This window comes from Cytobacillus stercorigallinarum, assembly GCF_014836495.1.
In the GTDB taxonomy this organism is placed as follows: Bacteria; Bacillota; Bacilli; order Bacillales; family Cytobacillaceae; genus Cytobacillus; species Cytobacillus stercorigallinarum.
Genome location: NZ_JACSQT010000010.1, coordinates 1 through 57,671, shown reverse-complemented (window position 1 = coordinate 57,671; position 57,671 = coordinate 1). Strand labels below are relative to the sequence as shown.

The 57,671-nt window shown below is 39.1% G+C and carries 55 protein-coding genes, 2 rRNA genes, 1 pseudogene and 1 riboswitch (1 of these 59 running past the window's edge); of the genes and pseudogenes, 8 read left to right on the top strand and 50 right to left on the bottom strand.

Going from position 1 to position 57,671, the window contains the following annotated elements; translation table 11 throughout:
- The 7 genes from H9655_RS17750 to H9655_RS17720 all read right to left on the bottom strand — a co-directional run.
- Positions 1–432, bottom strand: the 5' portion of a protein-coding gene (locus tag H9655_RS17750; protein ID WP_191816538.1) for a nucleotidyltransferase domain-containing protein. It extends 186 nt beyond the left edge of the window; 432 of the gene's 618 nt are visible here — the first part of the coding sequence; its start codon is at positions 430–432; the stop codon falls past the left edge of the window.
- Between the two features lie 112 nt (positions 433–544).
- Entirely contained in the window at positions 545–1,615 is a 1,071-nt protein-coding gene (locus tag H9655_RS17745; RefSeq protein WP_191816536.1) for an NAD(P)H-dependent flavin oxidoreductase, read from the bottom strand.
- Positions 1,616–1,628: 13 nt separating this feature from the next.
- Positions 1,629–2,180, bottom strand: coding sequence for a thioredoxin family protein (locus H9655_RS17740; protein ID WP_191816533.1), 552 nt, complete (start codon positions 2,178–2,180; stop codon positions 1,629–1,631).
- A 34-nt stretch (positions 2,181–2,214) separates the two neighbouring features.
- Positions 2,215–2,685, bottom strand: coding sequence for a DinB family protein (locus H9655_RS17735; RefSeq protein WP_191816531.1), 471 nt, complete (start codon positions 2,683–2,685; stop codon positions 2,215–2,217).
- 15 nt (positions 2,686–2,700) lie between these two features.
- Entirely contained in the window at positions 2,701–3,435 is a 735-nt protein-coding gene (locus tag H9655_RS17730) for an MOSC domain-containing protein (RefSeq protein WP_191816529.1), read from the bottom strand.
- A gap of 117 nt (positions 3,436–3,552) precedes the next feature.
- Positions 3,553–4,689: an N-methyl-L-tryptophan oxidase gene (gene solA / locus H9655_RS17725; RefSeq protein ID WP_191816527.1), complete on the bottom strand. Its 1,137-nt coding sequence runs from the start codon at positions 4,687–4,689 to the stop codon at positions 3,553–3,555.
- Between the two features lie 212 nt (positions 4,690–4,901).
- Positions 4,902–5,132 (bottom strand): hypothetical protein, encoded by a 231-nt coding sequence (locus H9655_RS17720; RefSeq protein ID WP_191816525.1) that lies wholly within the window; start codon positions 5,130–5,132, stop codon positions 4,902–4,904.
- Positions 5,133–5,181: 49 nt separating this feature from the next.
- Here H9655_RS17720 and H9655_RS22540 point away from each other — a divergent pair, with 49 nt between their 5' ends.
- Complete coding sequence (locus H9655_RS22540) at positions 5,182–5,331, top strand: hypothetical protein (RefSeq protein ID WP_225230723.1); 150 nt, start codon at positions 5,182–5,184, stop codon at positions 5,329–5,331.
- A 75-nt stretch (positions 5,332–5,406) separates the two neighbouring features.
- Here H9655_RS22540 and H9655_RS17715 read toward each other — a convergent pair whose 3' ends face one another.
- Complete coding sequence (locus H9655_RS17715; protein WP_191816523.1) at positions 5,407–6,516, bottom strand: M24 family metallopeptidase; 1,110 nt, start codon at positions 6,514–6,516, stop codon at positions 5,407–5,409.
- Between the two features lie 99 nt (positions 6,517–6,615).
- Here H9655_RS17715 and H9655_RS17710 point away from each other — a divergent pair, with 99 nt between their 5' ends.
- Positions 6,616–7,158, top strand: coding sequence for a cupin domain-containing protein (locus H9655_RS17710; RefSeq protein ID WP_191816521.1), 543 nt, complete (start codon positions 6,616–6,618; stop codon positions 7,156–7,158).
- Positions 7,159–7,187: 29 nt separating this feature from the next.
- On the top strand, positions 7,188–8,282 hold the full coding sequence (gene eutH, locus H9655_RS17705; RefSeq protein ID WP_191816519.1) for an ethanolamine utilization protein EutH: 1,095 nt from the start codon (positions 7,188–7,190) through the stop codon (positions 8,280–8,282).
- Positions 8,283–8,649: 367 nt separating this feature from the next.
- On the opposite strand, the gene gatB is transcribed toward eutH, so the two are convergent.
- The 9 genes from gatB to H9655_RS17660 form a co-directional block, all read right to left on the bottom strand.
- On the bottom strand, positions 8,650–10,077 hold the full coding sequence (gatB, locus tag H9655_RS17700) for an Asp-tRNA(Asn)/Glu-tRNA(Gln) amidotransferase subunit GatB (RefSeq protein WP_191816517.1): 1,428 nt from the start codon (positions 10,075–10,077) through the stop codon (positions 8,650–8,652).
- A 16-nt stretch (positions 10,078–10,093) separates the two neighbouring features.
- Positions 10,094–11,551, bottom strand: coding sequence for an Asp-tRNA(Asn)/Glu-tRNA(Gln) amidotransferase subunit GatA (gene gatA, locus H9655_RS17695; protein ID WP_191816515.1), 1,458 nt, complete (start codon positions 11,549–11,551; stop codon positions 10,094–10,096).
- Between the two features lie 16 nt (positions 11,552–11,567).
- The gene (gene gatC, locus H9655_RS17690; protein WP_191816513.1) at positions 11,568–11,858 is read right to left on the bottom strand and encodes an Asp-tRNA(Asn)/Glu-tRNA(Gln) amidotransferase subunit GatC; all 291 of its coding nucleotides are present in this window, start codon (positions 11,856–11,858) and stop codon (positions 11,568–11,570) included.
- A 468-nt stretch (positions 11,859–12,326) separates the two neighbouring features.
- Positions 12,327–13,577, bottom strand: coding sequence for a glycosyltransferase family 2 protein (locus tag H9655_RS17685; RefSeq protein WP_191816511.1), 1,251 nt, complete (start codon positions 13,575–13,577; stop codon positions 12,327–12,329).
- Positions 13,570–14,352 carry a hypothetical protein gene (locus H9655_RS17680; RefSeq protein ID WP_191816509.1) on the bottom strand — a complete coding sequence of 261 codons (783 nt, stop codon included), beginning with the start codon at positions 14,350–14,352 and terminating at the stop codon, positions 13,570–13,572. The genes H9655_RS17685 and H9655_RS17680 overlap by 8 nt, the downstream gene beginning before the upstream one ends.
- Positions 14,353–14,455: 103 nt before the next feature.
- On the bottom strand, positions 14,456–15,034 hold the full coding sequence (locus H9655_RS17675) for a hypothetical protein (RefSeq protein ID WP_191816507.1): 579 nt from the start codon (positions 15,032–15,034) through the stop codon (positions 14,456–14,458).
- A complete protein-coding gene (locus H9655_RS17670; protein WP_191816505.1) occupies positions 15,018–15,542 on the bottom strand; it encodes a GNAT family N-acetyltransferase in 525 nt (174 codons plus the stop codon). The genes H9655_RS17675 and H9655_RS17670 overlap by 17 nt, the downstream gene beginning before the upstream one ends.
- Positions 15,543–15,803: 261 nt before the next feature.
- Complete coding sequence (locus H9655_RS17665) at positions 15,804–16,190, bottom strand: DUF3221 domain-containing protein (protein WP_191816503.1); 387 nt, start codon at positions 16,188–16,190, stop codon at positions 15,804–15,806.
- A gap of 88 nt (positions 16,191–16,278) precedes the next feature.
- Positions 16,279–16,455, bottom strand: coding sequence for a hypothetical protein (locus tag H9655_RS17660; protein WP_225230722.1), 177 nt, complete (start codon positions 16,453–16,455; stop codon positions 16,279–16,281).
- Between the two features lie 283 nt (positions 16,456–16,738).
- Here H9655_RS17660 and H9655_RS17655 point away from each other — a divergent pair, with 283 nt between their 5' ends.
- Positions 16,739–17,491 carry a GNAT family N-acetyltransferase gene (locus H9655_RS17655; protein ID WP_191816498.1) on the top strand — a complete coding sequence of 251 codons (753 nt, stop codon included), beginning with the start codon at positions 16,739–16,741 and terminating at the stop codon, positions 17,489–17,491.
- A gap of 91 nt (positions 17,492–17,582) precedes the next feature.
- On the opposite strand, the gene H9655_RS22775 is transcribed toward H9655_RS17655, so the two are convergent.
- The 9 genes from H9655_RS22775 to H9655_RS17615 form a co-directional block, all read right to left on the bottom strand.
- Positions 17,583–17,717: a hypothetical protein gene (locus tag H9655_RS22775; protein ID WP_263600763.1), complete on the bottom strand. Its 135-nt coding sequence runs from the start codon at positions 17,715–17,717 to the stop codon at positions 17,583–17,585.
- A gap of 46 nt (positions 17,718–17,763) precedes the next feature.
- Complete coding sequence (locus tag H9655_RS17650) at positions 17,764–18,204, bottom strand: YueI family protein (protein WP_191816496.1); 441 nt, start codon at positions 18,202–18,204, stop codon at positions 17,764–17,766.
- Between the two features lie 467 nt (positions 18,205–18,671).
- Positions 18,672–19,967, bottom strand: coding sequence for an isocitrate lyase (gene aceA / locus H9655_RS17645; RefSeq protein WP_191816494.1), 1,296 nt, complete (start codon positions 19,965–19,967; stop codon positions 18,672–18,674).
- Between the two features lie 687 nt (positions 19,968–20,654).
- A complete protein-coding gene (gene pruA, locus H9655_RS17640) occupies positions 20,655–22,202 on the bottom strand; it encodes an L-glutamate gamma-semialdehyde dehydrogenase (RefSeq protein ID WP_191816492.1) in 1,548 nt (515 codons plus the stop codon).
- Between the two features lie 244 nt (positions 22,203–22,446).
- Complete coding sequence (locus H9655_RS17635; RefSeq protein WP_191816489.1) at positions 22,447–23,667, bottom strand: MFS transporter; 1,221 nt, start codon at positions 23,665–23,667, stop codon at positions 22,447–22,449.
- Between the two features lie 244 nt (positions 23,668–23,911).
- The gene (locus tag H9655_RS17630) at positions 23,912–25,423 is read right to left on the bottom strand and encodes a SagB family peptide dehydrogenase (protein ID WP_191816487.1); all 1,512 of its coding nucleotides are present in this window, start codon (positions 25,421–25,423) and stop codon (positions 23,912–23,914) included.
- Positions 25,424–25,447: 24 nt separating this feature from the next.
- Entirely contained in the window at positions 25,448–27,376 is a 1,929-nt protein-coding gene (locus H9655_RS17625) for a TOMM precursor leader peptide-binding protein (RefSeq protein ID WP_191816485.1), read from the bottom strand.
- The gene (locus tag H9655_RS17620) at positions 27,376–29,283 is read right to left on the bottom strand and encodes a putative thiazole-containing bacteriocin maturation protein (protein WP_191816483.1); all 1,908 of its coding nucleotides are present in this window, start codon (positions 29,281–29,283) and stop codon (positions 27,376–27,378) included. The genes H9655_RS17625 and H9655_RS17620 overlap by 1 nt, the downstream gene beginning before the upstream one ends.
- Positions 29,284–29,461: 178 nt before the next feature.
- Positions 29,462–29,692: a heterocycloanthracin/sonorensin family bacteriocin gene (locus H9655_RS17615; protein WP_191816481.1), complete on the bottom strand. Its 231-nt coding sequence runs from the start codon at positions 29,690–29,692 to the stop codon at positions 29,462–29,464.
- Between the two features lie 161 nt (positions 29,693–29,853).
- Between H9655_RS17615 and H9655_RS17610 the strand changes: the two genes are divergently transcribed.
- Complete coding sequence (locus H9655_RS17610) at positions 29,854–30,561, top strand: class I SAM-dependent methyltransferase (protein ID WP_318245513.1); 708 nt, start codon at positions 29,854–29,856, stop codon at positions 30,559–30,561.
- Positions 30,562–30,695: 134 nt separating this feature from the next.
- A pseudogene (locus H9655_RS17605) lies at positions 30,696–30,878 on the top strand (CatA-like O-acetyltransferase); the annotation flags it as partial.
- Between the two features lie 93 nt (positions 30,879–30,971).
- On the opposite strand, the gene H9655_RS17600 reads toward H9655_RS17605, so the two are convergent.
- The 8 genes from H9655_RS17600 to H9655_RS17565 form a co-directional block, all read right to left on the bottom strand.
- Complete coding sequence (locus H9655_RS17600; RefSeq protein ID WP_191816474.1) at positions 30,972–31,439, bottom strand: SRPBCC domain-containing protein; 468 nt, start codon at positions 31,437–31,439, stop codon at positions 30,972–30,974.
- A 284-nt stretch (positions 31,440–31,723) separates the two neighbouring features.
- Positions 31,724–32,899: a CamS family sex pheromone protein gene (locus tag H9655_RS17595; RefSeq protein ID WP_191816470.1), complete on the bottom strand. Its 1,176-nt coding sequence runs from the start codon at positions 32,897–32,899 to the stop codon at positions 31,724–31,726.
- A gap of 12 nt (positions 32,900–32,911) precedes the next feature.
- Positions 32,912–34,918, bottom strand: a complete 2,007-nt coding sequence (ligA, locus tag H9655_RS17590; protein WP_191816468.1) for an NAD-dependent DNA ligase LigA — start codon at positions 34,916–34,918, stop codon at positions 32,912–32,914.
- Between the two features lie 18 nt (positions 34,919–34,936).
- Positions 34,937–37,165, bottom strand: a complete 2,229-nt coding sequence (pcrA, locus tag H9655_RS17585; RefSeq protein ID WP_191816466.1) for a DNA helicase PcrA — start codon at positions 37,163–37,165, stop codon at positions 34,937–34,939.
- A 72-nt stretch (positions 37,166–37,237) separates the two neighbouring features.
- The gene (locus tag H9655_RS17580) at positions 37,238–37,924 is read right to left on the bottom strand and encodes a heptaprenylglyceryl phosphate synthase (protein WP_191816464.1); all 687 of its coding nucleotides are present in this window, start codon (positions 37,922–37,924) and stop codon (positions 37,238–37,240) included.
- 890 nt (positions 37,925–38,814) lie between these two features.
- Positions 38,815–39,126, bottom strand: coding sequence for a YerC/YecD family TrpR-related protein (locus tag H9655_RS17575; protein WP_191816462.1), 312 nt, complete (start codon positions 39,124–39,126; stop codon positions 38,815–38,817).
- Positions 39,127–39,149: 23 nt separating this feature from the next.
- Positions 39,150–40,199 (bottom strand): DUF3048 domain-containing protein, encoded by a 1,050-nt coding sequence (locus H9655_RS17570; RefSeq protein WP_191816460.1) that lies wholly within the window; start codon positions 40,197–40,199, stop codon positions 39,150–39,152.
- 41 nt (positions 40,200–40,240) lie between these two features.
- On the bottom strand, positions 40,241–41,983 hold the full coding sequence (locus H9655_RS17565) for an adenine deaminase C-terminal domain-containing protein (protein WP_191816458.1): 1,743 nt from the start codon (positions 41,981–41,983) through the stop codon (positions 40,241–40,243).
- A gap of 159 nt (positions 41,984–42,142) precedes the next feature.
- Here H9655_RS17565 and H9655_RS17560 point away from each other — a divergent pair, with 159 nt between their 5' ends.
- Positions 42,143–42,436 (top strand): YgaP family membrane protein, encoded by a 294-nt coding sequence (locus tag H9655_RS17560; RefSeq protein ID WP_191816456.1) that lies wholly within the window; start codon positions 42,143–42,145, stop codon positions 42,434–42,436.
- 41 nt (positions 42,437–42,477) lie between these two features.
- Here the strand turns inward: H9655_RS17560 and purD are convergent, their stop codons facing one another.
- The 14 genes from purD to H9655_RS17490 form a co-directional block, all read right to left on the bottom strand.
- Entirely contained in the window at positions 42,478–43,758 is a 1,281-nt protein-coding gene (gene purD / locus H9655_RS17555; protein ID WP_191816454.1) for a phosphoribosylamine--glycine ligase, read from the bottom strand.
- A 19-nt stretch (positions 43,759–43,777) separates the two neighbouring features.
- Positions 43,778–45,313 carry a bifunctional phosphoribosylaminoimidazolecarboxamide formyltransferase/IMP cyclohydrolase gene (purH, locus tag H9655_RS17550; protein WP_191816452.1) on the bottom strand — a complete coding sequence of 512 codons (1,536 nt, stop codon included), beginning with the start codon at positions 45,311–45,313 and terminating at the stop codon, positions 43,778–43,780.
- Positions 45,314–45,344: 31 nt separating this feature from the next.
- Entirely contained in the window at positions 45,345–45,917 is a 573-nt protein-coding gene (gene purN, locus H9655_RS17545) for a phosphoribosylglycinamide formyltransferase (protein WP_191816450.1), read from the bottom strand.
- A 16-nt stretch (positions 45,918–45,933) separates the two neighbouring features.
- On the bottom strand, positions 45,934–46,959 hold the full coding sequence (gene purM / locus H9655_RS17540; RefSeq protein ID WP_191816448.1) for a phosphoribosylformylglycinamidine cyclo-ligase: 1,026 nt from the start codon (positions 46,957–46,959) through the stop codon (positions 45,934–45,936).
- A gap of 130 nt (positions 46,960–47,089) precedes the next feature.
- Positions 47,090–48,502, bottom strand: a complete 1,413-nt coding sequence (gene purF / locus H9655_RS17535) for an amidophosphoribosyltransferase (protein ID WP_191816445.1) — start codon at positions 48,500–48,502, stop codon at positions 47,090–47,092.
- Positions 48,487–50,703 (bottom strand): phosphoribosylformylglycinamidine synthase subunit PurL, encoded by a 2,217-nt coding sequence (purL, locus tag H9655_RS17530; protein ID WP_191816443.1) that lies wholly within the window; start codon positions 50,701–50,703, stop codon positions 48,487–48,489. Before purL ends, purF begins: the two co-directional genes overlap by 16 nt.
- Positions 50,687–51,373: a phosphoribosylformylglycinamidine synthase subunit PurQ gene (purQ, locus tag H9655_RS17525; RefSeq protein WP_191816441.1), complete on the bottom strand. Its 687-nt coding sequence runs from the start codon at positions 51,371–51,373 to the stop codon at positions 50,687–50,689. The genes purL and purQ overlap by 17 nt, the downstream gene beginning before the upstream one ends.
- A complete protein-coding gene (purS, locus tag H9655_RS17520) occupies positions 51,370–51,624 on the bottom strand; it encodes a phosphoribosylformylglycinamidine synthase subunit PurS (RefSeq protein ID WP_095370721.1) in 255 nt (84 codons plus the stop codon). Before purS ends, purQ begins: the two co-directional genes overlap by 4 nt.
- The gene (gene purC / locus H9655_RS17515) at positions 51,617–52,336 is read right to left on the bottom strand and encodes a phosphoribosylaminoimidazolesuccinocarboxamide synthase (RefSeq protein ID WP_191816439.1); all 720 of its coding nucleotides are present in this window, start codon (positions 52,334–52,336) and stop codon (positions 51,617–51,619) included. Before purC ends, purS begins: the two co-directional genes overlap by 8 nt.
- A 92-nt stretch (positions 52,337–52,428) precedes the next feature.
- Positions 52,429–53,721: an adenylosuccinate lyase gene (gene purB / locus H9655_RS17510; protein ID WP_191816437.1), complete on the bottom strand. Its 1,293-nt coding sequence runs from the start codon at positions 53,719–53,721 to the stop codon at positions 52,429–52,431.
- A 3-nt stretch (positions 53,722–53,724) separates the two neighbouring features.
- Positions 53,725–54,879 (bottom strand): 5-(carboxyamino)imidazole ribonucleotide synthase, encoded by a 1,155-nt coding sequence (gene purK / locus H9655_RS17505; protein WP_191816650.1) that lies wholly within the window; start codon positions 54,877–54,879, stop codon positions 53,725–53,727.
- Complete coding sequence (gene purE, locus H9655_RS17500; RefSeq protein ID WP_191816435.1) at positions 54,866–55,354, bottom strand: 5-(carboxyamino)imidazole ribonucleotide mutase; 489 nt, start codon at positions 55,352–55,354, stop codon at positions 54,866–54,868. Before purE ends, purK begins: the two co-directional genes overlap by 14 nt.
- 143 nt (positions 55,355–55,497) lie before the next feature.
- Positions 55,498–55,599: riboswitch (purine riboswitch) on the bottom strand.
- A gap of 94 nt (positions 55,600–55,693) precedes the next feature.
- Positions 55,694–55,888: an NETI motif-containing protein gene (locus tag H9655_RS17495; RefSeq protein WP_191816433.1), complete on the bottom strand. Its 195-nt coding sequence runs from the start codon at positions 55,886–55,888 to the stop codon at positions 55,694–55,696.
- Entirely contained in the window at positions 55,885–56,427 is a 543-nt protein-coding gene (locus H9655_RS17490) for a DUF2179 domain-containing protein (RefSeq protein WP_191816431.1), read from the bottom strand. The genes H9655_RS17495 and H9655_RS17490 overlap by 4 nt, the downstream gene beginning before the upstream one ends.
- A 192-nt stretch (positions 56,428–56,619) precedes the next feature.
- Between H9655_RS17490 and H9655_RS17485 the strand changes: the two genes are divergently transcribed.
- Positions 56,620–57,108 (top strand): hypothetical protein, encoded by a 489-nt coding sequence (locus tag H9655_RS17485; protein ID WP_191816429.1) that lies wholly within the window; start codon positions 56,620–56,622, stop codon positions 57,106–57,108.
- A 103-nt stretch (positions 57,109–57,211) separates the two neighbouring features.
- On the opposite strand, the gene rrf is transcribed toward H9655_RS17485, so the two are convergent.
- Positions 57,212–57,328: ribosomal RNA gene (rrf, locus tag H9655_RS17480) — 5S ribosomal RNA — on the bottom strand.
- A 229-nt stretch (positions 57,329–57,557) separates the two neighbouring features.
- Positions 57,558–57,671 (bottom strand): 23S ribosomal RNA (locus H9655_RS17475); the annotation flags it as partial.

Sequence of the window (57,671 nt, the reverse complement as noted above, 5' to 3'; positions counted from 1 at the left end):
TTTTATTGATAGGATGTGTGTTCTTGATTCATCTGTTAACGAATATTGCATATCCTTCACAAGATCCCTAGATAACGGCCCTTTATGCCTTTTTGGAAATAACCACATATCGATATTCCAAACTTCTAAATCATCATTTTTAAATAAAATCTTAAAATAGAGACCGTTAAATGATTCATTCAGGTAATTATGATATGTAATGTCTACTATTTGTGGGTGATCAGCAACCTCCGCTAACATTGTAAACACTTGATTGGCACTAGGCTTATCACAGAAGACTTCGATATCTATATCATAATCAACCATTAAATCATAAGCATAGGCTCCCACTACATATACTTCTCCTATTCGAGACCACCTTTCAAGTAAAGAAAGATCCTTTAATATTTGATTAGCGCAATCTTTTCTTTTCCCTGCTCTTTCTAGTAACATCGCACCCTCCAATTATTTCATTTTTAAAAATTATTTGATTTTATTAAAAATAAGAGGTTTTGTCAAGAAAAAAACGCGTGGTCTCTTCTTTCCACGCGTAAGTAATATAATCTTATTCATCATCCAATTGCTTATCCAAGCCGGCAACAAGATGATCCATCAGAACTTTTACAGATTGTAGGGTAGCTTTGTGATAACTTTCTCCTGCCCAAAGCGACATGAAGTCAGTCTGATTTTGTTTCGCTGCCACTAATCTTATCGCTTGTGTTAAGTCATTTTGTAGTGGATAAGGTAAGCTCGTTTGGTTTTTCATTTGCTCCATAAAACGGTTGTGAATCCCTCTTGCCCATTTACCCGAAAAAGCTTTTGTCAAACTTGTTTCCTTGTTAGAAGAGACAAGCATTTTCTTATAAGCAGGATGAATGCCACTTTCTTCTGTTGCTAAAAAAGCAGTACCTAATTGAACACCCTCAGCCCCTAAGCGAAAGGCAACTTCTGCATCCGAAGCATCCATGATGCCACCAGCTGCAATAACTGGAATACTGATCTCATCCGTAACGGCTGGAATAAGGTCGACTAACGGAATAAGGGAATGAAGTGCATCACCAATAAATGTACCACGATGACCGCCTGCTTCTTTCCCTTGTACAACAAGAAGGTCACAACCTCTCTCTTCCCAGAGAACAGCTTCTTCTACGGATGTCGCTGTACCGATTACTTTGGTTCCCTCTTTTTGTAATGCTTTTATCACAGCTTCTTCTGGAATACCAAAAGTGAAACTACATACAGGAACAAAAGATTTCATCACAACTTCTAATTGTTGTTCAAAAAATAAGCGGTGATCTTTTCTTGGTAATTCAAGCGGTGCATCAATCTGAAGCTCGTTACGGAATACATCTAATGATTGAATCGCCCTTTCTTCTTCCTCTTCTGTGAAAGCGATATCATTCTCAGGTATAAATAAGTTGATGCCAAAAGGGTGATTGGTTTTTTGACGAATATCATGAATCATCGTTTCCATGTCCATTGGGCTCATATAACCCGCACCGATATTTCCAACTCCACCATACATCGAGGTTCTGCTAATTAAATCAACAGTCGTCGCTCCTCCTGCCATTGGTGCCTGGAATATTGGGTATTTCGCCTTTAACATATCTGTTATTCTATTTTGGTTCCAACTCATTTCCCCTCACCTCTTATTTTAATTTTGCAATAATACTCTCAGCCACACTATGCCATAAACTCGGATCAGATTGGTAGGTTTCTCCAATGCTTTTATAGAGCTCTTTTTGAGCCTGTTCAAAGCTCGGATCTTCCTTAGCAGGGAGGGAGGTTCTTCTCTCCATCACATAATCTTGTAGTCTTGGTGCACGAGGGCCCCATACAGCTTGTTCTTCACTTTTTTCGTCGATAAATACAAAAATAGGAATCGCTCGTGCTGTTCCATTTGTTAAGTATTGATCCATTAATTCTAAGTTACTATCTCTTAAAACGAAGCGTACTTCCATGCCTATTTCCTCAGCAATTTTTAATAGTACGGGATTATTAATCATTGCATCACCACACCAATCTTCCGTAAGAACAATGGCGTGCAGGTTTTTTTGCTTAATCTCTTGTAATGCTTCCTTTTCTTCTTCACTAAGCGAAAAACCTTCATAAATGCTAAGCATACCTTCTTTGTTGACTTGCATATGATTAAGGTATTGTTCTTTCGTTAAACCCTTTTCAAACCATTCTCTTAATTCCATTTCCTTTGCACATCCCTTTTGCGTTTTTATCCAATCATATCATACCATTGAACGATGAAAGTATGGCACTAATTTGCTTCATATGATGTTCGTCATGTGCAGCAAGTCCGATGAGATAATCATAAAGACTTATTTTCTTATTCCCAATGATGATTGTTTTATGCCAATACGCATCTGGGATCTTAGAGATTCCTTCTATTATTTGTTTCCTTTTTACGATTAATTCTGCAATGATTGTCTCCTGTGATTGATTTCTTGCTGTTTCAGCGGCAATAGGGTTGATTTCATCTGCAGAAGGAGCCTTTGGTAGGGGCAGGTCTAATAAAAGAAAGGGTAGACGTTTTCTTAAAATAAATTCATCCCACGGAATAAAATGGCCTACCACTTCAGCGACTGACCATTTTCCTTCATTTATTTCTTTTCGCCAATGGCTAGCTGGGATTGATTCTATAAATTGAATAAATTGTTCATGATGGCGGATCATTGCTTGTTTTTGCGAATGCACCTTATCATCCCCTCATCAATCATTTACGAGCCAAATTTCATCACCAAGCTTTACCTTCCCCGTTTGAATCACTTTTGCATAAACACCAAAATAATTATGATTGGTTCTAATGATCTCTTTATGTATGTTAGGCGTTCTTTGTCCATTTTTCGGATCAACCGTAATAATCATGCAACGTTCGCAAGGCTGAGTTACCTCAATCACCACTTCTTCTCCTATTTTCATTTGGTTGGAGATCCAATCATGTTCCGAAAATGGCGTATTTTGATCAGTATGAATAATAAAGTTGGGACGGAAACGCTTGGCGTCGATTTCCATTTTCCCAAGTTGCTTACTCAAATATTGTAGTGACGAATGGGTTACTAACAAAAGAGGCGCTTCCTCAATAGCCCCAATTGGTACAAAGGATGGGGTAAAAGAATGAAAAGATAAATCCCGTCCACTTTTCAGCTGAAGGTCTCGCCTCCACTTCCCATTAGTCCATCCGTACCTCTCGCCATTTGCTGTATGTATTTGTAACTCAGGGTATGTATCTTCTTTTTCCTCACCGACAAATGCTGCTTGGTACGCTGCCATTTCTTGATATTGAGTGATTGTAAGGTATTTTCCTTGCCTACTTTCATCTACAATGACATGACTTCGGTCGCCATATACACCGTATGATAAGACCCTAGTGGATTCCACATTTTCACCGCCAAATGACTTGACAGGATAACGTAACAATGACGACAGAACACCGATTTTTTTCATGCTCATCCCCCTCCACAATGACCTGGTGTCGAAACTTGAACCTTCTTCTAATCTCTCTCCGACATAATTCCTCTTATTTCCCAGGAAAGAATCCGATTATCGACATTTCCCATATTATTATCGCTTCAATTCAGCAAATCTCTCAATTGTAAAAGGGGAAATATCCACGGAGGAAGTTTTTCCTCGGATTAGTTCGCTTAAAACATGACCCACTACACTACTAAATTTAAATCCATGACCGGAAAATCCAGCTGCGATTGCTACATTCTCATATTGAGGATGGCGATCAATAATAAAATGTTCATCTGGCGTCATTGTGTACATACAGGTTTTACCTACTTGTAAGTTTGTTTTTTCAGTGAAATATCTCGCTAAAAAAGTGGCAAGCTCTTTCTCATCTTCCTCATTAAAAGGCTGCACTTCTTGTTTATTCTCTATTTTCTGAACAACACCATCATGCCTACCTAGTTTCAATCCTGAACCATCTATACTTGGGAAGCCATAGTAATGACCTAATGGCGTTTCACATGTAAAAGCTGGAAACTGTTTCGCCTCATAAACATCCTCTTGTGCTTTATACCAGGCGAAAGTTTTCCGAATCGGATATAACGGAAGCTGCAAGTCCAGATAATGAAGAATGGAATTTGTGCCCGCTCCTGCGGAAACGATTAACGAGTCACCTGAATAATGTCCATCCTTTGTAGCAATATTAACAATTCCTTCTATAATAGATAAATCAGTAATTTCGCTATCAGTCACGATTTTAGCGCCATGAGAAAGAGAAAGTCTCCGGTAAGCCTCGATACAATCCTCACACTTCAAAACCCCAGATGTCGGCTCATGATAAGCAACCATTCCATCATCTAATTGTAATGCTTTCCATTTAGAATTGACCGTTTCATGTGTGTAAACATCAAGTGGTAATTGATATTTTTCCGCACTTGTCTTGACTTCCTTCATAAAAAGAGAAGTCTCACTACCAATATTTAAAACACCTGTTTGTAAAAACAACTCCATTTCGGATTCTTTCTCTACTTCTTCCCATAGTTGTTTAGCCTTCAACAAGAGTGGCACATAAGCATGTCCTTCACCATAAGCATATCTAATGATTCTCGTTTCACCATGATGACTTCCTTTCTGATGAGGTGGCCTATTCGCATCAATAAGCAAAACCGTTTTGCCCTCTTTCGCTAAATAATAGCCTGCTGCCATCCCCATTGAACCTGCGCCGATAATAATTGTATCGTAATGCAATTTTTATCCCCCTCCAAGATGCTAAACTATCACTGTTTTTTTATTTAATTTTCTAACTACTATCACCATAAGCCAATATACCACAGGAATGGGAAGACTTTTGTCGAAATTTGTTGCAATTGTTTAACAATCTCTTATAGGGGGCCAGTCTTATACACGACAAGCAGGAAAATTAACAAAAAAAGATTGATTCTATATTATCAATCAATCTGTTATCCGAAGAAATCATTCAATAACCATATAATGAGAAATATACTTACGACACCCCAGGCTACTGTGCCAAAAATCCAATAAATAACTGCTTGTATATCTCTTCTGTCATTCTCATGCTCACCTTGAGCCACAAGCTTCGCGACTTTACGCTCCATTCTTTTTTTCATAGAAGCAACAGTAATAAAGCCAGCCACTATCATCACCAGAATCAGCCCATATAAAAGGTTCACGCATTTACCTCCTTTTGATTTCGCCTGCCGCCTTTTTAACTATGATAGCATGACTAATCATGTACTTTTATCTGAAATAAGGAAAAAAGGAGAAAAAGAGTTTAGCAATCTTGGCATGTATTTTTGTATATATCACGGTATCTGTATGAATTTTCAGCAACAAATGTACAGTTCTATTGCGTTTGCACTTGGCTTATAAATGCGCGCAATTCCTGTGTTTAATATGTTCAAGTATTGCGCGCAAGAGGGGTACCAAAACGATATGCAAACGAACTTAAAAACGATCAATTACTTGTAATTCTGTTGGGAAAGATGTCAACACCTCAGCCTTTCCTTCTTCGTTTATATAGACATCTTCTTCTATTCTCACCCCACCAAATCCAGGTATATAAATCCCAGGTTCTACCGTAAAAAGTAAACCTTTTTCAACTAAGCTATCATTCTTTTCATGAATGGATGGCTCTTCATGAACATCAATACCTAATCCATGACCGACGCGATTATTAAAATATTGTCCGTAGCCTGCCTCTTGGATGACTTGTCGCGCCGCTTGATCAATCGAGCCAATAGGGATGCCTGCCCTAGCCGTTGAAACACCCATACGAGTAGCCTTCCTTACAATTTCATAAATGTCTTTTTGCTTAGTAGTAGGTTCACCTAAAACAAATGTACGTGTGATATCGGAGCAATACCCATCCGCAACAACCCCCATATCAATTAAGAGAAAGTCCCCTTTTTCGAGCTTTTTCTGATCAGGATGCCCATGTGGTAAAGATGATTTTGCACCTGAGAGGACCGTTGTGGAAAAAGAAGGTCCATCAGCACCAAATTTCCTCATTAAATAATCAAACTCTGATACTAAATCGAGTTCTGTCATCCCTTTTTCGACCTTCTTTAATCCCTCGGCTAGTACTTTTTCAATAATTGTTACTGCATGTAAAACCTTTGTCCGTTCAGCAGGTGTCTTCAACATTCTTTGGTTGGCTATGAACCTACCTATATCTTGATAATTAAAATGCGAGAATACGTTTTTAAGTTGTTCTTGTTGATAAAGATTGATGTCTTTTATTTCCAATCCTATTACTTCGTTAGTCACTTTGATTACTGATTTTAATTTTTCATATGGATTTTCATCATCACTAATCGGTATAATGTTTTTCACATATGAATGCTCGCTCGCTGCTTCATAATCTAATGCTGGCACAAATAAGTATTCTTCACTCTTTTGTAGATTAATCACAATCGCCATGAATCTTTCATACGGTTCACTATTAAACCCAGTATAATAGAAAATGTTTTTAGGTTGAGTGACAATAGCAAAGTCAAGTCTCTGCTCACTCAAATATAACTGTAATTGTTTTAACCTTTCTTGGTAAATACTCATTTTAATTTCCCCTTTTTATAGTATATGTAAAATTATTATACTCTCACTGTATAAATCATGATAAGATAAAAAAGCAAAAAAAGAAAGGATGTCACCTCAATGGATGATATATATAAGAAGATTAAACAACTTCGGAACGAGCAAGGCATGACATTGAAAGAACTAAGTGAGAAAACGGAGCTATCTGTTAGTTTTCTATCACAAATCGAAAGGGGTGCCTCTTCATTAGCCATCACTTCATTAAAAAGGCTTGCCGATGCCTTCGGAGTAAAGATGATCCATTTCTTTGAAGAGGATGATGATTTTCATTATGTGATGAAAAAAGAGAACCAACGACCATTTAAAATTGAAAGCTCTGAATCTACTTTTATTAAACTAAGTGGTCATTTTCCTGAACGAAAATTGGAACCATTCATTGTAAAGTTAAAACCTCGACAAAAAGATGTTGAAATGGTAAGGCACCCGGGTGAAGAGTTTTTCTATATATTACAGGGGGCACTGGTTGTAAGAGTGGAAGATGAGGAATATCATCTAAACGAAGGAGAAACAATACATTTTCCATCCACCGTTCCTCATATGTGGGAAAACCCACTCAATCAAGAGACGGTCATCATTTCAATTACCACTCCTGCTATTTTTTAATCAACATCAGTCTGAATGGAGAAACAAAGATGAACATAAATGATTTGATTATTTTTATTGTTGCCGCTTTCCTATGTATCGGTGCACTTGATAAAATCTGCGGGAATAAATTAGGACTAGGTGAAAGGTTCACTGCAGGGCTTATGACGATGGGCTCTCTCGCGTTATCTATGATTGGTATTATTTCTTTGGCGCCCGTCCTAGCAGCGCTATTGACACCTGTGATTTCTCCCGTTTACCAGTTTATAGGCGCAGACCCGGCAGCTTTCGCTAATACCCTTCTCGCCATCGATATGGGCGGGTATTCCCTAGCTACCGAGATGTCAGTTCGTGCGGATTCAGAATTATTCGCTTGGGTATTCCTTGGTACTATGATGGGACCAACCATTGTGTTTACCATTCCGGTGGCGTTAGGCTTGATTGAAAAAGAAGACCAACCTTATTTTGCGAAAGGAATCCTAGTAGGACTTATTACTGTTCCCATTGGTTGTTTAGTTGGGGGCTTGGTCGCTGGATTGTCATTTGTGATGATTATTAAAAATCTTATCCCGACCATTGCTTTCTCTTTGATCATCGCTTGGGGATTATGGAAAAAACCAGAAAGGATGATTCGCGGATTTGCCATTTTCGGTAAATGTATAGAAGTGATTGCCATTATCGGACTAACAGCAATTATTTTTGAAACATTGACTGGTCTAACACTTATTCCTCATTTAACACCTATTGAGGAAGGAATTCAAACCGTCGGGTCTATTGCGATTTTCCTAGCCGGAGCTTTTCCTATGGTCGCATTTATATCGAAATATCTCAGGGTGCCGCTCAGTAAGATGGGGTCTTGGTTAAAATTAAGTGATACAGCCACAGCTGGATTGATTGCTTCACTCGCTCATAATATTCCTATGCTTATCATGGTAAAGGACATGGAACCGAGAGGCAAAATCATTAATGTTGCTTTTGCCGTAAGTGGAGCTTTTGTTCTAGGAAGCCATTTAGCCTTTGTCGCCGGTATTCAGAAAGAAGTCGTATTTGCCATGATTATTGGCAAACTTGTCGGTGGCGTTAGTGCTGTTTTATTAGCAATAATTATTAGTAGAGATCTTAAGGAGCCACATACATTTCGCTAAAGCGAGTCTTGCTCTCCACTTATTATAAACATGAGTGCTAAGTTATCTAGTGCGGAGAATTGTTTCGTATATATTATATGGCGAGGATCCTTTTCTGAGCTACGGATACTCTATTATACGTTCCTTATATCTCACGGGATTCTACTATAAGCATCGATTCCACCTTTTGCGTAACTAAATTGCAAAATCTTGCTATTGGTTGCACAAAATTTGCTCCATTAAAAATGCTTTTCATTTCCCTTTAAAGCTCTACTGACAGTAGCTGACTTTTCCTCAGCATTAAATTTGGCCATAAAAAAACTGCACCTCCAGTTGTTAGATTGTGTCTAACAATTGGGGTGCAGTTTCAATGTCCGGATTTTTTTGTTTAACGCTTTTGTATTTCCTGCATCAATAATTTATTAACGATTTGTGGATTCGCTTGTCCTTTTGTTGCTTTCATCATTTGACCAACAAGGAACCCGACAGCTTTTTTCTTCCCATTTTTGAAATCATCAATGGATTGAGGGTTATTATCAAGGATTTCAGTAACGATAGCGAGTAGCGCTGATTCGTCTGAGATTTGCACTAATCCTTTATCTTCAACGATTTTCTTTGCTTCTCCACCATTCTCAATTAATTCTTTGAAAACAGTTTTAGCAATTTTTGAAGAAATGGTTCCATCTTCAATTAAGGCAATCATCCCTGCTAAGCCTTCTGCTGTTAGCTTTGTTTCATGTAGTTCGAGCCCTTCTGCATTAAGATAGGCTGATACCTCACCCATAATCCAGTTCGAAGCTTGTTTCGGCTCTGCTCCCGCAGCAACAGTCGCTTCAAAGAAATCCGCTGTTTCCTTTGTTACTGTAAGGACGCCTGCATCATAAGCAGGTAAGCCGAACGTATCGATATAACGTGTTTTACGTGCATCTGGTAGTTCAGGAATTTCCGCACGAATACGAGCTTTCCAATCTTCATCAATCACGATATCTAATAAATCCGGCTCTGGGAAGTAACGATAATCGTCAGAACCTTCCTTCACACGCATCAACAATGTTTTCCCAGTAGCTTCGTCAAAACGGCGTGTTTCTTGTTCGATGACACCGCCCTCACGAAGGACTTCCGCTTGGCGCTTCTCTTCGTACTCTAATCCTTTACGAACAAAGTTAAAGGAGTTTAAGTTCTTCAATTCTGTTTTTGTACCAAATTCCTTCTGGCCGACAGGTCGTAATGAAATATTGGCATCACAGCGTAAGGAACCTTCTTCCATCTTACAATCAGAAACACCTGTATATTGTACGATTGATTTTAGCTTTTCTAAGTACGCATAGGCTTCATTTGGTGTGCGTATATCCGGCTCTGAGACAATTTCAATTAAAGGTGTCCCTTGACGGTTATAATCGACTAAAGAATATCCTTTGCCGTGCGTTAATTTACCCGCATCTTCCTCTAGGTGAATACGTGTAATTCCGATTTTTTTCTTATAACCATCTACCTCGATCTCAATCCAACCATGTTCTCCAACTGGTTTATCGAATTGGGAAATCTGATAGGCCTTTGGATTGTCCGGATAAAAATAGTTTTTACGATCGAATTTCGTCACTGGTGCAATCTCACAGTTTAGGGCCATAGATGCCTTCATACCATATTCAACTGCTTTTTTGTTGACTACTGGTAATACACCAGGGTAACCAAGGTCAACAACTGTCGTATTTGTATTTGGCTCTGCTCCGAAATGGTTCGGGCTCGCAGAGAAAATTTTTGAATCTGTTTTTAATTCAACGTGGACTTCAAGTCCAATGACTGTTTCAAATTCCATTATTCCTTGTCCCCCCTTACAGCTCCGGTTTTTGTTTATGGAAATCAGTTGCTTGCTCAAATGCATGAGCAACACGATAAACCGTGCTTTCATCAAAGTGCTTACCGATAATTTGCAGCCCTAGTGGTAACCCTTCTGAGAATCCACAAGGTACAGAGATACCCGGGACACCAGCAAGGTTCACAGGAATGGTCAAAATATCGTTCGCATACATTGTTAATGGGTCTTTCGTTTTTTCACCGATTTTAAATGCCGGTGTTGGCGTTGTTGGTCCGATAATGACATCATACTTTTCAAAGACATTTTCAAAGTCTTGTTTAATTAGTGTACGAACCTTTTGCGCCTTTTTATAATACGCATCATAATAACCTGAACTAAGGGCAAATGTACCAAGCATAATACGGCGTTTTACCTCATCACCAAATCCTTCAGAACGAGACTTTTTATAAAGATCAATTAAGCTCTCTGGATTTTCAGTGCGATAACCGTAACGTACACCGTCAAATCGTGCTAAGTTAGCTGAAGCCTCAGAAGAAGAAAGTAAATAATAAGCTGCAAGTGCATATTTAGAATGTGGAAGTGAAACCTCTTCCCATGTTGCTCCTAATTTTTCTAATACTTTAAGGGAAGCAAGCACCGATTGTTTGACATCTTCTTGCACACCTTCGCCTAAGTATTCTTTCGGAACAGCGATTTTCAATCCTTTCACATCGCCAGTTAAACCTTGAGCAAAATTCGGTACACTCACATTAGCTGAGGTCGAATCCATTGGATCTACACCAGAAATCGCTTGAAGAAGATACGCATTATCTTCAACTGTACGTGTAATTGGCCCCACTTGGTCAAGAGAAGAAGCAAATGCCACTAAACCAAAGCGAGATACACGACCATATGTAGGCTTAAGCCCAACAACACCACAGAAAGATGCGGGCTGACGAATCGAACCACCCGTGTCTGATCCTAGTGAAAATAATACTTCTCCCGCTGCAACCGCTGCAGCTGATCCACCTGAAGAACCACCAGGAACCGTTTCGATATTCCATGGATTGCGTGTTGCGCTGTAACTTGAATTTTCATTAGATGAGCCCATAGCAAACTCGTCCATGTTTAATTTACCGATTGTAATGGCTTCTGCCTCTTTTAATTTCGAAACAACAGTTGCATCATAGATGGGATCAAAATTATCTAATATTTGACTCGCACAAGTTGTTCTTAAACCTTTTGTGACTAAGTTATCTTTTACGCCGATTGGCATACCAAATAATTGACCTTTTTGTTCATCCGTTCCTAATTTACCATCGATTTCTTTCGCTACTTGACGCGCATGCTCTTCATCCAATGTTAAGAAGGCTTTTACTTTGTCATCTACTTCAGCAATTCTTTTATAAGATGCGTCGACTAAATCAGTCGCTGAAATCTCTTTTTTATGTAAAAGCTCATGAAGCTCAGACACTTTATGATCAAATAAACTCAAACTATTTCCCCTCCAACTAATCCATGATTGACGGCACTTTAATATAGCCGTCTTGTGAATCAGGTGCATTCTTCAGAACTTCCTCTTGCGGCAGTCCTTTAGTTGCCTCATCTTCACGTAATACATTGTTCATATCCAACACATGGGAAGTCGGTTCCACATGATCGGTATCTAACTCGTTTAACTCTTCGGCAAACGAGATAATTGCATCTAGCTGATGTTGGAATTGCTCTGCTTCTTCTTCCGTAATCGCTAATCTTGCTAGATTTGCCACATGCTTAACCTCGTCAATTGTAATTCTAGACATATAGACACCTCCAAATTCAAATAAAAAACACACAATTATATTGATCATATCAAACTTTCACGCGTTAAAGCAACATGAAGATCTGATCGTTTTCACCACCCTTTATTTTACCACGAGTTCAATAGATCGCCTAATGGACAAATAATAGAAATTGATTTTTGATAAAGGGGTCAAAGAACTTCCAGATAGAGGAGAAGGATTACGTAGTTTGTAGTTTAGTTAGCTATAGAGTAAGATCAAAGGCAAAGTAGGGATAAGTGGTTCATAGGGTTGAATAACCACCAGAGAACCAAGATTTTCTTCTATAATTCTGATTTCATTACATGAGACCCACCATTCCCCCTTGGACGCACTCACCTCTGCCTCTTCATTTGCAACCAGTAATTCTTATCAGGCCCCAAGCATTTATCTCTACCACAACTTGACAATAAAAGTGAACCACATCCATATAAAAAAGATGAAGCCATTTTATGCTGCTTCATCTTTCTCGTCTGCTTTAAAGCGTGTTGTTTTATCCCAGCCAATCGTTAAGCCTCTCACACGATGATAAAGATAAATCGCAAACGCGCGAATAAGTAAGATGACGAATAGTTGGGCATACGTAAAATACATAATTGCCCCAACAAATAGGCTTGTTAGCGAGAGCTGTTGATTTACTGCTAAACTGCTTATAATTTGGATGGAGTATACCACATAACTCATTAACCAAATCATCAATAAAGGGGCGGTCATTTCGGGAAAATTAATACCGAATAAGCTACCGACAAAAATAACATTTGAAGTAATTAAGAAAAATATAAATACAAAATAGGTTAAAAGATGTTGCAAACTATGGAAGAAAGTTTTACCTTTCCAAAAATGAATATCCTTGAAGCTCTTCTCTAGTAAATAAAGATTACCAATGAGCCATCTTGTTCTTTGTTTTAAAAAGGTTTGAAGATTCTCTGGTTCCTGTTCCCACGTTTGTGCATATGGAACAATCGGTAATACGTATCCCTTCTGGGTAATTCGTATCGTCAACTCTGCATCTTCCGCAAGTGCATACGGGTCATACCCCTCTAGCTCTTCAATGACAGAACGTCTTAAAAGCATATTAGTTCCCGGTAAAGAGCCAAGGTTAAACAATTTCCACCTACCGCTTTGCATTGTCAATTGAAATACTTGAAACTCTATTGAAATCATCCGAGTGAGCAAATTTTTATTTTGATTAAGGGTACGCACTACTCCGACAGCTCCGGCTGCATTCTCTGTTTGTTCTGCTATTTCTACTAGCTTTGTCACAGCATCCGAATCTGGCTGATTATCCGCATCGTACACAAGAAAATAATCAGATTGGCTAATACTCAATCCATAATTAAGCACTCTCGACTTTCCCTTAGGTTCGCCAGGCGGGACCTTAATATAGTGAATACGCGAAAAGTTTTCTGCAAAACTTCTAGCCACTGCCGCTGTTTGATCTATCGACTGGTCGTCTAATAAGAATACATCAAGGTGACCAGGATACCTTAAATTCATCATAGCATTCAGCGTATCCTCAAGAATTAACCCTTCATTATGAGCAGGGATTAAAATAGCAACAGAAGGATATTTCAAAAGAGGTCTACGCTTTCTTTCTCTTTCCCTTTTATAATGCAAAACACCAGAGACTAATAAAATCGTATAATAAAAAAGCAAAAACCAAAAGAAAGCCATAATCAAGAGTAACACGACCTTAAACATTCGACTTCTCCTCCAGCAACATCTGATAGACCTCGTCAAAATCGACTATAGCATAATCGCGAAATTGGATAGGTGGCTGAATCATGTTCATTTGCAGACGTAAATTACTTAATAGTCTGTTTTGAAATTTAATGACGCCTTCTTCATTCGTATTTTGCAAGAAAATAATGAAAGACGCACCTTCACTCATAAAGAAATCGAAATCACTCCGAATGGTTTCTTCTATTACATTTTGTACTAAGCCTTGCCAAGCTTTTTGCGTCACTCCATTACTTAAAACAGATACCTTTAATAGGAAACCTGTTTCATTCCTTCTATTCATTCCCCGTAATGTTATTTTGCTACGTTCATAAAACTCCTGTTTTGTAAGCATTAGCCCGTCTGAGTCCATATATTTTCTTAAAGCAACCGTTTCCGCTAATAATTCTTTCATGCGGATGTCCATACTTAAAAAGCTATGCCTGATAAAAAGGAGAGGGACAACAGATAATACATAAGATATAAATAAAGAAATCAATTGCACCTGATTAAAAACCGTTTGTAAATAACTGAAATAACATAATAGAAAACCATATAACACAGTGAGTGCACTTATAACTATATAAGACCATTTTGGTGAAAGGAAAAGTATAACTATAACACTAGCTAGTAGAACTGCCCAATGGAAAAAAAAGACCTCAAGAGATGAGGAGTGAATGGCGATCGCAAATAATAAGAAATTTCCTATCATAAAGAGAAACAATAATAAAGAGAAGTTAGCTTTCCGAATAATCATCCCATAGCCTCCGTAACCAAACTCAAACTTCTCTCATCATACTCGATTGTCTTACGATTTTCATTGCATAATCTTTGGTAAACTTTTATTTCACAACAGTTAATCAATCTTCCCAATAAAAATGCGCGTCAAAGACTTTGTATGGCGGTTCACTTAGAATTGTAGGGATGTCTAGCTGAAAATCTAAATACTGATCTACATCTGCTTTTGTCAAAATAACATAATGATATGCTTCCACGATTTTTTTTATTGCCCAAATTTGTTTACTCCATGTCTCAGATGGCCATTCACATACAGTATGACTGGCTAAAAAATCTCTACTCCCACTACTCCCATGTCTCGTCATTTCACCTTTACCCATAATAACTACAGTCGCTAACCTTGAAATATATAACCATAAACCCTTCATAGATACTTCACCATTTGCTAATACTTCTTCCTCTTCCTTTTTCCAGAAAAACACACTGACGTAAGAGGCAAACCCACTGCCATAATGGTCAAAATCTGCTTCATACAGCAATCCCTTTAATCCACCTATTTCTCCTACCAAATGGGAGATGTAATGTTCCACCTGGGCATCATCACCATGGTTAAAAGGGTAGAAATCACCCACTCGCTTTCCCTGAATGACCTTTTTCAAAAGATCTTCCGCAAGTAACTCCCTCTTATCCATTGCCTTCATTCCTCCGCCCCATTAAGATCGTAGAATAATAGATATCGCCTATTTTTTTATCATCCTTTAATTCTCCTTCTACGATAAAGCCAAGGCGTTCATATAGTGCAATCGCCTTTTGATTTGTTTCTAATACTTGCAGCGTTACTTTTCTAATACCTTTTTGATTTGCCCATTGCAACATTTCTTGAATAAGACTTTTTCCTATGGACTGTCCCCAATATTGTTTTTTCACAGCAACACCGAACTCCACTCGATGTGAAGTCCTCTTTAATTGACCACCTTTAGCTTTTAGGAATCCCACAAGGTGACCTTCGACTTCTGCTACCAAAAACAAACTGTTGCCTTCAACTGACTCAGAACGTATCATCTCTTCAAAATCTGTCTTACTTAAAAAATCTTCTCCACGCTCCCGGTCAAAGTTATCCGTCTCCCCGTCCACAACCAACCTTAACTGAGATAATTGTTCCGCATCCATTACTGTCGCTTTGCGAATATGAAAAATTCTCTTTTCCATTCTTTTTCTTCCTTTCTTCCCCTTTTCAAACCGTATATCAAAGTTGTAACGCTTCCTGTAAACCACTTGTTCGGTTATGTAATTATTGTTGTTGCGCAATAAAATTATCTTCTAACAATTCAGTATCTATCCCGTGCAGGAATAGTAGATTGCAAAATAGTTTCCTGACATATATCCCTTACTTGATAATAGGCCCCATAAGAATACATAGTATTAAACCTAAAGATGGATATTTTTAAAAACTAGTTAAATTTTTTTATATTAATCTCTTTTCTCTATTTGGATTAATTTGATTCTAGCTGGATATGACTCTAAAACAACATCATACCAAATTGCCACCTTATCACCATTTTTTATTCCTTTTCCAAGTAGCTTTATTCCGCTATCATCAAATATTGATACTTCCTCAAACTTTCTTGAAAACATGATATCTTCATGCGAAAAGACTTCAAAGTCTGAAGTCTTGATATCCTCACCCTTTACAAAATAAGTAATTCCTTGAAAAAAGACAACATGGCCAATATCGGTTGGTTGTCTTCCTTTTATAGAAATGTTGTTACTAATTTCACTAAAAATCCAAATTCCAATAAGGATAAGTAGAAAATTTCCAATATTAAAAATTGTTTTTGGGATTTTGTTGCTTTTCATGATTACACCACCAAAAATAAATTTCAATTTATTTCCGTTTTGCCGCCTGTCTCCTTATTTCTAAAACCTACTCTACTTTCTGCAGTATCTAATTTTCCCCCGGCGGTCGAACGGCTTCGATGTGTTCAATCATCATTTCAATATCAAAAATTTCTTTCTCAAGCTCCTCGCCTTTATAAGAAACCCCCATTATAAAAGATGTATACTCTTTATACTTCTCAGGTGGTAAATCCTTCTCAAGTATCAAAAAAATTACACCACTCATTAAAATAATAATTTAGCGTACAAAAAATAGGGGGAGGAGTCTTGTTGAAGAAGAAACACAATAAAATATTTGTCCTATTAACTCTAGTATGTGTGATAATTTAAAGTAGTTATTATTATATAAATAATAGGTTTGCTAGTGTTGTTTATACAAATCATATTAAATTTTTAATTGCGAAGGACGTTAATTCTGGTCTTTTCTATATTGGCATGACACAATATGATCTTGATAACGGCGCGTATTTAAATTTAAATCTATAAGAAAAGTAAGGGAGGTAATATGAATGTTATATTCGTTTGATAGTAAAGTAATAAATGGATCCCCATACTACTTAATAATAGAGGAAATAGGAGATTTGAAAGGGACCGAAGATTTTAAAACACTATTAGCCGAGACAATGAAAACTGTTTCAAATGAAAATATCAAATCAGTATCCGTTGTTTTAAATCAACAGGAATCTTTAAATTCAAGTTATATTAAATATCTTAAGGACTTAAAATTTGTTCAACACGAAGTTCAGTATTTTTATCATCTGGATTTAACAAGTATCCATGATTTTAATGATCATTCGTCATTTACATTAAAATCACTTGAGCATACGAGCGAGGGTTTATTTAAAGAGGTATGGCAAAAATCCATGGCCTTATCGCTAAACGCACCTTCCCAAACAACAATAGATCAAGAATTTGAGGGGATGAAATCTGAGATTGGGGATCATTATGCAAAAAGTTGTTTAATTGTGTTTAAAGAAAATGATCCAATCGGCGTCACCATGCCCCATATTGAACAAGGTACAGTGGATGAAGGACGACTTTTTTATTTTGGGTTCATTCCAGAGTATAGGGGAAAAGGTCATGGATCTTTAATCCATAGACAATCCCTAGAATACCTTAAGCAAATTGGAGCAAAGCATTATATTGGCGCAACTGGACAAAAAAACCTTCCGATGCAGAAAATTTTTAATACAAATAATTGTCACCTTTTTGATAAGAGGGTAACGTATAGGCGTTTAAATAAGTCAGATTCAATTATGTAGAAAAAGCTTATTTATCCTTTCGCAAACTAATTTTTCTGGTTATCATGAAGAAATTTATTAGTTTTTATTTTTTTAAAAAATAATAAAACGATTAACGGATATATAATATTACATTCGTTTTTTGACTAACAGCATCCCCAATCGCTAAATGAGAAATGTCACTCGTTCCCCAGCCATACCTGTAAGTGGCAATGATAAGACCCAAATAAAGTTTCACTCTTTTCAACAAAGTTGAATTAGAAAAAGGCCGTTATCGCACGACCTTTCTCCCTTTATTTTCTAAATAATTTCTTCATCCACTGTTTAAATCCAGCCTCAGTTTGATTCGCTTCTTTATAAACCTTACTTTGTTCTTGCACATAAATGTCATCTTGATCAATGGCATAATCATATGCGAGGACAAGACCAAGGTCTGAGTTGTAGTCTTTGTTCGTGACAATGGTAAATGACATCTGTTGTTCAGACGCTAATTTGGCATATTTTGAAATGTCACGATACGCAATATGACCATTTAAATATACGCGTGCCTGTTTATTTTTCGTCATCGCTTCTTTTACTTCTTTCATGATACCTGGTTTCCTTACTTGGGCCTGTGTCAAAGCAATAACGGTTCTTTCTCTCAATGTACCCAGAAATTTTCTACGTTCATCCGGCTTCGTTTCTTTTTTTCCGTATATTCCTTGTGTGATATAATCGTCAACCTTCTCAGCCATACCGTTCTTACCTCCACCTCATCAATCAAACGTTTGATTAATGGATATGTTCGTTTTAGTATACTTGCCCATTGAATTGAACTCAACTCTTTCACTTAAGCGTATGAAAATTTGGGCAAAAGGTGATTAGTGGACATAGTATTTATTCACTTTTCAGCAGTAGAGCGGCTGCAAACACTTTTTGCGAAATGTTATTACGATGTTTTTTGCTTACCTTAGCTTCAACGAGCACGACTAGTCAGTCGAAAAAGCGTACCTTCTTTAAGACCTAGTACGCCATTAAAGGCTATCATGCCCACCGCTTCATAAAAATATGGAAGATAAATATTCTTCAAATGTTTTCAGATTTATTTAAGTCACTACTGAGCATTTATATTACCTCCCGTCTTCTCCTCTACACAAAAAAGACCTCCCCATCTATAATAGGGAGGCAAGAATTGGAGTTATTATTAGGGCAATACAAAAAATTAAACTTGAACTTCTTCATCCTTCGTAAACTGTTCTTCTTCGGTTGATCCTTTTAGTGCGGTTGTTGATGATGTACCACCTGTAATCGTCATGGAAACTTGGTCGAAATAACCTGTTCCTACTTCACGTTGATGTCTTGTTGCCGTGTAACCATCTGCTTCACTAGCAAATTCGCGTTGTTGAAGTTCAGAGTAAGCTGCCATTCCACGCTCCTTATAACCTAGAGCAAGTTCAAACATGCTGTGATTTAATGAGTGGAAACCAGCTAGTGTCACGAATTGGAATTTGTAACCCATTTTACCTAACTCAACTTGGAATTTAGCAATCGTTTCTTCATCCAATTTCTTCTTCCAGTTAAATGAAGGTGAGCAGTTGTACGCTAGTAGTTTACCAGGGAACTTCTCGTGAATAGCATCTGCAAATGCTTTTGCTTCTTCTAAGCTTGGCTCTGATGTTTCGCACCAGATAAGATCAGCATATGGTGCATAAGCAAGTCCTCTGGCAATCGCTTGATCTAAACCTGCTTTTGTCCGGTAAAACCCTTCAGGTGTTCTCTCACCAGTAATAAAGGCGCCATCATAAGGATCAACATCACTAGTAATTAAATCAGCGGCATTCGCATCGGTTCTTGCAATAACTAGTGTTGGTACACCCATCACGTCTGCTGCTAATCTAGCAGATATTAAGTTTTTCACAGCCGTTTGCGTAGGAAGTAATACTTTTCCTCCAAGGTGTCCACATTTTTTCTCCGAAGATAATTGATCTTCAAAATGGACCCCAGCTGCACCTGACTCAATCATGCCTTTCATGAGTTCATACACATTCAACTGTCCACCAAAACCAGCCTCTGCATCCGCTACAATTGGGGCAAACCAATCAATTGATTCATCTTGTTCCATATGGTGAATTTGATCCGCTCTTTGTAACGCTTGATTAATACGTTTCACTACATTTGGTACACTATTCGCTGGATATAAACTTTGGTCCGGGTACATTTGTCCAGAAAGGTTCGCATCAGCAGCCACTTGCCACCCGCTTAAATAAATCGCTTTTAACCCCGCTTTTACTTGTTGTACCGCCTGATTACCTGTTAATGCACCTAAAGCATTTATGAAATCTTCCTCATTAACGAGCTTCCATAACTTCTCAGCCCCTCTACGAGCAAGCGTATATTCGATATCAATTGATCCTCTTAGTTTAATAACCTCTTCTGCAGAATAAGGCCTTTCAATCCCCATCCAACGTGAGTCATTTGCCCAAGCCTCTTGTAATTGTTTAACTCTTTCATTCGTCATCTGTTAAATCCTCCCTTTAATCATTTAAATAAAAACCCGTCTTTATTGTTGTATTACAATAAACTCTTAACAATTTGTATTATATAACAGATAATCCATTATTGGAACTGTTTTATTCAAAATTATCTGATATTATTTTCGACAAATATCGACATTAGTGATAAAAACCTTGATATATCAATGTTTTTAAAGGGGATATAATTTGAAATTGTTATAATACAGATTGAAAAACATTCAAAATTACAAACTAGAAAACTTTTATTTGTTTAGACGGGGGCGTTTTGAGGTTTAGGCTCTTCTAACTGTGGGGGAGTCTTTTGGGGGAGCGAAGCGAACCTCTTCTGCTTTAAAAATTTGCACACACTAACTCGGTTTGCTACGCTATCTTTCCAGTTTCCTACTAAGTTGCACGCACAAACTCTCTTTGCTTCGCTATCTTTCTGTTTTCTTACTGAGTTGCATGCACTAACTCAACTTGCTCCACTATCTTCCCGGTTTCCTACAAAATTGCGCACAAACTCTTTTATACTATCTATCTAACCAGATTTCAGCAATAATCTGCTAAATATCCCCAAGTCATGTTTGTCATTCCACTGACTACTACTCCCAACTTTTCGTCAGTAGTTTCAGTAAAGTATGTAGAAAAAAAGGCACTCACCGTATTTTGGTGAGCACCTTTTGAATAGATTAATACATTTCAGATGTTGTTTTGGCTTGCATGTGTAGCATGATGTAGTCAGGGCCACCCGCTTTTGAGTCTGTTCCTGACATATTGAATCCTCCAAATGGTTGGTAACCGACAATCGCCCCTGTACAACCACGGTTGAAGTAAAGGTTTCCGACATGGAAATCTTCACGTGCTTTTTGGATATGTTCACGGTTGGTTGTAATCACAGCACCCGTTAAACCATACTCCGTGTTGTTTGCCACTTCAATTGCATGGTCGAAGTCTTTTGCTTTTGTGAAACCAACCACTGGGCCGAAGATTTCTTCTTTCATAAGACGAGCTTCTGGATCAAGGTCAGCGAATACTGTTGGTTGAATGAAATAACCTTTAGAGTCATCGCCTTCTCCACCAGCTACTAATCTTCCTTCTTGTTTACCGATTTCAATATAACCCATAATTTTATCAAACGCAGCTTGGTCAATTACCGGTCCTGTAAAGTTGCTTGTGTCTTCCGGATTACCAGCTTGTTTCTCTTTTGTAATTTCAATTACACGGTTTAACACTTGGTCATAAACATCTTCAACGATGACTGCACGTGAACATGCAGAACATTTTTGACCAGAGAAACCGAATGCTGAAGCTACAATGGATTGAGCAGCAAGTTCTAAATCTGCTTCTTTATCTACAACAATAGTATCTTTACCGCCCATTTCAGCAATGACACGTTTAATCCAGATTTGACCATCATTTAATTTTGAAGCTCGTTCGTTAATACGAAGACCAACATCACGAGATCCTGTGAATGATACAAAACGAGTATCTTTGTGATCTACTAAATAGTCACCTACTTCTGCTCCACTTCCTGGTACAAAATTCAGTACACCTTTTGGTAGACCGGCTTCTTCCATAACTTCTACGAATTTCGCAGCCACAATTGGCGTTGTAGAAGCGGGTTTTAATAGAACGGTGTTCCCTGCAACAATAGCAGCAACAGTTGTACCTGCCATAATCGCTAATGGGAAGTTCCAAGGAGAAATGATGATACCAACGCCAAGAGGAATATAATCATAACGATTAAATTCATTTGGACGACTGTTAACAGGCACACCATCTTTAATTGCAAGCATTTGACGCGCGTAATACTCTAAGAAATCAATCGCTTCAGCTGTATCAGCATCTGCTTCATTCCATGGCTTCCCTGCTTCTTTTGTTAATAAGGCAGAGAATTCATGTTTACGTCTACGAATGATTGCTGCTGCTTTAAATAACACATCTGCACGTGTTTCTGGCTTCACTTTTCTCCATGATTGGAAAGCTTTCACTGCAGCTTGCATCGCTTTTTCAGCTAGCTCTTGGTTCGCTTTTGATACGCGACCAATGATTTCTTCTTTATTCGCTGGGTTTACAGAAACGATTTTATCTTCAGTAGAGATACGTTCTCCATCGATTAATAAATCATAATCTTGACCTAAATAACCTTTAACCGTTTCTAAACCTTTTAAATACCCTTCACGGTTTTGCTCAACGCTAAAATCAGTAAATGGCTCATGCTTATAAGATTGTACCATTTTTTCATCCTCCTATAAGTTCACATCAGTCATTTTGAAATGTTGCTACAATTGGCACATTTCAGACTGTGAAAAGATTAACCCTCTAACAATTATTATACTACCATAATTAGAGAAAATTCAGCAACGATTCTACTAAGACTATTTAGAAAAATAATAAAGTTGCTATTAAATTGATTTTTTTCCAATGAATCTACTTCGTTGATGCATAATAGGATGCTAGTGGTCTCTCGTTTTAAATATATTAATGAGTTGACTCGTAATTTCTATAAGTCTTTCCTTTCCATAAAGTGACTAGAGCAATGATTAAGCCAATAATAGCAAAGGACAAAATGACTAATTGGATATCAATCCCCCTGGAGACGAGTAATGTGACAGTAGCATAAGCCAACGGGTCAAAGCCGTTCATCGCTAAGAAGACAATACTCATCACTCTCCCCATAATCCTTGGGTCTGTATCTTCTTGTGCTGAAGTGAAGAATGGAATAGACACAAATGTCATCGTAAATCCTATAAAGAAAGCTAAAGCGATCAATATATACAAATTGGGGATTTGGCTAAATGCGATCGCAACGATTAGTGTTGCCATTAGACCAAGAATCGAGGTGAGCCCCCTACGGCGTATTTTAACCATACCGATAATAGCAGTACTAACTAGCATTCCCACACCTAATGCTGATTCAATGTAACTAAGATGTATCGGTGACCCTCCATACGTCTCTACTAAAATTGGAATAGCAATAGAAATCGCCCCAAATGCAAAGAAATTCAATGTGATTAAAATAAGAATACCTGTGATTAAAAATTTGCTCGCTTTGACGTATGAAAACCCTTCGATTAAATCTTTCAGCGGTGTTTGTTTGATTGTATTGTCTACTGGACCTTCTTTTAAGAAAGGTGGAAACATAAAGAAAGCAGACAAAAGAACAATAATAGCTGAGACTAAATAACCTGTTGTCACGCCAGCGAACTCCATAATACTTCCAGATATAATCGGTCCCACAATAAAACCAATTTGACCTAAACCCTGAATGATCGCGTTCGCTTGTTTGATTTGGTTCACTTGTACTAACTTGGGAATTAGCGATGTGCCAGCTGGTCCTGAAAAAGCATCTAGCGTTCCAAAAAAGAATCCCAAAATAAGCAAATAAACAAATGTTAGTTGACCGGCATTGTTTAGTAAAAAAATGAGCACGAGTAAAGCTCCTTGAATGGCACTCGTAGTAAACATAATGGTTGTCTTCTTATATTTATCAGCAAGTACCCCACCAAATGCCATCATGACTACTCTAGGTACAGTAATAGCAATAAGTATCATGCCTAGTGAACTTGCAGATCCTACATCTGAAATAACAAACCAAGTGGTTGTCATAAAAAACATACTAAATCCAATAATCGCCAAAAAGCTACCTAAAAATAAGAAAAGAAATGGTTTGTTCCTCATTAAAGAATATCGTTGATTCATTCATACCCTGCCTCTCTCACTCTTTCTACACCCAATCATAAGAAATAACGTAACGTTAGATGCAAGCTTTTTTAAAAAGAAAAAACTTCCTTATGTAAATTTAGATGGTTGTGTAAAAAAGTGAAGGTATTAAGGCAAGAGAGATATTTAAAGCAACCTAATAAGCCTTCTAAGTTGGGTTAGAAGGCTTGTTTTCATGACCGGGTACTACACTCTTAATGATAGAACGACATCAACATAACACTCAGCTTCTTAATCCTCCTTTCAACCAAGCACGAGGACGGTGCTTGCCAATCGGGAGTTGAATTAAGCTCGTTTTCCCTTTAGAAGCGAGTTCATAGAGTTGGTCGCATTGACTGGCAGAATAGCCCAGCAGTGGATGCCCTCCCAAATCTAAAGCAGACGCATGCAAGAGGAGTCGTTGTGTGAGTATGCCTGCTTCCATCTGTTGAATACGGTATCCTCGGTAACCTAATGACTCTCTGTAATGGCTTTGATCTCCTACTACATGCATACAAAGCGGCACTTGATACAAATTAACATTAGGCATAACTAAACCCGATTGTAATAACGGGCGATAATCCCCTTCTTTAATTAGACGAAGCACATGATTTTCATTGTCATAAGCATAAGCCCCATTCGCTATACCCTCCACATTATAGAAGCTACCGTAAAAAGCTAAGCGTGCAGTAACATGGCCATCTGTATCATCAAGGTCGTGATGATAAGAGAATGAACATGTCTCTTTTAACAAGGTTGCTAGAGTCGTCTTCCTTATTTTCTCCATGATAAAATCTGCGTCTGGAGAATACCGCTTCTTACAAATCGATGAGAATTCATATGAAAAGTTTTGTGTATGAGGCAAGGTTATTTCAGTACCAGAAGTGAAGGTCTCACCATCGCTCTTTACCTTTCTAAAAGACTTTGTTGATTCAAACATGGCCGCTTCATTGAGCTTTCTGAGTAACGGATAGTCCATGGTCTTTGACAGATTATGAGGCAACTGATCTAATTGCGCTATTTCTGCGCACAATGTATGAGAGGACACATTTTCTTTAATCGTTTGGACAATGGCTTCAGTTGATATCGGAATAACTGCGTACACACTTTCGTCTTCCTCAGATAAACCTAGTAAATGATTCATTGCTCGGTCTAGAAATTGATAACATACCTTCGTCTTATAATTTAATTGAGATGCTACTTCTAATAATTGTCCAATGAGTACCCCTGTATCTAGTCCCTGTAATCGATAGGAAAAATGATTGTATTTATAAAAATTTTTCCAAAAGAAAGCTGTAATAAAAACAGTGCAAAAACAATCTTCAATCACTGTGCCTAAACTTTTAGAAACGAATGCATCAAAATTTCCCTCTCGCAACAAAATGAGGCGGTGATGAGCCACATCATAATGATAGATGCCTGTTTTGGCATCTTCGAGTTTCATATATACATATATTTCATTCGGATAAAGTGCGCCACCGGAGGGAACAAATCTCCGCAATGATTGAGTGCCATGAGGGAGCCGGACATATTGAGTGATTCCATAGGTATACCATAAAAAATGCCCAATCTCCTTTAACGTTGGCAATAGATCATGATGAAGGGTTGAAGGTACATTAGCGTCCAGTGGAATAGCTGGTAACCCACGGTACAATTTATACGGAAGGGGGGCGCCTTCCCAATCGACTTGCCAATCGGGTGGAGCGAGCTTCTCTGTATCAAAGTGGAGATTGTGTATGAATGTATCTAACTCCAACTCTTTCATCCTCCTATCCTTCCATTACGGAAATGGGTGTGGAAGTGGGTTAAGCTCTTCATACGCTAATTTCTTCTGCCTATACCCTAACTGACTTGGTACCTCTAGTACTCTATCCAGTCCTTTCACCCGTGTCAGATGATGTCCAAATGTCATCGGCAACATGCCAGGAATAATGACCTTCACACAGTACAATCCATTCTCTTGAATAATTGGCGTTGTTTGGTCAACAACGATGACTTCAAGATTATTTTTACGGAATGTCTGAAGAACTTCTTGAAGATCATCTTTCAAATCGTTGTATACTGGTGGTTGCTTGAATTCTTCAGCAAATGTACGTAATGGCCCCTGATCCTTCAGAATAAACGCTAGGTATTCTTCTGCCTCGGGTAGACCATACAACATGCCATGATCTTCCATCGTTCTTACTTTATACGGATCTTTAAGCATCTCCTCGTATTTCTGCCTGTTTGCTGCTAATTTCTCATCATGAACAAACATCATGCCCGCAAGCTCATAGATGGCACTTTTGACAGCTCTTACTGGATCCATATGAGCTCCAGCAGCACAAATAATATTTACTCCTGTTTCTTTTCTATTTTTTGCTACGGCCCACACGCTCGGGATCCCATGTTCCATCGTCGAATTGTAAAAATGGAGATCGTACCCTGCCACCTCACGTACCCGGTCAACCATCAACTGCAATTCCTTGTCATCGGCAGAACTTAAATCAAGACGTGGCAATGGAAGTTTCGCATACCAAGTGAGTAAAAATGAATCTCTCTCAACGACTTCCATTACTCCATGAAAAATAGCTTCCTCTAGGCTACCCCCGATGGCACATCCATTTGAGGTCTCATAAACAAAGCCTTCCCCACAACCTAAACTGTAATAAGCAAGTAATTCTGGGACGAGAATAGATCGTTCTTGTAAAAATGAATAACCCCAAACCCAATTCATTGGTTTATTAGGCTCGAATGGTTGATACGGAAAATCGGGCTTCTCGTAATGTTCCAGTGCATGTAAACCAACAGTTGCAGGGTTTAAAGCTTGATCCATGACATCTTGATAACTTTCTCGTACACCCTTTCTTTTTCCCTTAGGCTCGATACCGCAATACCGTTCTAATCCTTCTAAAATGGCGGTTAACTCACTCATTTGATAAGAGTTAGATCTTCCAGCCACTCCCTCGCTAGCACCAAACAGGGGCATATTCATAAGAACATCAGCAAAAGGAAGTGTCCAATCCTGTATTTTCCCGTTGATTACACCTGTCCGATGATCGTAATAATCTCTTAAAAGCACGGTTTCTAATTCTTCAATGGATCGACAGCGATAGCCAGCACCTTGAATTTTCGGACTAGATTGCAACTTAATTTCCGCTAATTTCGCTGTATCTTCTGGAATGTCCCCACATAATGGGCACATTGGATCAAAGGAGAAATGATGAGATGAATGCATGAACGTTTTAAGATTTGTAATGAACAGTTGATTTTCTAAATGATTGGGCTCCCCTTGAAGAATATAATCCACTTCTGTACACAGTAAAGTGGTCATTTGCCAAAGACCCGTTCGTGATGCCCATGCGTCTTGCGGGCTACTCTCTCCTGATAGTTTGTAATAAAACCCCCACATTTCTTTAGAATCTGTACCTGCTATGATGCGCCTTACGTCGGCACAACGAGAACACCCCCGTTTTCCCGGTTGTACCAATGGACCAATAATGCCTTCACCAAAAGAAACAAAGCCACGAAGCCAAGGGATATTTTCCTTTCTGAATTTTTCTTCTGCTTGTTGATGAACAGAGGGCTGCCAATTATCATGCAATACGAGCGCCAATGTTGTATCTTCAGGGAAATCCGTTAATAGATCTTGCCGTCTGACTGTATAATTGCTAGACAATTGCCTATAGACAAAATCGGCCAGTTCACCATTACCGACGATGACAATCATTAACGTACCTCCTCACATATCTGTACGCCATAAACCCCAGCTAACTCTCTTCTTAAAAATGGTTCAAAAGAAAGATCGTAAACAACGATCTCTTTATGATTCTCGTTTAATTTATAAATTGCAGATTGTAATAACTCCTTTTTTGTCATAAGCTCACATGAAGGAATGTCTAATTTTCCTTCTTTCCCTCTTATATAATCATTGGCGTTCATTTCCCCTTCACTGATTGTTGTTGGTTCATTTTGCACATTCAATAATGCTTTTTGCAACGCATGACGTAGTGCCAGTGTTATATTTAAACCAGAACTAATGTAACAAACCCCATTTGACTCTATACATATAACTGGAAAGCCTAGTATTTGATTTCCCATACTGATAGTGGGTGGACCATTTAAGGTTGTCAGTGATTGTAAATAATATCGACAAGCGCGATCTTCTATCTTTTCAAGATTCACAGGTAACAGCGATTGCTGATCAACAGGAAGACTTCTCCTTTCCTCTTCCAAATACACTTGTAGTCCACGGCAAACCGCTTCTGCAAGGGATTCACCAGCACCAATGCCCATAAATTCACTCATTCTTCCCTTCACCATTTTTGAAACATACATCTCAAGCCCAGTGAGGCCTGCTTCCCTTCTTGCTTCTTCATGTGTTAGACCCGAGCATAAAGCCTTTTCCAACAGAGTCGCAGGTCCTTCTGCTAAGGGGTTCACTGCCTGAACATAACATTGTGAAAGCGGAAGCTGTGTTAAATCCTCTTCCCCCCAAATATGAAGAATCCCCGTTTCTTCAGCCGTTAATAAACTCAAATATTCTAAGAGTTTGTTTGCTTTTGGCTGTTCCGTATTCTCCCTCTGAAGTCGGTTGTTTACATCATCGACAAGTTCAGGTTTAAAGGTAGGGTTTTCAACTAATGGATGTGAATAGTACGAAATCCATTCACCTTGCAAACTTTCAAGATCTAGCAAATAAAATTGTTTGTTTTCTTTCGTATCAAATGCTCCTGTCATCTGCTTAAAAAACTCAAAAACAATAATATTCGCCAATAAAGCACCTGCGGTCGAAGAGTAAGGCTGTTGCTTTCGTTCTTTTTGCAATATTGTCTCATGCATTCGACGCCATGCAGATTCCCAGCATCCCTCTGTTTCTGGATTCACTATAGGCCCTGCCATTCCCACCTGCTTTAGATATAAGGCAGGAAGAAAGTTCTTCTTTTCTTCTTTACAAACCTGATTAATCTCCTTCACTTCGTCTATATCTCCATTAGGGGAAACATATAATATCCAATCAAATGATTGTACGACTTCTCTCCAAAAAGCTAAGTTCTTACCATAAGGAATTTCCGTCACCCTTACGGTGGGATCGTCCTTTTTGGCATGATTCACTATTTCATTAATCCGTCCATAGTTTGTTTGTGCTGCTTCTGTCACCATCATGTGAAAGGTTGGTAGCCCTGATTCCAACAAACAAGATGTCAGTGAAACGAATAAAGAACCAGATCCAATCACTAATACCTTTGCTTGGCGATACATCTGAAAACGATAAGCACCTGAATCAACAAAACTCTCAATGAATTCAACCTGAGAAGCATACTTTTCTAGAACATCTGCGGTTAATTGGTGTGGTTGATCTTGACTAGTATCTCGAACGTAGCCTTTTGTAAGTAAAGCCTCGCCAATTTCATATACTCTGTTACGATAGGGAGTTGTCAACCCCGCAGTTAGTTCTGCCAACGTATGTTCTCCATTAAACATGGGTATTAGCTTTTCAATCCATTGATAAATAGTGCCTCCTTCCATCCAAAATGAACTGGCATTATTCCTAAAATAGACGCCTCCCTTAGGGTCTGGTAGATAAAATGTATCATTCTTCACTTTGAGACGTGAGGTTGCGTTCAATTTTGTCATGTAGCCCCTCCTTCGTACTAAGCATTCATTAAATATTCCTTATAATTTATGTATTTGTATTTGTCCATTATGAATAATGAAAAGGAAGCCCCTAATAAAAGGGACTTGTAGGGAGTATACACACGCGTCATTATTGATTTTGTAGCGAAGGAACGAAGATAACTTACACAGATACTTTTTAAATAAAGAACCCGAAGCAACCAAAACAACCGAAACAGCCTGCACATCTAAAACCGCCACAACCACCACAGCGAAAACCACCACAACCGCCACAACCACCACAGCCGCCACAGCGACGCATATCGTTAAATTGAACTGGAACTGGTGCTTGATATTGTATAGGTGTTAAATCCCCCACCTGATATTGATCCATTCCAAGTGATTGAAGTTCGTTTTGAAAATTTTGCATCTTTTCTTCCCCTTTTTAGGTTTAGTACGTATAAAGAGCGTCTCAAGCCTGCCCTCTGTAACAACGTATGATGCTTTTAGGTAGTTGTTACTGATGTAAAAGCCCATTTGGCAAAGAACATTAAATTGGGTTTTTCATACCTTATAGAAATACAAAAGGAGGTGGTTCCTATTTATTTAGATTTCTTATCAAAGTTTGGTGTTGGAGGGGCGCACCCAGGTGGTTTTGAACTAACAAGGGCACTTCTTATGAATGAAGAATTAGACGCTACGTCACAAATTTTAGATGTAGGCTGCGGAACCGGTCAAACAGCCGCCTTTTTGGCTGCTAAATCAGGAGCAAACGTAACAGGGGTTGATATTAACCCGATTATGGTGGAAAAAGCAACTCATAGAATGAAGAAAGCTAAACTGCCCGTACGTATTTTCCAAGGTTCTATCGAAGCACTCCCACTTGAAGATGAGAAATTTGATTTCATTATGTGCGAATCAGTCCTTACTTTTGTCAATCAACCAAAAGCGCTCAAAGAGATTTTTCGCTTATTAAAAAATGGTGGTCGCTTCATTTCTAATGAGTTTACTGCCAATGTCCCACTCCCTCCATCGATAGCAGAGGAAATAAACCGATTTTATGGGATCAATTCTGTTCTCACAGAAGCCGATTGGCTCCGTTTATTTGAAGAAGCAGGATTTACGAACATACGCATAAGTGGTCAAAATCAATCGATGCTCCAATACAACCCCAATCCTGATTTTCTTTACTCAAAACAGATTGAACCAGAACTTTATACTGTAATGACCGAACATTTTAACCTATTAATGAAATATAATGAGCTATTAGGCTACCGGATATTTGTATGTGGAAAATAGCAAATAATAGATCCACCCGTGACAAACATGATCTTGTTGGTTCACCATTCTTAAAGCTAGAAGCTCCAACGGGTGGCTGTCTCCCTTTTTCAAGTAAGGGCATAGATGTGCTTAAAGCATATTACATACGTTAGGTACGTAAAAATGCCTTAAATCTATCTATGATTCCATGGACTGCTTTCACTGGATATCTTTTACTAATACTTATATGGGTAAATTTTTTCAATAAGATTGGTAATATTTATTTACCTCTTTCTTTACAGGTTCATCATGTTGTTTGCGACGGATATCCCATCGCTCTTTTTTATAGATACATTTCAGTCCGTCTTATTAGAAACCATAAATATTGAGAAATGACATGCCGACTAAATTTAGTCGGTACTTTTTAAGTAAAGGGCACACGCAAATACTTAAAATGATTCCACAAATAGCGCTAGATTTTCCAATGTTGATTGTAAACCAATGTCATGATCTTCCTTGCTTATTCCTTTAGGGACATTTTCACATTTAACGGTGACTCTTGTTCCTTTTGCAAGGGGTTCAAATAGCCATGTCTGTTTCATATCACCAGTGAATTCGGGGGATTCTGAGTCAAATATTACTAGTTGTATTATCTTTTTATCAGGAACTAATTCTAAAAATTTCCCTTGATACACATCACTGTTCTCAGTAGTTTTTCCATATGAGGGTTGGTTTCCTTCATAGAAGAGTGTCATTTTGTAAGTCCCCTCTTCACGCGGATCAAAATCTTCAACATAACCTGACATTCCTTTAGGTGGGAGCCATGAAACTAAAGCTTTCGGATGGAGAAATGCTTCATATATCGTGTGTGATTCTGCCATGATCACTCTTGACGCTGTATCTGTTCTATTTTCCATAACAAAACCTCCTTTGGTCTATAATCAAAGTTTCTACTTTTGTTATAAACTCTTAGTTCATTCTACTATTTCTTCCACAGAATCATAGGTTACTCCTTCTTCAGCTAAGCTGACCCTTGCTTTCGTCTTGGCTGGACCAATTCATGGGGGATGTGCAGTGCAAGGGCTCAATCACCCGTGTCAGAATATTACCTAAACCCGCTATCTTTAGCGTACTCTGTTAAAACACATTGAATCCTATCCCAAAATAAAAAACGCCGCATTAAGTAGCGGCGTTTTCGGTATTATTGATAAATATGAACAAATGGTTCAGCTTCGTTTGCGTTACGGACGATTAATGATTCTGGTCCGTTGACTGACGTGACATTTACTTGGACAGAGATGTATTCTGGAAACATGCTAACGACTTTGCTGGTTACATATTGGGTGAATCCGACACTTTCTGACTTACCGTAAAACTGTATAGGTATATCTATATTTAGCTGCTGCAATTGATCACCAATATAGAAACCTTTTCCAATGACGCCGTTAAAATTAGGGAAATATTTTTCAACATCTTGCTTAAAATTCAAGAAATTCGTATAGTCTTCTCGATACTTCTCTTCGGCTGTATTAGATGGGAATAAAATATAGTTTTCCTTTACATCTTCCCAACCACTTAGCTGGTTACTTCCCTCACCGGCATGCGCATAGGCGAAGAAGTTCCCTGGGACGACAGAAGTTCTTTCCGATTGTTCAAATAGCGCAATGGTAATAGGTACATTCTCAAGGCCTTCTTGTTGTCTTAATCTCTTTATAATTTCTTCAGCCATCTTTTTGCCTTCTGCTTCTACTTTACTATGAGAAATATCTTCTTCAAATGTGGCACCGTATGCTTCTTTTTGATAATAATGGACGGAATTAAGCGCCAAACCAATGACAACACCGCCAAGTTTCACTTTATTATCACCATCTTTTACAAGATAGTTATGTTCTAAAATATGAGCTAAGTAAAGAGGTGCACGGGCATTTCTTTCTTCTTTTGTCCCTTTTCCATCATCTACGGGATTTAGACCGAGATTCTCTTTTTCCGTCATGTCTTTTTCTTTTAATTGTTCTTTCGTATATTGGCGACTTAACCATGAGGAAATCGTTGCTTTATCTAGGTATTGTCCTTCTTGGAAGAAGAACTTTTCTGTATCAAAATGGTTCTGCGCAACTCTCATTAAACCTGTCTCAAATTCATTTATATCATATTTTGTATTTACATTATTAACGACTAAACCGCGTGACTCACTTGGCTTAAAAGGTAGGATTGTCCGATAGTACGAATCGGATATTTTAAAGTTTGGTATGATCGCCTGTTCTTCTTCGCTACTCTCATTTTCATTTTGCACAACCTCTTCTTGCTGGTTAAAACTAGGTGCACAACCCGCGAGTAAAAGAACGAATGACAGCGACACTGCCATGAGTTTTTTCACGATTTTCACCTCTTACGAATTTAATTCCTCAATCAATTTTTCCTCGTCCCAAATCGTAATGCCTAATTCCTGCGCTTTGGTTAATTTTGAGCCTGCGTCTTCTCCGGCAATAACTAGATCTGTTTTTTTACTCACACTGCCAGAAACCTTGCCTCCTAAAGCTTCGATTTTTTCCTTGGCTTCATTTCTAGCAAGCTGTTCTAATTTACCCGTTAACACAATGGTTTTCCCAGCAAATATAGAATCAGATTCCTCTATATTGACAGGTTTTGGTCCCTTATAAGTCAAATTCACGCCAACATCTTGTAACTCTTGAATAAGAGATGTAACTTCTTCCTGTTCAAAATATGTGACGAGTGCATCAGCCATTTTATCGCCTATTTCATTAATGCTAATAAAATCATCCATAGTTGCCTGCTGGATTTTACCCATCTCTCCAAATGTTTGCGCAAGCGTTTTTGCCGCTTTTGCCCCCACATGACGGATCCCTAACCCAAATAATAATTTTTCTAAAGAATTTCCCTTAGAGACTTCAATCGCCTTTAACAAATTGTTAACAGATTTTTCGCCCATTCTCTCTAATTGAATAAGCTGTTCATACGTAAGATGATAAATATCTGCCACATCTTCAATTAACTTTTCTGCAAATAATTGGCTAATTACTTTTTCCCCTAGACCATCGATATTCATGGCATTTCGTGAGACAAAATGAATAAGTCCCTCTCTTATCTGCGCAGGACATTTCGGATTAATACAACGAAGTGCGACCTCTTCCTCTAAACGTACAAGTTCACTTTCACATGCCGGGCAATGAGTTGGCATATGAAAATCAACTTCTTCTCCCGTTCTTCTTTCAGGTAATACATTGACAACTTCAGGGATGATATCGCCTGCTTTCTTAATCACAACGAAATCACCTAGCTTAATGTCCTTCTCACGAATAAGATCTTCATTATGAAGGGAGGCACGTTGCACGGTAGTACCAGCCACTCGAACAGGTTCAAGTAATGCTGTTGGCGTTACCACACCGGTGCGGCCGATACTTAATTCAATATCTTTTAACTGTGTGACTACCTCTTCCGCGGGAAACTTATAAGCAATCGCCCATCTTGGACTCTTTGCTGTTGTCCCAAGTTCATCTTGTTGGTCATATGAATCGACTTTGATTACGATTCCATCAATATCATACGATAAGTCTGGTCGGTTTTCTGTCCATTTCTCGATATATTGGATGACCTCATCTATATTTTTACACCTCTGGCGCTCTTTGTTCGTTTTAAATCCTTGGGAATCAAGAAAATCCAGCCCTTCACTATGAGAACGAATCCCCGTTTTCCCCTCATCAGCCATAGCATAAACAAAAATATCTAAATTTCTTGATGCAGCAATTTTCGGATCTAATTGTCTAAGTGAACCAGCGGCAGCATTACGAGGATTCGCAAATGGTTCTTCACCTCGTTCTTCTTTTCCTTTATTTAAACTTAAGAACGATTTCCTTGGCATGAACGCCTCTCCGCGCACTTCAAAGGTTACCGTTTCCTTTACACGCAGAGGAATAGAACGAATGGTGCGAAGGTTAACGGTAATGTTTTCACCAATGGAACCATCTCCACGCGTTGCTCCGATGGCAAACAATCCATTTTCATAGCGAAGAGAAACAGCCAATCCGTCAATCTTTAACTCACAGACATATGAGAAATGCTCTCCCACAGCTTGGCGGACACGACGGTCAAAATCCCTTAAGTCTTGCTCATTAAATGCATTGGCTAAACTGAGCATCGGCGTTCGATGTTCAACTTTTTCAAACATATCTAATACTTGCCCACCAACCCGATGCGTAGGTGAATCTTCTGTTTTCAACTCTGGATGTTGCTCCTCAAGTGCAATTAACTCATGAAGAAGCTGGTCATATTCTGCATCAGGTACAGATGGCTGATCAAGTACATGATATTCGTAATTATATTGATTAAGGAGATTTTGCAAATCCTTGACCCTTTGTTCTACCTTCTTTTCCTCCAAGACGTTCAACCCTTTCCTTTAACCTTTCGAAATCGGGGCAAATTTAGCAAGTAATCGTTTAATACCTACTGGCTTTGGAAAAGCAATATCAAGCTCTATTCCATCACCTTCACCTTTAACACTTACAACTGTTCCTGTACCCCATTTACCATGCACAGCTTTATCTCCAACTTTCCAATCCATACTGCTACCGCCAGTATTTTGTACAGCTGGGCGCACAACCGCTTTACGAGCAGGTTGCATTCGATTTCCTGATGAACCATTAAACGCGGACTGACTTCGACTAAGAGGTTTGGCTTTTGGCTCTAATCCTTCTATTAAATCAGCCGGAATTTCCTGAATAAACCTAGACGGTGGGTTCATATTTGTACGGCCAAATAGTGTACGCATTTGTGCATTTGTTATGAATAACTGTTCTTCTGCTCTCGTAATTCCTACATAAGCCAGTCGACGTTCTTCTTCCATTTCTGCTTCTTCCATTAACGAACGGCTATGAGGGAATACACCTTCCTCCATACCCATTAAAAAGACAACTGGGAACTCTAATCCCTTTGCAGAGTGAAGCGTCATTAACACAACTGCATCGGCTTTCTCGCCGTCATCATCCAACTTATCAATATCAGCAACAAGTGCCAAATCTGTTAAGAAGGCAACAAGTGTTTTATCTTCTGACGCATCTTCAAAATTCTTCGTTACAGATAGAAACTCATCTAAGTTTTCCAAACGACTTTGAGACTCGATCGATTTCTCCGCTTTTAACATGTCACGATAACCTGACTTGTCCAAAAGCTCCTCAACCAATTCTGTCACAGATAAGTATTCTTGCATTTGTGTATAGTTCTTTACTAAATCACGAAACTCTATAGCCGATTTCGTAATTTTTGGGCTTAAACCAATTAATTCAATAGATTCTAGCGCTTCAAACATTGTCATATCATGCATGGCTGCAAAATTAGCTATTTTATCAACTGATCCAGAACCAATCCCTCTCTTCGGCACATTAATCACTCGTTGTAGACTAATATCATCATCAGGATTGGCAATTAAGCGTAAATAAGCCAATACATCTTTTATTTCTTTACGATCATAGAACTTAATCCCGCCGACAATCGCATATTCAATATTCGACTTTAATAGCATTTCCTCCATCACACGGGACTGGGCATTTGTGCGGTAAAGAATAGCAAAATCAGCAAGCTTGCGATTCTGACTCTGCGCCAACTCTTTAATTTTACTTACGACAAATTGACCTTCGCCTTGCTCACTGTCGGCACGGTAATACTGAATTTTATTTCCTTCAGGATTCTCGGTCCATAAGTTTTTCGCTTTTCTATTCATGTTCTTATCAATGACGCCATTAGCTGCATTTAAAATTCTTTGCGTAGAGCGATAATTTTGTTCTAACAAAATGACTTGTGCTTGGGCATAATCTTTTTCAAAAGATAAGATATTGGCAATATCTGCGCCGCGCCATCTATAAATAGATTGATCGGAGTCTCCAACCACACATATATTTTTGAAACGATTCGCCAATAATTTCACTAGCATGTATTGCGCTCTATTCGTATCTTGATATTCATCCACATGGATATACTGGAATTTACGTTGATAGTACTCCAATACCTCAGGGACACGATTAAACAATTGAATCGTCTTCATAATAAGATCATCAAAGTCTAATGCGTGATTCTTTCGCAGACGTTTTTGATAATCTGTATACACATCACTTGTCACTTGGGAAAAATAATCACCGGCAGACTTGGCGAATTCCTCTGGTTCAATGAGTTCATTTTTTGCAGAACTAATCGTCCCTAAAATCGCTCTAGGATCAAATTTTTTCGGATCTAGATTCCGCTCTTTCAAAATACTCTTAATAACAGATTGCTGATCAGTAGCATCTAATATTGTGAAGTTACGATTGAATCCAATTCGGTCGATATCACGACGTAAAATTCTCACACACATCGAGTGAAAAGTAGAAATCCAAATCTCTTCAGCCACACCGCCCATCATCGCACGAATACGATCTCTCATTTCTCTTGCTGCCTTATTCGTAAACGTGATCGCTAAAATATTATATGGATTCACGCCTTTTTCTACCATTAAATAAGCAATGCGATGGGTAAGTACACGCGTCTTCCCACTTCCTGCTCCAGCCATAATAAGTAAAGGACCATCTGTTGCCTTTACAGCCTGTTGCTGCTCCTTATTCAAACCATTTAATAATTTATCAGATAAATATTGCATTCCTTTTCTTCACCACCATACAAACATTTGTTCTGTTTTTAGTCTAACTTGATTGATTTGGTTATTCAAGATTTATTGTTTCACCGCTTCTACTGTTTTTAACGCCATTTTGATATCATCATAGACGATATTTCCAACGACAACTACATCAGCATACGCGCCCATTTCTCTTGCTTGTTCCACAGTCGTAATCCCGCCACCATAAAATAACATCGTCTCATCCAAGGTTTGACTTACTTCTTTCACTATTTCTACATTGCCGTATGTACCGCTATACTCGAGATAAAAAATCGGCAAATGAAACATTTTTTCTGCCATTAATGCGTACGCTTTGACGTCTTCTATCGTTAAATCCGTATGCGCACTTGTTAATTGAGCAACTTTACAATCTTCATTTAACACGCAATATCCTTGCATAAGAATTTCGTCCCAATTCATGATCTCGCCAAATTCCTTGACTGCATGATGGTGCATTCCATTAATCCATGTGGGATCTTTACTATTTAAGACAGTCGGGATAAAAAACAAATCATACCCAGGTGTAATTGAATCAATTGTAGAAACCTCTAACACACATGGAACTGTATATCTACGAACACGCCCCATCAGATCAAGCACCCGCTCAAGCGTAATGCCATCTGTCCCCCCAATAATAATCGCGTCCGTACCAGACTCGCACACTTTCTCTAAATCTTCATCAGATATATATTTATTAGGGTCAAGCTTAAACGCATGGTGCCACGCGCGAACATCATACATACATAGTTCCTCCATTCTATCTTTCCATTCAATCATTATATCATTTGTCCATCGAATCAAAAAGAAAACCGCTAAAGAATAAGCGATGGATTTATTTGGCTAAATTGACATCATTGTGACATGGCGATTCAGCATGTAAATGATATGATTCTTTCGGATTCCGATGCAATGTCTGTTTTGGCTAATCAGATTTTCTCTTGGGGTCTGTTTTCTGACGTGTTTCTCTCCTAATCCAATCAGGTTTCCTGTTGGATCCAAGTTTCTGAGGCTGTTCTCCTCTTATCCAACCAAATTTCCTCTTAGATCCGAATTTCTGACGCGGTTCTCTCCTAATCCAACCAAATTTCCTCTTAGGTCCTAGTTTTTGACGCGGTTCTCTCCTAATTCAATCAAATTTCCTTTTGGGTCCGAGTTTCTGACGCGGTTCTCTCCTAATCCAACCAAATTTCCTTTTGGGTCCGAGTTTCTGACTCGTTTCTTCTCTAATCCAACCAAATTTCCTTTTGGGCCCGAGTTTCTGACGCGGTTCTCCTCTTATCCAACCAGGTTTCCTCTTGGATCCGAATTTCTGACTCGTTTCTCTCCTAATCCAACCAAATTTCCTTTTGGGTCCTAGTTTCTGACTCGTTTCTCTCCTAATCCAATCAAATTTCCTCTTAGATCCTAGTTTCTGACGCGGTTCTCTCCTAATCCAATCAAATTTCCTCTTAGATCCTAGTTTCTGACGCGGTTCTGTTCTAATCCAACCAGATTTCACCTTGAATCCTAGTCTCTAACGCGTTTCTCACCTACTCCAATCGCTTTTTCTACTAGTTCCTGATTTCCGTTCCAAAACAAAAAAACCGCGGGTGCTGATTCCCTCGGTTCGGTCGTTTTCATCGCTGGATTTTTTATTGTTTTTCTGTTGTTTCTTCTTCTTTAATTCTTTCTAATGCCATCTCGTAGGCATCGTTTCCGTAGTTTAAGCAACGTTTCACACGCGAGATTGTTGCGGTGCTTGCACCTGTTTCAGTTTCAATCTTATGATACGTTTTTCCTTCTCTAAGCATACGTGCCACTTCTAGTCTTTGCGCTAATGATTGAATCTCGTTCACTGTACATAAGTCATCAAAAAATCGATAACATTCGTCTAAATCATTTAATGATAATACCGCCTGAAATAATTGGTCTAATTCTTGTCCTCTTAGTTTATTAATTTGCATATTGTTTACCCCTTTTTCATTTTTTAGTTAATTGTTACCGACTGATCGATTCCTGGCTCTTGTGGAATAACATTCACCCATGTTTTCCCCGGTGCAAGTGGTTGCTCTTTTCCATCGATTACTGGATAAATTCTTCCTTCTTTATTCACCCAGCTCACTTCAGACATCATACCTCTTTGAATAAGATACCCTTTACCCCCTGAAGTCAAATCAATCTCACGTCGGCCTTCTCCATCTATCACTGTATGCTTCGCTTCTATAATTAAAATATTGCTTAATAACACAGGGTCCCCTGTGTCATAGTCTGTTGTCCATTCACCATCTGAAGATCGTTTGTATGCTTTGGTTGTTTCATCATAATCATATGTGACATCAAAACGTTCATCTTTTCCATAACTTACTGCAATCTCTTTAGCCATAGAGCCACTAAGTTTATCCGCTTCTTCGTCCGTTAAATGTGCAAAAGCAGCTGGTGCCCCTTCAAGCTCATAATTCTTTTCTTTAGCCCCTTGTTCAATATGTGCAAAAGAAATGTATGAATTATGAGGTGCCTCGCGATCACTCACACGTTCAAAAAGTGTACCCTCATAATATAAGCCATTCAAATGATCCACATATTCTTCAGCAAGCATCTTCTTTGCCTCTGGACTATTTCCATGAGCGATGTAAAGACTATTGAACCCTTTTGCCAGTTCAATATAATATTCTCTGGCACTACGCACGGGCCCTACTCTATCCGGTTGTTCACTTTGAAAAATAGCCAGGAATCGCGTGACTTCACCTTCAGCCAGTAATTCATAAACAATATCCGCTTGAGTCAACCCTGATTGTGGCCTTGCTTTTGGATGATTGTTAATCATAACTGCTATAGCACGCTGATTCCCATTCCCCTCTTGAGCTAAGCCTGTGAGGGGATAAACTACCTTTTCTTCAGGCGTATCAATATTTTCTTCACCTTGATTGTCCATACCATTTAACTCTTCGTTTGCTGGATCCTCAACTGTTTCATTCTTGCTGCATCCTGTTACCAAAAGCATTGCTACGAGAGACGTAGTCATCCATTTGTTCAGCATGATGCACCCCTTATCACTATATGATTACCCTCTTTTACATTTTAACGCATCATAGTTGGAAAGAGTACAGTTTTATTCATGACATCATACATTCCTCGCTGTGTAACCCTGATATATGGGAGATGAGTCGAGGAAAAAAATAATAATGTATAAATTGGGTCGGCAAAGCGATAGCCTCTTTCTCGCAAATAAGCTAATAAGGTTCTTTCTTCTTCAATCAAATCTTCCACTCGTTTATTCGACATGATCCCCTTTAATGTAAGTGGAATTTCTGTAACAATTCTCCCTTGTTCAGAAATAACGATTCCCCCACCAATTTCTTTCATATGATTAAAGGCATTCATCATATCTTTCTTGCTCTTCCCGATTAATATAATATCACCGGTATTAGAATATGAACTTGCTAAACCGTCTAACTCATTGGCAAATCCTTTAATGACCGTATTCACACGCCACTTTCCTTTACGGTCAATTAACATGAAGAAACATTCGTCATGCTCCCTACTTAGCTCATCACCGGAAATATCAATGGCTAGTGAGTAAGGCTTTGTAATAACAGCACTCTCCATTTTAATACCGAATGGCATCGAAAATTGCATGTCATGAGAAGTAAGCTCCCAGTTCATTTCTAGCGGTTCAAATCCATACTCTTCCCACGGCATATTATCTTCAAATGATGTATTTTCACCATCTTTTCTTATCCATTTCCCTTTTGCTAACACACTAACAGGTGTTGGGTTACTTTCATTCTCTAGAAAATTGATATTCGCCACTCTACCTGTTGCGATATTTCCATGCAGATGTTGAATGTTATAATATTTAGCTACATTAATTGTACCCATATTATACGCATCAATTACCGGCACCCCTTTTTCAAGGGCAATCCGAATCATCTGATCAATAATCCCTTGATCGGAAAAGGATGAAGAAGAGCCATCTGTGGTAAAAATAAATGATTCATAATGATCAATGCCCAATTCATGCATTTCATCTAATAATTGCGGTAAATCAGGTCGAATAGATGAATAACGCAACGATACAGTATATCCTTGCATAAGACGATTCATAATCTCTTGTCCGCTAATTGCTTCATGGTCGCAATCAGCTCCGAGCAGCATTAACTTCGCTAAAGTCTTTTCTGACGCTCCAGGAAAGTGACCTTCAATCTGCTTCCTCATTCTTTTCGCTTCTTGCATCCAATGAAGCATCAAATCATCACCATCAAGTAGCTTCGGCCAGCCAGTTAATTCCCCACCTTGCAATACCGCATCATGCTCTAACCAAGATTTAATATTACCATGTGAAAATGTTGTTTCTTCATTTTGTATTTCCGTTTGTGCATCAAAACGGCACCACCAATACATCGTTGAAGGGATATTTCTCATTTCTTTTAAGAATGAAAACGCTTTCTTTTTCTCTAATTGTAATGCTAGCACCATATTATCATTAATCAAAGTGGTTGTGCCAAATTGCGCTGCATAACGAGCAAAAGAAAGGGGATTATATAACTGAAATGGATGTGCATGTGGTTCAATATATCCTGGAACAAGTGTCAAACCATTACAATCAACAATTTCGCAGCCATCTAACTTGTCAGGAAGCTTTTCACCGATATAAACAATACGATCACCGAGAATCCAAATATTCGCATGTACCCATTTTTTAATTGCTTGATTTAAGTAACGAGCATTTTTCAGTAACATCGTTGGCGCAATACGCCCATCTAGAACAGATACATGTTCACGTAGATGTTTGTTTTTCCAACGGTATCGCTGTTCTAGCACTCTGTTTCCTCCTTTTATGGTAACTACAATTATCTATTTTTTTTCGTTTACGATAATGAAGCAGCATTCATTTGTTGCCTATTATCATAACATATATAACTTTTTAACGCAGTAAAGAATAACAAATATTTGTTAATTTTTTGTGAAGGAGGTCCTTTTATGAATGTTAAGCCCAATATTGGTATCATTCAGGCATTAATCCGTATTACTTGTGGATTAACCATTGTTGCTTGGAGTGCCACAAAGCTCGTTAAAAAACCTTGGAGTGATCGTTTTCTCATTCTTACTTCACTTGGTGCAATGAAAGTCGCAGAAGGTATTGTCCGCTACTGCCCTATCATTGCCTTATTTGAAAAAGGGAAAGAGAACATAAAAGATTCTGATCACCAGTTTAAACCACCTATAGATTTTTTAAAAGAGCAAAAGTTATTAAAAGATACTGATTTAGAATAAAAAATATGCCCCCTTATTTTTTGGGGGCATTTACTTTTCCTCTATTTAACGTTGATTTTAGCCTGATCAATCGCCTTATAGCCGATATCTTTTCGGTAAAAGACTTCATTAGTTGTTAAGTTTGTTAACGCATCATACACTTGATTCTGTGCGGTTACTAAATCACTTGCTTTGCTGCCAACTAGTAGAACACGTCCGCCATTTGTTGTAAAGGTACCCTGGGCATTTTTCGCTGTTCCGGCATGAAAGACGAATGCTCTTTCCGCAACTTCTTCAATCCCGATTAGTTCCGCGCCTTTTTCATAGGCATCCGGATAACCATTGGCCGCGACAACGACACCAAGCATTGCCTCATCATCCCATTCAATCACAGGTTTATGTCCGGCAATTACTTCTAACATGACATGGGCTAAGTCCGACTTCATTCTAGGTAAGATGACTTGTGTCTCCGGATCACCAAAGCGGGCATTGAATTCAATCACTTTTGGCCCTTGCTCTGTCGCGATAAGTCCTGCATAGAGAACGCCGCAAAAGCTGCGATTCTCTTGAACTAACGCTTCTGCCGCTGGAATTAAAATCGTTGCAATCGCTGTTTCAACCGTCTCCTTGCTGATATGTGGGACAGGTGAATAAGCACCCATTCCTCCTGTGTTTGGTCCTTTATCTCCATCGAAAGCACGTTTATGGTCTTGAGCAATCTCTAAGGGGATAACTGTCTCTCCATTAACAAAAGCCATTAATGAAAATTCTTCACCAGCTAAAAATTCCTCAATAACGACAGTAGCAGAAGCTTCACCAAATTTTTCTCCAACTAACATATCCTCTAACGCCGCTAACGCCTCGTCTTCTGTCAATGCGACAACGACACCTTTTCCGGCAGCTAATCCATCCGCTTTTATTACAATCGGCGCACCATGTTTTTTCACATAAGCACTTGCAGCTTCATACTGATCAAACACTTCATAACTTCCTGTTGGAATGGCATATTTCTTCATAAGATCTTTGGCAAAGGATTTACTGCCTTCAATTTCAGCCGCTCGACTTTTTGGTCCAAAAACAGTAAGTCCAGCTCCTTCCATCTTATCAGCCAAACCTTCAAGTAAAGGGACTTCAGGTCCAATAACTGTTAATTCAACATGGTTCTCAAGCGCAAAAGCAATCAGTTTTTCTTGTTCGTTCTCAGAGATATCAATGATCGTCGCCACATCTTCCATTCCTGGATTTCCTGGTGCGACAAACACTGTTTTCACTTGGCTGCTTTCACTTAACTTTCTACTGATGGCATGCTCACGTCCGCCTCTACCGATTACTAATACGTTCATTTTCATGTTCTCCCCCAGTTTAATGTTTGAAATGTCTCACACCAGTGAATACCATTGCAATGCCATAATCATTTGCTTTTTCGATAGAATCTTTATCTTTAATTGAGCCACCTGGTTGAATAATGGCCGTAATACCCGCTTGTGCTGCTGCTTCAACTGTATCATTCATCGGGAAAAAGGCATCTGATGCCATCGTTGCTCCTTCTACTGCTTTTCCTGCTTGCTCGATCGCAATTTTTGCAGAGCCGACACGGTTCATTTGCCCTGCACCAATACCTAATGTTTGGTCGCTATTATTGACAACAATTGCATTCGATTTCACATGCTTCACTACTTTCCAGCCAAGTTTGAGTGATTGCCACTCTTCCTCCGTTGGTTCTCTTGTTGTCGCAACAGTAATATTCGCTTCTTCAAGACCGTAAGTATCATAATCTTGCGCTAATAAACCGCCTTCTATAGAAGTTAGACGTTTTTCAGTCTTTTTATTTCCATCGAACGGAATCGTTAATAGTCTTAAATTCTTCTTCCCTTGTAAAATCTCAAGTGCTTCTGCTGAAAAAGATGGCGCTATAATGATTTCAAGAAAGATCTCATGAAGTTTCGTTGCTGTTTGTGCATTGACTTCACGGTTAAGGGCGATAATCCCTCCAAAGATAGATACAGGATCAGCTGCAAAAGCTTTAGAGAAAGCATCATAAATATCTGTGCCGACACCGACACCACATGGGTTCATATGTTTAACCGCCACAGCAGCTGGACCGTCAAACTCTTTAACGATTTGTAACGCTGCATCAGCATCATTAATATTATTGTAAGACAGCTCTTTTCCATGTAGCTGTGTAGCGTTAGCAATCGAAAAGGCCGACCCTAAAGGTTTGCGATAAAAGGAAGCTTTTTGATGAGGGTTTTCTCCATAACGTAATGCTTGTTTTAATTCATACGTAACTGTCAATTTTTCTGGCTGCTCTTCTTCTGCTAATTCTGTCATATATTCAGCTATCATTGCATCGTAAGCAGCTGTATGACGGAATACTTTTGCTGCTAGCTTGCGTTTGGTTGCAGCATCTACAATGTCATTTTCCTTTAATTGTGTAATGACTGTTTCGTAATCCATTGGATCAACAACAACTGTCACATGTGCGTGGTTTTTAGCTGAGGCACGTAACATCGCAGGACCACCGATATCAATATTTTCAATGGCATCTTCTACTGTCACATCTGGCTTAGCAATCGTTTGTTGGAAAGGATAGAGATTCACACATACCACTTGAATCGGATGAATCTCATGTTTTTCTAACTGCGCTTGATGAGATGGATCATCGAACTTAGCTAGTAAACCACCATGGATCAGCGGATTTAATGTTTTTACTCTTCCTTCTAAAATTTCAGGAAAACCTGTAACATCACTTACACCGATTACTGGAATCCCAGCTTCAGCGATTGCTTTTTTTGTTCCACCTGTTGAAACAATTTCAAACCCTAATTCGTGAAGTTCTTTCGCAAATGCGGCTACACCATTTTTATCTGATACACTAATAAGCGCACGTTTTTTCATCGTTCATTTTCCTCCCTGTAAGATGTTCTTCTTAGGCGTCTTCATTTAAAAGCTTTTGTAATACTTCTGGATAAAATTGATGCTCTACTTTATGAATGCGGCTCTGTAATGCTTCCTTCGTATCATCTGGCAGGATGTCTACCTTTCTTTGCTCAATAATCGGACCAGTATCCATCCCTTCGTCTACATAATGAATGGTTACACCTGTTTGTTTGACCTCTGCAGACAGCGCTTGTCCAATAGCATCTTTACCAGGGAATGCTGGTAGATAAGAAGGATGAATATTGACAATTTTTCCGCCATATTCACGTAAAAGAACATCCCCAATAAGACGCATATACCCTGCAAGAACAATAAAGTCTATGTTCGCATTCTTTAATTCTACTAATATTTGCTCTTCATATGCTATTTTACTCGTAAAATCTTTCGCACGAAAAGCAAAGGTTGGAATCCCTTCATTTACAGCACGTTGAATGCAGTAAGACTCTGGCTTATCACTTACCAGTAGTTTAATATCAACCTGCAATTCACCGTTTTTAAAGGCATCAACAATCGCTTGAAAATTTGTTCCACTGCCCGATGCAAAAATGGCGATATTTTTCATGATAACCTCCGTCTTATTAAAGGATTGTAATCCCCTCTTGCTGTGTAACTTTACCAATTACACTTGCTTTTTCACCAATTTGATTAAAGTGGTTGACTACTTTTTCAGCATCTTTGACAGGAACAATGGCAACCATTCCGATGCCCATATTAAATATATTGTACATATCCTTGCGCGCAAGCTTACCTACTTCTTCCATCAGCTTGAAGATCGGCTGAATCTCCCAACTATCTTCGATTAATTCAGCTCCTAAACCTTGAGGTAACACTCTAGGGATATTCTCGATAAATCCGCCACCCGTAATATGGGCGAAGCCTTTCACATCAAATTGCTTTAATGCCGATAAAACGGATTTCACATAGATTCGCGTTGGCTTTAGAAGTTCTTCCCCTAACGTGCTCCCTAGTTCTTCTCTATACTCTTGCAATGAGAGTTTTGCATCCTCTAAAAATATTTTCCGTACGAGAGAGTAACCATTGCTATGGATTCCATTCGATGCAAGGCCGATTAAAACATCACCCTCTTGAATGCTTGAACCATCGATTAAATCACTCTTTTCACATGCACCAACAGAAAATCCCGCTAAATCATACTCTTCTTCACTGTACATTCCAGGCATTTCCGCTGTTTCTCCACCAACAAGGGCACAACCTGCTTGTTCACAACCATCAGCTATCCCTTTGACAATGGCTTCTATCTTTTCTGGCTCAGCCTTCCCACAAGCAATATAATCTAAGAAGTAAAGAGGTTCTGCACCTTGAACAACGATATCATTGACACACATAGCAACAGCATCAATCCCAATTGTGTCATGCTGATTCATCATAAAAGCTAGCATCAGTTTTGTTCCGACACCATCTGTCCCAGATACAAGCACCGGTTCTTTTAAGCCAAGTGATGACAAATCAAACATGCCTCCAAAACCGCCAAGACCACCAATCATACCTGGCCTCACCGTTCGCTCCACATGCTTCTTCATACGGTTCACTGCTTCGTAACCCGCTTCAATATCTACACCGGCTTGTTTATAAGCATTCGCCATTCCTATCCACCTCACCAATTTATTAACAGGTATTCTTTCAATCTAGCAATATGCGCCCAGTATTAGACACCAAAACGCAGTTATTTGTTTTCTAAGAATAAAGTAGCAAACAATGTTGCTACTTTATGATTTATACTTTTTCGTATGGATGTAGCGTGCTTGGATATATTTCCGTTGGATACTTCCCTGTGAAGCAAGCTAAGCAAAGACCTCTTGTCTCGCCTTCTTCTTCTCTGCCAATCGCATCGATCATCCCTTTTGGACTTAAGAAAGTAAGTGTATCAGCACCAATAATTTCGCGAATCTCTTCTACAGAACGATCAGAAGCAATCAATTCTTCTTTTGTTGAAGTATCAATGCCATAAAAGCATGGATTTTTAATCGGTGGCGAGCTGATGATTACATGTACTTCTGTCGCGCCTGCTTCTTTTAACATCGTCACAATCCGACGGCTCGTTGTTCCACGTACAATGGAGTCATCCACCATGACAACTCGTTTCCCTTCAACAACGCCTCTTACAGGTGATAGTTTCATCTTTACCCCTTGTTCACGCAAAGACTGTGATGGTTGGATAAATGTCCGACCCACATACTTATTTTTAATGAGGCCCATCTCATAAGGAATCCCTGTTGCTTCAGCATAACCAATGGCTACAGAAATACTTGAATCAGGTACGCCTGTTACAACATCCGCTTCAATCGGAACTTCGACAGCAAGCTGTTTCCCTAAATTTTTTCGCGCTGTATGGACATTGATGCCATTAATATTACTATCTGGTCGGGAGAAATACACATATTCCATTGCACACATAGAAATATTTGAAGCCATTGCGAACATCTCGGAACGGAAGCCATTATCATCAATGACTAATAACTCTCCAGGCAACACATCACGGACATACTCGGCTCCGACAATATCGAAGGCACATGTTTCGGAAGCAATTACGTAAGCATCGCCGATTTTACCTAGTGATAAAGGACGGAGACCATTCGGATCAACCGCAACCATCATTTCATTTTCAGTCATAATTAAGAAGGCGTAAGCGCCTTTTACCATGGACAATGCATTCTTCACACGCTCTTTATGAGAAGACACACCACCTCGTTTAATTAAGTGAGCTAATACCTCGGTATCTGAACTCGTTTGAAAAATACTTCCCTGTGCTTCTAGTTGATATTTAAGGGCAGTAGCGTTCGTTAAATTTCCATTGTGACACAGAGCTAGACCGCCATTTTGTGATTGGAATAACAGTGGTTGAACATTCTCATAGCCCCCGCCGCCTGCCGTAGCGTACCTCACATGACCAATTGCTGAAGTTCCTTTTAATTCTTGAATAGCAGCTTGAGAGAAAACCTCAGTGACGAGACCCTCTCCTTTTACACCTTTCAACTTATCTCCATCTGTTACAACAATCCCTGCGCCTTCTTGACCGCGATGCTGTAAGCTATGCAATCCGTAATAAGTAATCTGTGCTGCTTCCGGATGACCCCAAATACCAAAGACGCCACATTCCTCATTTAACCCTTTTATTTCTGCAAGCATGCTGGTATGGCTCCCTTCCACGCTTTATTTAGCACTTCTGTTTGCTCCTTGATCACAATGTCGTCGTTCACAGTAATTTCAAGTGTTTGTTCGTTTGTTACTTCACCAATGAGTGTAGCATTTGTTAATTGTTCAAATGCTTCTTTGTTTTCCTTCTTCACACTAAGAAGGAATCTAGATTGAGATTCACTGAATAATTGAGTTGTCGCTTCCCCAGTTAACGCAAGCTTCGCACCTAATTGATTCGCGAATAAGCTCTCAGCTACCGCCACCGCTAACCCACCTTCTGCAAGGTCATGTGCAGATGATAGTAACCCTTTTTGAATAGCTGTTAAGACTTGTGCTTGATGTGCTGCTTCTACAGTTAAGTCGATTGCTGGTGCTTGCCCGAAGATTTTTTTATAGCTTAGCTTCTGTAATTCACTGCCACCAAATTCCGCTCTCGTATCACCTAATAAATAAATCAAGTCGCCTGCTTGTTTGAAGTCTTGTGTTGTCACATGCTCAATATCCTCCACTAGACCAACCATCCCGATAACCGGTGTAGGATAAATCGCTGTACCATTTGTTTCGTTATATAACGAAACATTACCACCAATAACCGGCGTATTTAATGTACGACAAGCTTCACTGATCCCATCAGCAGCTTTTTGAATTTGCCAGAAAATTTCTGGCTTTTCCGGATTACCGAAGTTTAAGTTGTCCGTAATGGCTAACGGCGCCCCACCAGAACAAACGATATTACGCGCTGCTTCGGCTACAGCGATTTTTCCGCCCACTTCAGGATCTAAATACATATAGCGTGAATTACAATCCGTTGTCATCGCTAACCCTTTTTTCGTTCCACGGATACGGATAACTGCCGCATCTGACCCTGGAGCGACGACGGTGTTCGTTCTTACCATATAATCATATTGGTCATATACCCACTCTTTACTAGCGATCGTAGGTTGCTGTAATAATGACAGTAGCGTTTCTTTATGATCATCAACTGCCGGAATATCATTTTCCATCGTCTGGAATTCACGGTAATAAGCTGGCTCTTTGGACGGCTTGTGGTATACAGGCGCTTCTTCTGCCAATGCATCTGTTGGTACATCTGCCACTACTTCACCTTTATGAATTAAACGAAGCTGTTTATCATCAGTCACACGGCCAATTGCCACTGCTTCTAAATCATATTTGGAAAAAAGGTCAATAATTTCTTGCTCTCTTCCTTTCGTCACAACAATTAACATTCTTTCTTGTGACTCCGATAACATCATTTCATAAGCAGTCATTCCCGTTTCGCGCTGAGGTACTAAGTCTAAGTTCATTTCAATCCCTGAACCAGCTTTACTTGCCATCTCTGCAGATGAACTCGTTAAACCTGCCGCACCCATATCTTGAATTCCCACTAATGCATCAGATTTTACAAGCTCAAGGCATGCTTCTAATAGCAGCTTCTCCATAAATGGATCACCCACTTGAACAGCCGGACGATTCTCCTCTGATTGATCCGTTAATTCTTCAGAAGCAAAAGTAGCACCATGAATGCCGTCACGCCCCGTTTTGGCTCCTACATACATGACTGTGTTACCTACTCCATGCGCTTGCCCTTTTTTAATATCTTTATGATCAATTAAACCGACACACATCGCATTCACAAGTGGATTCCCTTCATAGGAGGCGTCAAACTGCACTTCTCCACCGACTGTTGGAATGCCGATACAATTACCATATCCAGCAATGCCTGCCACTACTTCTTCAAAAAGGTAGCGAACACGAGGAGTATCCAATTCTCCAAAGCGTAAAGAGTTGAGGAGTGCAACAGGTCTTGCGCCCATCGAGAATACATCGCGGATAATCCCGCCCACACCCGTTGCTGCCCCCTGATAAGGTTCAATCGCAGACGGATGATTATGGCTTTCAATTTTGAATACAACAGCCTGTTCATCTCCTATATCAACAATTCCGGCACCTTCTCCTGGACCTTGCAACACATGCTCGCCTTTTGTAGGGAACTTGCTCAATACAGGCTTAGAGTTTTTGTAGCTACAATGTTCTGACCACATAACAGAGAAAAGGCCGATTTCAGTATAGTTAGGTAGGCGACCTAAAATCTTTTCAACCATTGCAAATTCGTCATCTGACAAACCCATTTCCTTATAGACTTGTTGTTCTTTTAGTTGTTCTGGACTTGGTTCAAGCATTAACGACATGTGATTCCCTCCATTGTTTCACAATTGATTGAAAAAGTTTTAACCCATCAGCGCCACCTATAAGCTCATCTACCGCTCGCTCAGGATGGGGCATCATACCAAGCACATTACCCGCTTTATTCGTAATACCAGCAATATTGCTTAAGCTGCCATTCGGGTTGACATCATGGTAAGTAAATACAATTTGATTGTTTTCTTTTAAACTAGCAAGTGTCACTTCATCACAATAATAGTTTCCTTCACCATGAGCTACCGGTATGGTAATCACTTCGTCTTGTTCATATCCTTGCGAGAACATCGTTTGATTGTTCTCTACTTTTAATTGCACTGGACGACAAATGAATTTTAAACTTTCATTTCTTCTCATCGCCCCTGGCAGTAATCCTGCTTCTAGTAAAATTTGAAAACCGTTGCAAACGCCTAATACCGGTTTCCCTGCCTCAGCCGCTTTAATGACTTCCTTCATCACGTGACTAAAACGCGCAATGGCTCCGCTTCGCAAATAATCGCCGTATGAAAATCCCCCCGGTAATAGAATGCCATCAAAACCATCTAAGCTTTTTTCATCGTGCCAAACATATTCCACATCACAGCCCAGCTCATCTTTTACTGCATGATACATGTCAATATCACAGTTCGACCCTGGAAAAACAATCACAGCAAACTTCACTGAGCAACAGCCTCCTCGATTTCAAAACGATAATCTTCAATCACGACATTTGCAAGTAGTCTTTCACACATTTCTTTTACTACTTCTTCAACAGGACGCTCTGACTTTTCAATCGAAAGCTCCAAGTATTTTCCGATGCGCACATCTGACACTTCGTTGTAATTCATGGAATGCAAGGAGTGTTTAACAGCATTTCCTTGTGGATCTAATACGCTCTCTCTTAATGTGACGAACACCTTAACTTTATACATGAAGTTTTCCTCCCAGTCTGGATAAAATATTTTCATAAGCATCTGTTAAATTGCCAAGGTCGCGACGAAAAACATCTTTGTCGAGCTTTTCATTCGTTTTTAAATCCCAAAAGCGGCATGTATCAGGTGAAATTTCATCTGCTAACAGAATCGCACCTGATGCATCCTTACCGAATTCCAATTTAAAATCGACGAGGCGGATGCCCAACTCTTTAAAAAATTGCGATAATACTTCGTTTACTTTCAATGCTTTTTCTTTTAAAATAGCGACTTCTTCTTCCGTTGCTAAATTCATGATTTCTATATGGTCCTCTGTTAATAATGGATCACCTAAATCATCGTCCTTATAATAAAATTCGACAATTGGTCTTGCTAATGGTTTTCCTTCTTCCACGCCAAGCCTTTTTGCAAAGCTACCTGCTGAAGTATTTCTCACAACAGTTTCTAATGGAATGATTTCCACTTTCTTTACAAGTTGCTCATTTGGAGAAATTTGCTTCACAAAATGAGAATCAATACCAAGCTCCTTCAGTTTTAAAAATAGCAAGCTAGTAATCTCATTATTTAAACGGCCCTTGCCATCAATACTTGCTTTCTTCTCTCCATTAAAAGCAGTAGCAGCATCTTTGTATTCTAGCCAAACGATAGATGCATCATCTGTGTTGTAAACCCTTTTTGCTTTTCCTTCATAAACAAGTGAACCTTTTTGCATGACTTGCGCCTCCCAATCATGAAAATTAGCAATATTCTTACTAAGTGGATTGAATGGGGAGAGGAGGAAAACCTTCTTCTCCCCATTATTTTTTATAAGCCTAAACGATTAAAGATCGTATCTACATGCTTCAAGTGATGATGATAATCGAAGCAATCATCAATCTCTTCTTTTGTTAAAAGAGAAGTGATCTTTTCATCTTGATCAATTAAGCTACGGAATGGTACTTGTTTTTCCCATGATTCCATTGCCTTTGGTTGGACAGTATCATACGCTTCTTCACGTACAAGGCCTTTATCGATCAACGCGAGCAACACACGTTGAGAATAAATAAGCCCTAACGTACGGTCCATATTTCGTTTCATATTCTCAGGATAAACGGTTAAGTTCTTCACGATATTGCCGAAACGGTTAAGCATATAATTCAATGCAATCGTTGCATCTGGTAAAATCACGCGCTCCGCTGAAGAGTGAGAAATATCACGCTCATGCCACAATGACACATTTTCATACGCGGTCATCATATAACCTCGAATGACTCTTGCCATCCCTGTCATATTCTCAGACCCAATCGGGTTACGCTTATGAGGCATGGCTGAAGAACCCTTTTGTCCTTTTGCAAAGAATTCTTCCACTTCCCGTGTTTCACTCTTTTGCAGGCCGCGTATCTCAGTGGCAAACTTCTCGATGGACGTTGCAATTAATGCAATCGTGCTCATATAGTGTGCATGACGATCACGTTGGAGTGTTTGTGTAGAAATAGGCGCTGGTTGAATACCAAGCTTTTCACAAACATATTGTTCAACAAATGGATCGATATTCGCATACGTACCAACAGCACCAGAAATTTTACCGAATTCAACGCCAGCAGCCGCCTCTTTAAAGCGTGCCAAGTTACGTTTCATTTCTTCATACCATAACGCCATTTTCAAACCAAAAGTAGTCGGCTCCGCATGCACACCATGTGTACGTCCCATCATCACTGTGTTTTTATGTTCTTGTGCTTTTACTTTAAGAATTTCTACAAAACGTTCGATATCTTTTAGTAAGATATCGTTTGCTTGCTTTACTATATAGGAAAGTGCAGTGTCGACAACATCTGTAGAAGTAAGGCCATAATGGACCCATTTACGTTCTTCACCGAGTGTTTCAGAAACGGCACGTGTAAAGGCAACAACATCATGCCTTGTCTCTTCTTCTATTTCTTTAATTCGCTCAATGTCAAATGAAGCTTTTTCACGGATTTTAGCTACATCCTCTTTAGGAATATCTCCAAGCTCTGCCCAGGCTTCGCAAGCAAGAATCTCCACTTCTAACCAAGCTTGGAAACGGTTCTGTTCTGTCCAAATAGCTCCCATCTCTGGGCGAGTATAACGATCAATCATGATTTATCCTCCGATCTTTTCTGCAGCAATTTGCCAAATGTCACTTTCTTCTACCTCACGTAAAGCTTCCTCTACGTTGTCGCGAAGCAATGTCACATGACCCATTTTTCGTTTAAACTTCGCTTCTGCTTTCCCATATAAATGAACCTTCCAATCCGTTACAGTTGGAATGGCCTGAATAAGAGACTCAACATGCTCTCCTAAGATATTGACCATGACAGCAGGTTTGAGTAATTCTGTGCTAGCTAAAGGCCAATTACAAACTGCGCGAATATGCTGTTCGAATTGTGAAGTCTCACATGCTTCAATAGAGTAATGACCAGAATTATGCGGTCTTGGGGCTAGTTCGTTAATATAGATCTCATCATTTTCTCCTAGGAACATTTCAACCGCAAGTGTACCAACTAGCTCAAAATCATCGGCAATTTTTCTTGCCTCTTCTAAGGCTGTTTGCGCAGCTAATTCAGAAATTCTCGCCGGTACAATCGTTTGATGTAGAATATTATCTTGATGCACATTTTCCCCTACTGGTAAGAAGGCTGTTTCACCATTGGGATTCCTGAAAACAATCACTGAGATTTCTTTTTGAAAAGGAATGAACTTCTCTAAGACGCATGCCCCATGATTTAATAATTCTTTCGCCTTTTCTATTTCGGCTTCGTTATGAATCACATATTGTCCCTTCCCATCGTATCCACCTCTTGCTGTTTTCAAAACAGCAGGAAAGCCAAGCGCTTCTATATTAGCATAAATATCTTCCGTTGCGTGAATCTCTGCGTACGGGGCTACAGTCGCACCAGCTTTTGTGATTGCTACCTTCTCTTTTATGCGATCCTGTGTCTGCGATAATACATGTGAACCTTGAGGCACGTAAGCATTCTCACAAAGCCAATCAAGTGCCTCAGCACTAATATTTTCAAATTCATATGTCACAATATCACTTATAGATGCTAATTGTTTAATCGCATTCATATCATCATAAGCTGAAACAATCTTCACATCAGCCACTTGACCACATGGAGAATCTTCCGTAGGATCAAGTACAGCTATGCGAAAACCGTTCGCTTTTGCCGATAATGCCATCATACGACCAAGCTGCCCTCCACCAATTATGCCGATTGTTTGTCCAGGTAGTATGGTTTGTTTAGACAAGATCATCACTACTTTCTAACACTTGTTGTTTTGTTCTTTCTCGTCTATCTTCTAAACGTTGAGCAAGTTCCTTATCAAAGGCGCTTAAGATTTGTCCTGCCAGTAACCCTGCATTTATTGCTCCTGCTTTACCAATGGCAACTGTAGCAACTGGGACACCGCCAGGCATTTGCACAATCGATAATAAGGAATCTATCCCGTTTAACGCTTTAGATTGAACTGGAACACCAATGACTGGTAAGGTTGTTTTTGCCGCTACCATGCCAGGTAAGTGTGCGGCACCCCCTGCTCCTGCAATAATGACTTTGATTCCTTTATTTCTTGCACTTTCTGCATAATCAAACATCAAATCAGGCGTTCTGTGTGCAGAAACGACTTTTTTTTCATAACCGACTTCAAGCTCATCTAAAATGTCACAAGTATGTTTCATCGTTTCCCAATCTGATGTACTACCCATGATGACGGCAACTTCGATATTCATCCTTCTCCTCCATTCTCTTTTTGACCAAAAAATGAAAAAGCCCAGATAGAATCCTCGCTCTAATCTAAGAGAGAAAGATTCTGTCTGAGCCATTCATTCATAAATCCAAATGTTATGAATTTAGAGACACCAGTCCCTTGGACAAACAAGAAGCTTTCCCTCATAGTCCGAGTATTTACGGTTCCCGGGTAGAGACTCATGGGCCATATTCCCATTATTATATGAGGGGGTAAAATGTTGTTAGGTTTTCTTTCAATTTCATCTTAACAACTTCCGAATTGTCCGTCAATGATAATCTCGAACGATTGAAGAAGTCAGAAAATTAATGTTCGTGTTTTACTACAAAAGTTGTCCTTCAAAGACTATTTTTTGCCCTGCAGGTTCATATTCTATTTTCCCATTCTTCTTTATTTCTTTAAAGTACGGTTTTTCCATTCTTCTTATTGGAAAATAGCCTTCTTGCTTCATGCGCTCTAAGCATTGATCAATCGTTTCATTTTCTAACACTTCAAACTTCTTTTTCTTTTGACTCACTTAAATAACTTACCTTTCTTAACAGATTTAACCCAGAAGCCACCATATATCGTTTTTGGTTCATAAGCAATGATAAAGGCCTTCGGGTCAAGTGTTTTAATCGTTTCATACAGCTTTAATTCATATTTTCTTGGAGTTAAAATTTGCAGTGCCATACGGTCCCCTTCAAGCCCATTCGCAGCCCAAGACGTTACACCATATCCTTTGGCCCGTAAATCCTTTGGCAAATCTTTATCATACTCCTTCGTTATTACATTAACAGTAATATAGCCAAGTGCAAGCTTTTCTTCAATTTTCATTCCAACAATGACACCTATACCATACCCGACTGCATAGGCGATAATGTTTTGTATCTGATCTAAATTATCGAGTACTAAGCCTAATCCAATGACATAAATAACAATTTCAATCATACTAATAAATGCTGCCTGATAACGCTGCCCTTTTAGTGTTAATATCATACGAATCGTAAAAAAGGACACATACACAATATTAATAACCAAAATAATCGTTACCATTACAAGGCCATTCTCTAACATTTTAACACTCCTATCTCACTTCAAACTTCTTATTATCTTTATTCCCAATCTTTCCAGGTTAAATCACTACTTTCCTGTTCGACTCCCCAAATTTCCTTAATTAAACGCTTGAAACAATGTACCATCTACATATAAAAGAATACTCTGTTATACAGGATGTATGCCTAATGATAGGAGAAGAGGTGGAGAGAGATGGTCTTTTGGTATCCATTTTACGGACAACATGCAAATTTCCAAACTGAAGGCGAAGGGGTTCGTGAAAGTGAGAGACTCGCATTACTAGGCGGCGCTCTTTCTGCTATTGGAAGCATTATTGTTGTTATAGGACTTTTAGACGAAGTAGAAGAAGACGAGGAAGGCATAACCGAGACGGAAAGTGGAGGCCTGCTCAGCTTAGAATCATTTAGACTAGCTATACTTGGCGGTGCCATCGTCGCATTAGGGGAAAGCATAGGAACCGTTTCGATTATAAAAGGAATAAAAGAAAATGAAATCATCGATCGTGAAGAGGAAAGAGAAAAAAATATTGCCAAAACGGATATGGCAAATATGCAGATGAAACTGCAATATTTGCAAGAAGAGTTGAATCAATTGAAAAACGTCACTTCCACCCTCCAACAAGAAAACTTTCAAATGCGGGCAGATTTATATCATTTTTATCAGTATTTACAAATGAAATAGATAAAGCCTTTCAACTTGAACGTAAAAAACTTGAAAACATCTATAGAGACCTAGCAAATAAGCACGAAAAAAGAGCACATACAAATATGTGCTCTTTCATCTTGCCCGGCAACGTCCTACTCTCACAAGGGGACAGCCCCTAACTACCATCGGCGCTGAGAAGCTTAACTTCCGTGTTCGGTATGGGAACGGGTGTGACCTTCTCGCTATCGCCACCGGACTATGAAATTATAAGGGAATCGTTCCCTCAAAACTAGGTAATGTTGAAGAAGATTGTTATTGAGTAATCGCCTATGCGTGCTGACGGTACTACTAAGGTAGTGTTGTCTAGCTGCGGCGCCTAGGTGCTCGAGGTCATAAGCCAAATTTGTCATGAGGTTAAAGAACAACCTCCTGTCAAATTCGTCTTATGCTTGTCGCACCTGGGCAAGGCGCCTCCGCATTTCAAATTGGTTAAGTCCTCGATCGATTAGTATTAGTCAGCTGCATGTGTCGCCACACTTCCACCTCTAACCTATCAACCTGATCATCTTTCAGGGATCTTACTAGCTTGCGCTATGGGA

Excerpts from the sequence above, each read along its gene's own strand:
- H9655_RS17575 (WP_191816462.1), bottom strand. The coding sequence starts at position 39,126 with ATGCAAATTAATAAACTAAGAGGACAAGAATTAGACCAATTATTTCAG.
- H9655_RS17570 (WP_191816460.1), bottom strand. The coding sequence starts at position 40,199 with ATGCTGAACAAATGGATGACTACGTCTCTCGTAGCAATGCTTTTGGTA.
- H9655_RS22540 (WP_225230723.1), top strand. The coding sequence starts at position 5,182 with ATGACTAATCATGTACTTTTATCTGAAATAAGGAAAAAAGGAGAAAAA.
- H9655_RS17490 (WP_191816431.1), bottom strand. The coding sequence starts at position 56,427 with ATGTTAGAGAATGGCCTTGTAATGGTAACGATTATTTTGGTTATTAAT.
- H9655_RS17665 (WP_191816503.1), bottom strand. The coding sequence starts at position 16,190 with ATGAAAAGCAACAAAATCCCAAAAACAATTTTTAATATTGGAAATTTT.
- purD (WP_191816454.1), bottom strand. The coding sequence starts at position 43,758 with ATGAACGTATTAGTAATCGGTAGAGGCGGACGTGAGCATGCCATCAGT.
- purB (WP_191816437.1), bottom strand. The coding sequence starts at position 53,721 with ATGATTGATCGTTATACTCGCCCAGAGATGGGAGCTATTTGGACAGAA.
- purH (WP_191816452.1), bottom strand. The coding sequence starts at position 45,313 with ATGAAAAAACGTGCGCTTATTAGTGTATCAGATAAAAATGGTGTAGCC.
- purL (WP_191816443.1), bottom strand. The coding sequence starts at position 50,703 with ATGTCGTTAATGCTTGAACCAAGTCCAGAACAACTAAAAGAACAACAA.
- H9655_RS17675 (WP_191816507.1), bottom strand. The coding sequence starts at position 15,034 with ATGAAGGCAATGGATAAGAGGGAGTTACTTGCGGAAGATCTTTTGAAA.
- purC (WP_191816439.1), bottom strand. The coding sequence starts at position 52,336 with ATGCAAAAAGGTTCACTTGTTTATGAAGGAAAAGCAAAAAGGGTTTAC.
- purN (WP_191816450.1), bottom strand. The coding sequence starts at position 45,917 with ATGAAAAATATCGCCATTTTTGCATCGGGCAGTGGAACAAATTTTCAA.
- eutH (WP_191816519.1), top strand. The coding sequence starts at position 7,188 with ATGAACATAAATGATTTGATTATTTTTATTGTTGCCGCTTTCCTATGT.
- H9655_RS17635 (WP_191816489.1), bottom strand. The coding sequence starts at position 23,667 with ATGAATCAACGATATTCTTTAATGAGGAACAAACCATTTCTTTTCTTA.
- purK (WP_191816650.1), bottom strand. The coding sequence starts at position 54,879 with ATGATCTTGTCTAAACAAACCATACTACCTGGACAAACAATCGGCATA.
- gatB (WP_191816517.1), bottom strand. The coding sequence starts at position 10,077 with ATGGAATTTGAAACAGTCATTGGACTTGAAGTCCACGTTGAATTAAAA.
- H9655_RS17625 (WP_191816485.1), bottom strand. The coding sequence starts at position 27,376 with ATGATTGTCATCGTCGGTAATGGTGAACTGGCCGATTTTGTCTATAGG.
- H9655_RS17615 (WP_191816481.1), bottom strand. The coding sequence starts at position 29,692 with ATGCAAAATTTTCAAAACGAACTTCAATCACTTGGAATGGATCAATAT.
- H9655_RS17685 (WP_191816511.1), bottom strand. The coding sequence starts at position 13,577 with ATGTTTAAGGTCGTGTTACTCTTGATTATGGCTTTCTTTTGGTTTTTG.
- H9655_RS17485 (WP_191816429.1), top strand. The coding sequence starts at position 56,620 with ATGGTCTTTTGGTATCCATTTTACGGACAACATGCAAATTTCCAAACT.
- pcrA (WP_191816466.1), bottom strand. The coding sequence starts at position 37,165 with ATGCAATATTTATCTGATAAATTATTAAATGGTTTGAATAAGGAGCAG.
- gatC (WP_191816513.1), bottom strand. The coding sequence starts at position 11,858 with ATGTCTAGAATTACAATTGACGAGGTTAAGCATGTGGCAAATCTAGCA.
- H9655_RS17745 (WP_191816536.1), bottom strand. The coding sequence starts at position 1,615 with ATGAGTTGGAACCAAAATAGAATAACAGATATGTTAAAGGCGAAATAC.
- H9655_RS17670 (WP_191816505.1), bottom strand. The coding sequence starts at position 15,542 with ATGGAAAAGAGAATTTTTCATATTCGCAAAGCGACAGTAATGGATGCG.
- purM (WP_191816448.1), bottom strand. The coding sequence starts at position 46,959 with ATGGCGAATGCTTATAAACAAGCCGGTGTAGATATTGAAGCGGGTTAC.
- H9655_RS17715 (WP_191816523.1), bottom strand. The coding sequence starts at position 6,516 with ATGAGTATTTACCAAGAAAGGTTAAAACAATTACAGTTATATTTGAGT.
- purS (WP_095370721.1), bottom strand. The coding sequence starts at position 51,624 with ATGTATAAAGTTAAGGTGTTCGTCACATTAAGAGAGAGCGTATTAGAT.
- H9655_RS17655 (WP_191816498.1), top strand. The coding sequence starts at position 16,739 with ATGTTATATTCGTTTGATAGTAAAGTAATAAATGGATCCCCATACTAC.
- purF (WP_191816445.1), bottom strand. The coding sequence starts at position 48,502 with ATGCTTGCAGAAATAAAAGGGTTAAATGAGGAATGTGGCGTCTTTGGT.
- H9655_RS17680 (WP_191816509.1), bottom strand. The coding sequence starts at position 14,352 with ATGATTATTCGGAAAGCTAACTTCTCTTTATTATTGTTTCTCTTTATG.
- H9655_RS17620 (WP_191816483.1), bottom strand. The coding sequence starts at position 29,283 with ATGACAAAATTGAACGCAACCTCACGTCTCAAAGTGAAGAATGATACA.
- H9655_RS17600 (WP_191816474.1), bottom strand. The coding sequence starts at position 31,439 with ATGGAAAATAGAACAGATACAGCGTCAAGAGTGATCATGGCAGAATCA.
- H9655_RS17710 (WP_191816521.1), top strand. The coding sequence starts at position 6,616 with ATGGATGATATATATAAGAAGATTAAACAACTTCGGAACGAGCAAGGC.
- H9655_RS17580 (WP_191816464.1), bottom strand. The coding sequence starts at position 37,924 with ATGTATGATGTTCGCGCGTGGCACCATGCGTTTAAGCTTGACCCTAAT.
- H9655_RS17660 (WP_225230722.1), bottom strand. The coding sequence starts at position 16,455 with ATGAGTGGTGTAATTTTTTTGATACTTGAGAAGGATTTACCACCTGAG.
- H9655_RS17740 (WP_191816533.1), bottom strand. The coding sequence starts at position 2,180 with ATGGAATTAAGAGAATGGTTTGAAAAGGGTTTAACGAAAGAACAATAC.
- aceA (WP_191816494.1), bottom strand. The coding sequence starts at position 19,967 with ATGACGAATGAAAGAGTTAAACAATTACAAGAGGCTTGGGCAAATGAC.
- H9655_RS17730 (WP_191816529.1), bottom strand. The coding sequence starts at position 3,435 with ATGAAAAAAATCGGTGTTCTGTCGTCATTGTTACGTTATCCTGTCAAG.
- H9655_RS17650 (WP_191816496.1), bottom strand. The coding sequence starts at position 18,204 with ATGGCTGAGAAGGTTGACGATTATATCACACAAGGAATATACGGAAAA.
- purE (WP_191816435.1), bottom strand. The coding sequence starts at position 55,354 with ATGAATATCGAAGTTGCCGTCATCATGGGTAGTACATCAGATTGGGAA.
- H9655_RS17560 (WP_191816456.1), top strand. The coding sequence starts at position 42,143 with ATGAATGTTAAGCCCAATATTGGTATCATTCAGGCATTAATCCGTATT.
- pruA (WP_191816492.1), bottom strand. The coding sequence starts at position 22,202 with ATGGTACAATCTTATAAGCATGAGCCATTTACTGATTTTAGCGTTGAG.